Genomic DNA, 57,671 nt, shown 5'->3' on the forward strand with positions numbered 1-57,671 from the left:
TTGTTATTACAACCTCCAGCGGAGGATGAGGAATGTCCTTGGAATCAAGAAGTGCAAGACAGTATGCAACCGCAATTCCGTCGTCGCCGCCAAGGCTGGTTCCCTCTGCCCATACGAACTCACCGTCTGTGGCAGTGCGAAGACCCTCAGTCTTCATATCAATGTCACAGTCATCATTCTTAACCGCAACCATATCCATATGGCCCTGAAGAATAACAGGCGCCTTGTCCTCGTAGCCTGCGCTTCCGGGAGCCTTGATTATTACATTGAGTTCGTCGTCGCGGCGTACCTCAAGACCTCTCTCCTTTGCAAAAGAAACAAGATAATCACTGATCTTCTGAAGATTCCCGGAGCCATGCGGAATCCTGCAGATCTCCTCGAAGAAATGAAATACTTCCCTGGGCTCTAAATTCTCAAATGCCATAATTATTCCTCACTTTGTATTTATGTTAATTTTTGTAAAATTCCACTAAAAATGGAGTATCGAAGGACTCGATACTCCATAATAATACTCTAAAAAAACTATTTAATCAATGAAAGTTTCCCAAATAAAACTTGTAATTTTCGATTAAGCAATTTTCTCTTTTGCAAGCTCTGCAAGTGTCTTGAATCCATCAGGATCGTTAACTGCAAGCTCAGCAAGCATCTTTCTGTTGATGTCTACGCCTGCAAGCTTAAGACCATGCATCATGTTGCTGTATGAAAGACCATTGATTCTAGCTGCAGCATTGATACGTGTGATCCAGAGAGATCTCATATCTCTCTTCTTCTGCTTACGTCCAGCAAATGCTGAAGTAAGTGCTCTCATAACTGACTGCTTAGCTACTCTGTACTGCTTGGATCTTGCTCCTCTGTAGCCCTTTGCAAGCTTTAATACTCTTTTATGCTTCTTCTTGGCATTTAATGCGCCTTTAACTCTTGCCATCTTAAATTCCTCCTAAAATTCTAATAAACTAAACCGGAAATACATCTTCTATAACGCTGAGAATTAAGCGTAAGGAAGGATGCTCTTCATTGTCTTTACATTTGTAGCGTCAACAAGTCCGGCATGTCTGAGATTTCTCTTTCTCTTTGTGGACTTCTTTGTTAAGATGTGGCGCTTATACGCTTTGTTTCTCATGAGCTTGCCAGTTCCTGTAACCTTGAATCTCTTGGCAGCAGCTCTCTTTGTCTTCATCTTTTGCTGCATAACTAAATCCTCCTAATTCTTCACTTAAGTCTTATGATAGATAAATATCATAGATTTATCTTTAACCAGGTATGTGGCTAAAAATCAATTCTTCTTCTCGGTAAGGAACATGGTCATACTACGTCCCTCAACCTTGGGCTGTTTCTCAACAACCGCTACATCTGCCAGGGCCTCTGCAAAGTCAGTAAGAATGTGAACGCTGGCACCCATATGAGCCATCTCTCTTCCGCGGAAACGAAGAGTGATCTTAACTCTGTTTCCTTTCTCAAGGAACTTCTTGGCTGCATTGACCTTGGTATTAAGGTCATTGGTGTCGATGTTGGGAGAAAGTCTGATCTCCTTGATCTCAACAGTCTTCTGTTTCTTTCTTGCTTCCTTCTCCTTGCGAAGCTGCTCATACTTGAACTTACCGTAATCAACAACTCTGCAAACAGGTGGCTTGGCTGTGGGAGCGATCATTACAAGATCAACACCCTCATCGTCAGCGATCTTCCTTGCATCCTGGATTGACATAACACCCAGCTGATCCCCTTCGATACCAATTACACGTACTTCCTTAGCTCTGATCTGGTCATTAATAAATAACTCGCTAATGGCTTTATCCTCCGATAAAATAAAAAAAGTGGATACTCGCATGTATCCACTGAAAATCTAAGTCAATCAATTCTCATGATCTGAGAAGATTTGAAAAGATATTAACCACTACTGGCGAAGCCGCAGGGTGAGAGTGGATACTCTGCTTTGTTTTCAAATACTGAGATAATATAACACAGATAAATATATGTTGTCAACACCAAACTTAAAATTTTTTACTAACTAAAGGTTAATGTTATTTCGCTAAAATCTCGCTTAAAATTTAGGCAGTGGCGCTTCTTGTATTGCCATTATAACAAATTTTCTTATAGGAAAGGTGGGATTTTATGAGAAAGATATTCTTAACAAGGTTACTGGCCGCAGCATTGTGTACAGGCCTTATTTTACAACCCGTGACTGCTTATGCCTCACAGTCTGCTGATGAGGAAATTACAGAACAGGTAGTTCTTGAAGAGGTTTTTGAGGAAACTGCGCCAACCAATTTGCCTGCAGAACCGGATGAAGTCAGAGACCCTATGCCCGGTGTGACACAGCTGCCGTCACTTACCGGTGTGCGACTTGAAGGAAATCTTTTGTATTGGGATCCTTTCCCTGATACCCCCTTATATTGGCTTGATGTAGGTGATAAGAGAGAATATTTATCTGATGAGAGCATGCCATGTGATCTGTCTGTACTCTTCCATGACACCTTTAAATTGGATCCGGGATCCTATACCCTGCAGTTCTATGCAATAAATTGGGATGGTTACAGGAGCAGTGAAGTTAGTGAGCTTGAATATACATATACCCCAAAGAAAACTCCTGTTAAAAATGTAAACATCACGACTAATGCCAAACAGCTCCTTATAGACGGCGCCGTGAAAAGGGGGCCGGTTGTTATCACCACAGATAATCAGGCACTTAGCGTACAATACTCTTATTGGTTCAAAGTTCTTTCTAACGGATATTCACGCACTTATGATGATTCGTTTTTCACTCCCGGAACTTATAATTTCACATGTATGGCCGTTATTAATGATGCATATAAAGATACCTTCGAGATAGATGAAAACATAACGATTACAATTGACGGAGTAGCTTGTACCCCTTATGACAGGATAACCAGTACTGAAAACCCCGTTTACTTCTTCAGATCCGGCAACTATGAAGTAAAAGAGATTCCCAAGATCAATAATCTTCGCGTCGAAGGAGATCTTTTGTATTGGGATCCGGTGAAGGATGCGTCCTCATACAGACTTGATATAGGCGCACATACTAATTATCTTACAGAGGATGATATGCCCTATAACCTGAAGGATGCTTTTAGCAAGACCGAACTGATATCAGGTGATTATACAATTTATTTCTCTGCACTTAATCAGAACAATGAGAGAATCACGAACATATATGAGCTTAATTATACATATAATAATAGGACTCTCATTGATAGCATCTCAGTATCTACTGATGCCAAAGATCTTTTGAAAAACGGAAATGCCAGAACAAAAGCAAAGATAACAAATGAAGAGAACCCTGAAGTAACCGTGAATTTCTATAACTGGCGCAAAGTATCAGAAGATGGAACAGAAAAAGACTTCTATGATAAGACCTTTACCCCCGGAAAATACAGATTTGAATTAGCTGTTTATCTTAATGCATCCTATGTTGACAAATATGAGCTGGATGAAAACACACAGCTTGTTATTGACGGAGTAGCTGTGAAATCCCATAATCAGATAAACAGCTATGGCAAATATATTATGTATTTCTATTCTCCATACTTTGAGATAGAAGTACAGCCTGAACCCGTTAGCGGCAGGTGGTTTGTGAAATATGGCGCAACGTACTATGAATTATCCACAGGTGAACCGGCTACCGGAGTTCTTGTAATTGATGGAGATTATTATCTGTTCAACAAAAGAGGCGTTCGTCAGACAGCCACTTTCTATGAGGATGATGGAAAGACTTACTACTTCGGAAAGGATGGCAAGAGAATTACAGGCTGGATGACCAAGTGGGCATCAACCTACTACTTTGACGAAGATGGTGTGATGCAGACAGGCTTCACAGATATTGATGGTGATACCTATTACTTCAAAGCAGATGGCAGACAGGTACATACCGCCTGGATTACCATCGCTGATAAAAAATATTATGCTAAGTCCGACGGAAAAATTGCAAAATCTGAGACCATAACTAAGTGGGGCAAGAAGTACAGCTTTGATGCAGACGGAGTATTGATATCAAAATAAAATAAAAAAGTTGCTATAAAAAATGCGGCTCAGGGATCCAATCTGCCTGATTGAATCTCCGGGCCGCCGTCTTTATACACATATCTATTAATTATGGTTTATCTACAGTGTAAGTCTTGTCGTCTACAGTGACAGCTGTAACGTCAGGAATTGAGCTGTATATCTTCTCATCAACATAATTGAACTTATCGGGCTGTTCTCCCCTTTCAAGAGCCTTGATAAGAGCATCAACCCTTGGTCCGTGCATGGGATTGCATTCAGCGATGCAGGATATCTTGCCCTCTCTTGCGTAGCTCAGTGCCTGCTCATTAACTCCGTCAAAGGAAACCACCATGACCTCACCGGATTTAATATTGGAGCCGACTCTTTTGCCGGCATTCTCAAGAGCGGTTATAGCTCCGATAGCCTCATTGTCATTCTCACAGTAGACCACATTGATGTTGTCAAAACGCTTGAGAAGAGCCTCCATTACCTCCTGGGCCTTGGCCTCGGTGAAATCTCCCGACACCTCTTCCATCAGATCCCAGCCATAGTCTCTTGCAGCGTTGGCTAGTCCTCTGGTTCTTCCGATCTGGGCTGTATTACCTATTGTTCCCTGGATATTTACTATATGAAGATCCTCAGGTGCAACTCCGCATTTGGTAGTGTAGGCATTGATCCAGGCAGTTACCTTCTTGGCCTCCAGTTCAAAATCCGAGCCCACCCAGCAGGAATACAGATTCTTGTCTGAAGCATTCACTCTTCTGTCCACTATGATGACCGGAATATGCGCATCTCTGGCCTCCGAGAGAACCGATTCCCACCCGTCCTCATTGGCAGGGGCCAGAACTATATAGTCCACATCCTGCTGAATAAAGGTTCTGATGGCGGTTATCTGATTGGCCTGCTTCTGCTGTCCGTTTTTATAGACCAGAGAGTAACCGTTTTCCTCAGTGAAGGTTCCCAGCATCGAATTGGTATTGGCACTCCTCCAGTCGGATTCTGCCCCCAACTGAGAGAAGCCGACCGTTATTAACGTGTCGGCTTTTGATGTACTACTGCTTAAGTCTGCGGCTTCATCGGAGGAAACAGTGTTTTCTCCGCAGCCGTACATTATGCTTATTGTTAAAAGAAATACTACTGCAAATATAGATAGGTATTTTTTCATATTCCCCGTCAGCCTTTAAGAGCTTTCTTTTTCTGAGCCATTACTACGCTCTGGATAATAAGGAAGAGGCACAGCATCGCAGCGATGGTGATTCCTGTCCACCAGGCATCGTCAAGACCTGCGGATGCAACTATGTTCTGGATCGTACTAAGTGACAGTACGCCGAACAGAGTTCCGATGATATTACCTACACCACCTGTCAGCATTGTTCCGCCGATGATGGAGGAGGCAATTGCGTTCATCTCCATACCCATTGCATGGCTGGCAGCTCCCGAACCAACATGAAGGAAGTATACATAGCCTCCGATTCCTGCAAGAAGGCTGCAGATAAGGTGAGACAGGAACTTGGTGCGCTTAACGTTGATTCCCATCATCAGAGCACTCTGCTTGTTTCCGCCAACTGCGTAGAAGCTTCTTCCCAGTCTGGTCCATCTGAGTACCACAAACAATAATACCACAATTAAAAGAGCTACGATCACACCAATTTCGACATATGCAGGTACATAAATACCTTTTTTGTTAACAGATCCCATGAAAGGCACATTGATTCTTGTGAGCTTCAGAGCTGTGAACTCCGGATCCTCTACATTGAAGGGTGCGGTATTAACGATTGTTGTCATACCTCTTGCAAAGAACATACCTGCAAGTGATACGATAAAGGGCTGAATATCAAGATAAGCAACAAGGAAACCCTGAACCAGGCCGTAGGCAAGACCGATACCAAGTGCAATAAGGATCGATCCCAGAATGCTGCCATCGTGATAATCGAGGTAAACTGCGCAGCACATGGAAACCAGTGCCACAACGCCGCCAACGGAGATATCGATACCGCCGCAGATCATTACAAGGCTCATTCCGCAGGCAGTAATAATAAGTGAAGCGTTGGCATTAAGGATGTTAAAGAACATCTGGGGCTTGGTGAAACCGCCGCCCTGGAACAAAATAGCTCCGATATACATAAGGAAGAAGATGACTATTGTAATGGTAAGGAGCAGATTAGTATCACTTATCTTGTTAAAAATACTGTCTCTCTTAAGCTTCATTTATGCCACCCCCTTCTTCGGAGCAACCTTTTTGACAAGGTTACCCATGTACTCTCTTACCTTGGGAGCAGAGAATACAACAAGGAGAATAACTACAACAGCCTTATAAGCTGCCAGCGCATCTGACTGAACATTGAACTTATAAAGGGTTGTGGTAAGGAACTGAATAACATATGCGCCCAGGATTGAAGCCCACATATTGAACTTACCGCCTGAAAGAGCATTGCCGCCAAGAGCAACCGCAAGGATCGCATCCATTTCGATATCCTTAGCGATAACTGAATAGTTGATGGTTGAAAGACGGCTAACCTTGATAAGAGCTGCAACTGCAACGCAAAGACCAAGGATTACAAAGGCAAGGAACTTAACAAAAGTAGGGTTGATACCGTTAAGTCTTGCTGAGCTCTCGTTGATACCTACTGCCTGTGTGTATAGTCCCAGGTTCGTGAACTTAAGAACAAGGGCGATTATCACCATGCAAAGAGCTGCAATAAATACAGTTGTAGGAATCGGAATGCCCGGAATAAATCCGCCGAAGTATGAGAACTTGGGATCCGGAACAATGGGAAGCTCGTTATTGTTGATCCAGGCTGCAATGGAACGACCTGCAGTAAACAGGATCAGTGTTGCGATCATGGGCTGGATCTTGAATACAGAAACCAGAAGTCCGTTAAAGGCTCCGCACAGCATACCAACGATGCAGGCAATCAAGAATGCCACAATTATGGGTGCCTGAATGGTCTCAGGTCTCGAATTGCCGCCGCAGAGTATGCGAAGCATTGCAGATCCCGCAATGGCTATTGTGGCGCCGACGGAAATATCCTGTCCTCCGGAAGCTGCCGTTACCAGTGTCATTCCTATTGCCAGGATTGCCAGCTCTGAGCCGTAATCCAGGATTGTTATTAAATATCCGGAAAGAACCGGGTTGCCGGCATTGTTAAATCCGGCTGTGATCTTGAAAAACATAGGATCCGAGATCAGGTTTATTACCGCAAGAAGAATAAGTGCAAGAAGCGGAATAAAGAGCTGATTCGATGTAAGCCTTTTTATAAAGCTCTGATCCTTTTTCTTTTTTGTATCTGACATACCTTACTCTCCTCCTGCGATAGTACTCATAATATTGTTCTGGGTGAGATTCTCTCCGGAAAGCTCACCTACAACCTTCCTATCGCGCATAACTACAAGTCTTGAACAGGTTCTGAGCATCTCATCGGTCTCTGATGAAATGAAGGTAACACTCATACCCTCCGATGCCAGCTCCAGAACCAGCTTTTGAATATCAACCTTGGTTCCTACGTCGATTCCTCTTGTAGGCTCATCAAGAATAAGATATTCGGGATGCATCAAAAGCCATCTTGCAAGAATAACCTTCTGCTGATTTCCTCCGGACAGTGATTTGATTGGAGTGTCCGCAGAAGCGGTCTTGATATTGAGCTTCTTGATATACTCCTCGGCGAAGGCATTGGCCTTGGCCTTACTAAAGGGCTTGAAGAATCCTGTAAGCACCTGAAGGGCCAGAATGATATTGTCTCGTACGGAAAGATCCCCAATAATTCCGTCTATCTTTCTGTCCTCAGGAAGATAAGCTATACCGTTCTTCATAGCATCCAATGGATTGCTGATCTTAACCTCTTTGCCATGGACCTTAACCTTACCGCCCAGCACTCTGTCAGCTCCGAAAATAGCTCTTACACACTCGCTTCGGCCGGAACCCAGAAGACCTGTAAAGCCGTTAACCTCACCCTTTTTGATGTAAAAATCAAAGGGCCTTATGCCGGCATTACTCTGAAGGCCTTTGGCTTCAAATACAACCTCTCCGGCGTCGCTTCCGGAATAAGCTGCGCTCTCTCCCTTGATATCAGAGAGATCATCCATCTCCTTACCAAGCATCTTGGCAACCAGCTGAACTCTGGGAAGATCCTTGATCTCATACTCACCTACCAGCTGGCCGTCACGAAGAACCGTGATCTTGTCACAGACCTCATATACCTGATCCAGGAAGTGAGTAACGAAGATAATTCCAACTCCCATTTTCTTAAGGTCTCTCATCAGTTCAAAGAGCTTGTCAACTTCCTGCTCATCCAGTGAGGAAGTAGGCTCGTCCAGAATAAGAACCTTACAATCCATATCTATAGCTCTGGCAATGGCCACCATCTGCTGAACTGCTATGGAGCAGCTGCCTAGCTGCTGTGTGGCGCTTGCCGGGATATCCAGTTTTTTAAGAAGTTTATCGGCGTTCTCATTCATCTGTTTCCATTTAGTAACGGCACCTGTCTCACGACCGATAAACATATTTTCTGCCACCGTAAGATTGGGGCAGAGTGTAATTTCCTGATATACGGTACTGATACCGTACTTCTGAGCATCCTGAGGTGAATGGATCTGAACTTCTCCCTGTCCCTCCAGCTCAATGGTTCCTGCGTCCTTGGTGTAAACACCTGTCAGAACCTTGATAAGTGTTGATTTTCCGGCGCCGTTTTCCCCCATCAGGGCATGGATCTCGCCTTTGTTCAAGGTGAAGTCCACATTCTGAAGTGCCCGCACCCCGGGAAATGATTTGTTGATGCCTCGCATCTTCAGGATTGTCGTATCGCTCACTTTTTACTCTCCTCAAAAATTTGCTTTAAAAATGGCGCGGCAGACACTTCCGCCGCGCCTTTCAAATCCCTATTTCTATCAAATTCCGTAGTTGTCTACATCTTCCTGTGTGATTGTTGTAGCATCGAAGCCCTTCTCGTCCATGATGATGGTCTTCTGTGAAAGTGTTCCGCCACCCTCAAGAGTCTTGATGATGTCGTCGATGTAGCTAGCCTGGAAAGGATTGCACTGTCCATCGTAGTTCCAGTTCTGAGCAAGAAGCTCTTCAAGAGCCCACTTGTTGCAGTCAAAGCCCATAACAACAACGTCCTTGCCAACACCGTGTGTGATTCCGGCTGCATCAAGAGCTGCAACAGCGCCCTTAGCCATGTCGTCGTTCTCAGCGTAGATTACGTTGAAAGGTGTGCCTGCATCGATAACTGACTGAACGATCTGCTGTGCCTTCTCTGCGTTCCACTCAGCTGTCTGCTGCTTAACGATGTTCCAGTTGCCTTCTGCTGCAACCTTGGTATCAAGTGCTCCGGATCTTCCCTGCTGAGCAGCTGATCCCATAACACCCTGAATGTGAATTACGTTGTACTCTGAAAGGTTCTGACCTGCAAGCCAGTCAACTGCTGTCTGGCCTTCCTTAGCCATGTCAGATACGATTGATGCCTCGTAAAGGCTTGAATCTGCATCGATTGTACGGTCGAAAAGGATAACCTTAACGCCTGCTGCCTGAGCATCCTTAAGAACTGAATCCCAACCCGCTGTATCAGCTGCAGATAAAAGAAGATAATCAACATCATCCTGGATAAAGGTCTGAGCGTACTGAATCTGCTCATCGTTCTTCAAGCTGTAAGCAAATGATGCATCATAGCCGTTCTCCTTGGTGAACTTAGCCTTAAGGTCTGCATCGTTAGCTGTACGATAACCTGACTCGTTAGGATCGTTGTTGATGATACCAACCTTGATGAGTCCGCCCTCTCCGCCTGATGTCTTTGCTGTCTCTGTGCCTGCTCCGCTATTTCCGCAAGCTACAAGGCCAAAGGCCATTACAGATGCCAATACTGCTGCTAAAAACTTTTTCTTCATGTTAACCCTCCTGAATAAATTATTATTCTTGTAAGGACCATTCCTTACATAACTAATATTCTAAAGATATGAAGAAAAAGCACCATTAAATAAACAACGAAGATATGTTGATTTTTTTATGAATTATTTATTTTGTTTGATTTTTCTACGATTCCGGTTGAGATTTTCGGGAGCCTTATCATAACTTCGGTGCCCTCTCCCTGAGTACTCTCAATGGTTATGCCATAGTTCTCGCCGTAGTTAAGTCTGATTCTCTCATTAACATTGTAGAGACCGTATATTGCGCCGCTTCCGGGTTCGTCTCCGGACAGAGCCTTCCTGACTTCCGATAGTCTCTCAGCACTCATGCCGATTCCATCATCCACAACTCTAAGGAGCATGGTATTTTCCTCATCAATGCCCATAACGGATATCTTGCCCAGTGCCCTTCTGTTCTTGATCCCATGGTACAGGGCATTCTCAATCACGGGCTGCAATGTGATCTTGGGAATAGAACAGTCATACAGAGATTCCGGCACATTGATCTCATAGCTTAAGATATCCTGATATCTGATCTGCTGAATCTCCAGATAGCTTCTGACATGCTGAAGCTCATCCCTGACAGACACAATCTCCTTGCCCTTGTTAAGAGAGGCTTTGAAAAAGTCAGAGAGACTTCCCACCATGTTAACGACCTGAGTCTGATTGCCTGCTTCCGCAGACCATACAATGGCATCAAGAGTATTGTATAGAAAGTGAGGATTGATCTGGGCCTGCAGTACTTCAAACTCAGCCTTTCGAAGCTTCTTCTGCTCCTCTATAACCTGTTCCTCTATAGGTCTTGTGATCCACATGGGTCCCACAACTGAAACACCGATAATAGCAAAAAGGATTATGAAAAACAGCGCAATGGACATCTTGGCGGTGTTGAGATAGAGCTCCCTGTTGTCTGCCTGCGCGCTCTGTATCTGTTTGTTTTCATAATAGATATATTCGTTGACGGTCTCCTGTAAAAGAGCTGTAACTATCTGAACGTCATTCTCCCAGATCGTCATATTCTTCTCATACCGGTTGCCGCCCTCGAGATTGGCCTCTATCTTGTCTATGTAGCCGGAGAGGTTGCTGAGATACTTCTTGGCGTTCTCAATTCTCTTGATATTGTCCGGAGTGTCCGTATAATCTTCAAGACTGTCAACTACTCTTCCCGCGTCTCTTAACAGTTCAGGTATTCTGGATTCCTCCGGAGTCACATTTCCAACAATAAGAAGATAGGTCTCGTAGTCGAAATCCTCCTTGAAGTCCAGACTGAACTCACTGGCTGCCACAACAGAGCTCAGCATCTTGTTGTATCTCTCATTCACCAGCCGGAGATTGTAGAAGGCAAAAACCATGAAGATGATACTGGGCAAAAGAAGTACCAGGTACGAGATACGGATCTGGCTTGCCAGCCTTGATTTATTCTGTTTTCTTTTTCCCGATCCTTCCGGCGCCTTAGCCATTAACCTTCCTCCGGATGCATTGCCCCTCTGTACTGGGTTGTGGTGACACCCTGCGTCTTTTTAAACAAAAACGAAAAATAGTGCGGATCCTTATAGCCCACAAGAAGTCCCACTTCGTTGCTCCTTTTGGAGGTTGAAAGAAGAAGCTCCTTGGCCTTTTCCATCCTGAAATCCGTGAGATATTTGATGAAGGGCTGTCCCGTCTCCTGTCTGAACACTGCGCTTAAGTGATTCGGTGAGAAATTCACCACAGCCGCCAGCTGATTAAGCGACAGCTCATCCTCAGCATAGTGCTCTTCGATGTATTCAATAACCTGATTGACCACATCGCGGTAGCTTCCCGCCGCAGTCTTTTTTCTCAGGTCTATAGCCTTGTTTACGATATTGATCAGATAGTCGCAGGTAGTCTTCTCATCGGCCATCAGCTCTGCTGTAGGAATGGAAGCATCAATTTCGCTTCTTGAGAGCTTAAGCTCCGATTCGGCAAACTCAGCCACACAGAAGTACACATCCATAGCGATATACTGTCTGAGCATGGTTGATTTCATGGCATTTTTGCCCATGCCTCCGAAGAACTCCGCCATGAAAAACTCTGTCTCGCTCTCATCACCTCTTCGAAGGAATTCCCTTATAAGCCTTCTGTCAATGTGCTTGGGATCCACCTCCGACAGGATGACATTATCCTTGCCAAGGTCAAGCTTCTCCTCCGAGCCGTATAAAAAGTCGCTGTCAGAAGACAGATACTGATGGGCAAAAGCGCGGCTTGCCCAATTAAAGACCGCCGGGATATCCGTAAGTCTCTCTACGCTCTGACCTACGCCGCCGTAATATCTTATATGCTTGTACTTAGCAAAAGCTTCCTTCATCTCAGAAAGGGCGCTACTGATATTGCCGCTAAGCTCTTCCTCAGAATCCGCTCTGAACAAAATAGCCTTGCCTTCAAGATTAAGATCGAATACAAGCGCATTATATCTTGCTGCGATCTCATCTGTCTTCTCCTCCACCTTAACAACGCTTCCGGAATACTCTCCGGCATCATGTCTGGTGGACCAGATGTTAACAAGAACTATGTTATAGCGAAGGGCCAGGATATTTATTGACAGCTTCTTGGCTCTGTCAAGGATATAGGTAAGCGGTCTTCCGCCTGTGACAAGGTCCTTGAAAAACTCCTGCTTATCCAGCTGCGCCTTCTCCTTCATATCCTGCTCATAGCGAAGGGCAGCCTCCTTCTCTTTTCTCTTTTCTATTATCTTGTCTGCCACATGGTCTATCTCAGTAAGGAGATTACGGCCGCTGATGGGCTTGGACAGATAGGATGCGACTCCTATTCTGATAGCCTCCTTGGCATACTCAAAATCCTCATAACCTGTGAGCAGTATTATCTCTATTCCGGGGAATTCCGCCTTGACCATACGGCTGAGAGCCAGCCCGTCCATAAAAGGCATTCTGATGTCAGTAATAAGAATATCCGGCTGAAGTTTCTGAATCATGGAGAAGGCAAGCTCTCCATCGCCTGCCTCTCCGCAGAATTCATAGCCGTGTTCACCCCAATTGATGTTATTTTTGATTCCCTCTCGGATGACGAACTCATCCTCAGCAAGAAACACCTTTAACATGCTTTTTTCTACCCTTTTCTTTATCCTTCTCCCCGTGGTTGGAAAGTGGCCGGAATATGGTCATCCTGCCTGTCCATCCCACAATACGGGTAACAATAACCCCAAGAATCACTCCGCAGCTGTCGATGAACACATCTCTTTTCTGAGGGCTTCTGCCGTCGATAAAGGACTGATGGTATTCATCAAGACAGGCAAATCCTATACAGAAAGTCCCGGCGGACAACACCAGCCATATTCCCCTGACCCCATATACATATAGGGGAAAGGCCACCGATACTGCAAGTAAGAAATACTCGGTAAAATGCGCCGTCTTTCTGATATAGAACTGCAGGTTTTCCGACAGGAGGCTGATATGCTCAGCGGACCAGCCCTTGTCGAAGGTGTCATTGGCCACCGTGAGGACCTTGACTCCCACTTCGTAGCTAAGGCGGCTGCTCTCATATCCATCCTGCTCGGAAAACATAAATATCAAACACATCATGATGATTGCGGGTACAAAAGACATAGGCTTAAGCACAAACCGCAATGTTTGTTTAATATACAGTAAAAAATATTTCATAATATTCTCTTAATGTATCAGAGCTTGATGCTTTCCATCTCCTCGATAGCTTCACCGAATACTGCCAGTGCTTCCTCAAGAGGAGCCTTGGTTGTAAGATCAACACCTGCGATCTTGAGAAGGCTTACGGGATCCTGTGTGCATCCGCTTGAAAGGAACTTCTTGTAAGCTTCAACAACGCCTGCCTCACCCTTTACGATGCGGTTTGCAATAGCAACTGCTGCAGCAAAGCTGGTTGCATACTGATATACGTAGAAGTTGTAATAGAAGTGAGGAATCCTGCACCACTCATAGCGGATAAGGTCATCCATATTCATATCCTTGCCGAAGTACTCAAGGTTCAGATTGTAATACAGCTCAGAAAGCGAATCTGCTGTAAGAGGCTCGCCCTCCTCAGCCATTCTTCCTGATTTTCTCTCAAACTCCTCAAACATTGTCTGACGGAACATTGTGGACTTGAAGCTCTCAAGAAGGTGGTTGATGATAAATGCCTTCTCCTTCTCATCCTTGGCGTTGTTCTTGAGATAATGGAAAAGAAGCATCTCGTTGGTAGTTGAAGCGACCTCTGCAACGAAGATCTTGTAGCCTGCGTCAAATACGTTGTGAGCATGCTCTGAATACCAGGTGTGCATTGAATGTCCCATCTCATGAACAAGTGTGAACACATCATTTAAGGTATCGTTATAGTTAAGAAGCATGTAAGGATGAACTCCGTAAACACCGCTGGAGTATGCTCCGCCTCTCTTTCCCTCGTTCTCGGGAACATCGATCCATCTCTCGTCATATGCTTTCTTGACGATCTCAAGATAGTCCTCACCGAGAGGTGCAAGAGCCTTAAGAGACAACTCCTTGGCTTCCTCATAGGTCACCTTCATGTCGAACTCTGGGATCATTGATACGTATACGTCATACATATGAAGATCGTCAACTCCAAGAAGCTTCTTACGAAGGCTCACGTATCTGTGCATCTTGTCCATGTTGTCGTGTACAGCCTCGAAGAGTCTGTCGCATACAAGAGGAGAAACGTTGTTGTGATCAACGGCTGCCTCAAAGATGTTGTCGTACTTTCTTGCCTTAGCCTTGAAAATGCGGCCCTTAACCTCTCCTGCGTACATAGCAGCCCAGGTGTTCTTGTACTCTGCATATTTGCTGTAATACGCCTCAAAAGCATTCTTACGAAGAACTCTGTCCTTGGAATTCTGGATCGGAACGAATCTTCCGTCGGAGAGCTGAACATCCTCTCCGTTTCCGTCCTTAACCTCAGGGAACTTCATATCTGCGTTGGAGAGCATGCTGTAGCTGTTCTGAGATGCTCCGAGAACCTCTCCTGCTGAAGCAAGAAGCTCCTCCATTTCCTTGCTGAGGATGTGATCCTTAAGCCTTCTGATCTCTGTAATGGTAACTCTGTAATTCTCAAGTTCGGACTGCTCCTTATAGAACTTCTCGATTGTCTCATCAGACATCTCAAGAATCTCAGGCTCAACAAAAGCAACCTTCTCAGAAGCCTGAACAAGTGTTGAATATGCTCTCTGATACATTCCTGTGTACTTGGTATTGGAAGTATCCTGGTCATGTCTCATGTGAGCGTAACCGTAGATGGCGCTCTGCATAAGCTCGCTCTTCTCATAGAGCTTGAAGAACTCAAGAAGAGTTGCTGAGCTTGTTGAGAGCCTACCTGCATATGAAGCCAGTTCCTCTCCGATCTTCTCACAAGCTTTCAGATCCTCTTCCCATTTATCTTCACTCTCATATATGTCCTCGAGGCGCCAGGTAAGTTCCTCCTTGACCTCATCTCTTTTTAACAATTTGTCCTGCATATAATTCACCTTCCTTTTCAAAAAACTGCGACTGACTAAAAACAGTCGTTTCCTATCATAACATATTTTGCCCGAAAAAACACCGCAAGCCCATGACGGGAATGCGGTGCAAAAATCCATGTATTTACTGCTTGTCCAGGATAACTATTCCGAAGGGTGCAACGGTAAGTTCTGTCCTGTCGATGGCGGATACCTTGGCTGAAGTATTGAGCTGATAGACTATCTTGTTGTAATCAACGGCTGCCGCGCTTCTTCCCAGATCCACAGTGATCTCCTCGGAAGAATTGTTGAATACCACAAGAACGCTGTTGGGACCAAAAGTCTCCTTGTCCACTGTATCTACGGGTACAGCCCTGATAAAGACGCCAAGTCTCTCTTTTTCTATCTCCGGAACGGGAGTAGTGGTTCCCCTTGCAATCACGGGGAAGGTATTCCTCATTCTGATAGCATTCTTGTAATAATTGTAGATGGAATATTCATCGTCCTTCTGTACATAGTAAGGAGGATTGGACATGGTTATTTTGTCCATATCCTTGGGGCCGTCGCACATGAATGCTGACAGCTTGTCGTACAGTGTTCCGGAACCAGCCTCATTTACCCAGTACATGGGAGCTCTCTTGTTCTCATCCTTGCCTGAGCCTCTCATTCCCAGCTCTTCGCCGTAATAGATGAAGGCGTTCCCACCCATCAGAAGGTTAAGGCCTCCTGCGAACTTGATACTGTTGTCTGCTCCCTTGCCGGTGTAATATCCGGCGCTTCTTGCCATGTCGTGATTGGTGTAAAAAGGCGCATCCACATAGTCGGGATTACTTGCTCCAAGCAGCTTTTCACTACTACTAAGCGCATCAGCAAAACTTGCTGCATCTAACTTACTCTTGGCAAGTCTCGCTATCATGCCCTCAGCATTAGCGTAGTTAAATGCAAAAAAGCTGTCGATACCGCTCTTATAATACTCTGCATACTCAGACTCAGAAGTCCAGGCCTCGCCCACTATATAGGCCTTGGGGTTCTGACTCTTGATCATGGTGTTGAGCCTTGTCAGGAACTGAGTATTCTTCTCAATGTCCTTGGTAAAATAGGAAGTAACCGCATCAAGTCTGTAGCCGTCAACGCCGCGCACAGACCAGAACCTGGTGATTCCTTCTATCTCTTCAAAGACCTTGTCGCTGTCAAGATTAAGATCAGGCATTCCGGACCAGAATCTGGCTTCATAATACCACTCGGTGCCGTTCAATCTCTCGTAACCGTCAGAAGCTTCTGTCCCAAAATTGTAATACTCGAGGTAGGGACATTCCTCAAGAGCCTCCTCGGTAAAGGCCCCTTCCTCATCCATTATCTGCGCAGGATCCGTATGCTCCTTAAGATAGTCCGCGGCCTCCTGAAACCATGGATGTTCGCTGGAAGTATGATTGATGACAAGATCAAGGTATACGTCAATGTCTCTCTTGTGACACTCTGCTACCAGATCATCGAAGTCATCTATGGAACCATACTCCGGATCAATATTCTTATAATCTGTTATGTCATATTTGTGATATGAAGGAGACGGACTTATCGGCATGAGCCAGATGGCATTACAGCCAAGATCCAAGTCACTCTCGTCGTCCCCGTCATTTATATAATCAAGATTCTTAGTAACTCCCTGCAGATCTCCTATGCCGTCACCGTTACTGTCCGCAAAAGAATAAACAAAGATCTCATAGGTAGTGCGGTACTTGTCATCTATTACCCTCAGTGGCTGAGGTTCCTCAGCGGGTTCCTCCACCGGCTCATCAGGTTCATCCTTATGAGCAACATTCTCCGGCGGAGCACTGACCTGCTCCCTCGCACTGTCCCTGTTATTCTCCCTGTCCTTATCTGCCTCCAGCAAAACTCCGGTGCAGCCAACCAACATGGCTGCCACGCACAGGCCTGCGATCAACCTGTTCCTTTTATACATAATACCTTCCCCTTAAACAAACATAAGCGCCTGTATCAGTCTATTATATAACGTATTCAAGCGGGTTTCAAAGCAATCTTACCAAGTATAGCATAAATATTTTTTAAAGAAAACGTTTTCTTAGCAAAATTATTTCTTTACAATCCAAAATCACTATGCTATACTAACAATCGTCGGTGCGAAAAGCCCGGCAGCAACTGCATATAGGGGAATCATACAATGGCTAGTATTGCGGTCTCCAAAACCGTTCATGCGGGTTCGAATCCTGCTTCCCCTGCTAGTATGAAAGGATTGTTCTGTCTGGAACGATCCTTTTTTCATGTCCTCTTCATTATTTTGGGCAAACAAATAGGCCACATGTTTCCATGTGACCCGATCATCCCTTTACCTGTATGTCTTGAGCGCATATCTCTTAAAGAAATATGATAACGCAACTCCATATTTGTTAAGTGTGATGGCTGCTCTCATTACGCTCAGCTCGTTATTGCTGTAGGAGAAATGTCCCTCCTCCAACTTTCTTGATAATTTATTGTAGGAAGCGATATCCTCTCCTTCTTCCGACAGTATAGCGGATATATCTTTGATATAGCCGCTGACTCTTCTTCTGTCTCTTTTTGAAAGCATAACAGCAAAGGTACTCGGATTTTTCTTCTGCAAGTTGTAAAGTCTAGTAGTAAACATGTTTTATCCCCTTTCCTTATTTCAAAAATTACAAGGATTATTTTCCGACTAAATTGTGTCTTTTGTGTGAAAAACTTACCTCAAAAAACATATTATTTTCCAAATCTGCAACAATTTTTCCGGGGATTTTTCTTATGGACAAAAATGAGAATTAAGAATAAGATAAGTAGTGCTTTTTGTGGGCAAAATCAATTGAAACTTTTTTGAAATACGATAACGGGGTACAATATGAACTCACCGATAATGATGTTAATAGAAAATGTGGGAATTATAGCTTTTGCCATCTCGGGAGCCGTAGTGGCTGCAAGAAAAGACATGGATATATTCGGAATAAACCTGCTGGCGCTGGTGACTGCCACAGGCGGAGGTCTGGTAAGGGACCTTATTATCAATAACACGCCTCCGGCCATGTTCGTCAATCCCATGTATACCATAATCGCACTTATAACGGCCAATATAGCCTTTCTGGTTCTGTATTTGAAAAAGCCAATGCCCAAGGGTATCTCACCTTTGTACGACAAGTCCATGTTCTGGCTGGATACACTGGGCCTTGCGGCCTTTACCGTTGACGGAACCTTCACAGGGATCAATTCGCCCTACTCCGACAATATGTTTCTGGTGGCTTTCCTCGGAGTTGTGACCGGAATCGGCGGCGGTATCATGCGCGATGTGTTTGCGGACAAGGTGCCTTATGTGCTGGTCAAGCATGTGTACGCAATTGCTTGTATTGCAGGATCTATTGTGACGGTTGTGCTGTGGAAGTATACAGCGAATGAAGTTGTTACTACACTGGCGGGATTCTTTACTATTGTTATTTTGCGTTGGCTCGCAATGCACTTCGAGTGGAATCTGCCGACAGTACATTTGCAGTGAGTAGGCTGGGACGCTGTGAGTCAATGGGGGGCGGCTGCGAGTCAATGGGGACGGTTCTCGCTGACTCGCTTCGTGAGTCAGCAAGAACCGTCCCCATTGACTCACAGCCGCCCCCTTGTCATATGATCACTACCTGTCCACAGCTATCATATTCACTACATACAGATATTCGATAATCCTCCAGCTCATAGCATTGAATAGTTATTCCGCTGCAGTCCACTTTTTCGGAAGATACGGTCATGGACTTAATCGAAGAGTTATCCCGAATTTTTCCAAGCTCCAGATGAATCTTCGCCGGATCCATACTTATTCCCGTGCCAAAGTACTTCATAACGCTCTCTTTCGCTGTCCAGAGCCCCGTATAGAGAGCATCTGCGCCGGCAATATTCTCTTCTGTGCCTTCCGTTTCAGATAGTAGCCGTGAGACCATAGCTATCTCTTTTTCATCAAAAACTCTTTTGATCAGCGAATCCTTGAAGTTCTTAATCTTCTCAATATCAATCCCGACTTCCCTGTCAGATACGGTCATGGCGGCATATGTGCCGGAATGGGACAGGTTAAAAAAGATGTCGCTTCTGCCCTTAATATAAGGCTTACCGTTAGCTCCAAGTTCAATCTCAGGCTCATCTATTCCAAACTCCGACATAGCTCTTTTAAGCAGCACTCCCGCTCCAAGGGACAGATATTTGTCACTGTCATTATGAAGTCTGTCTATCTTCTCTTTACGCTTGCTGTCCATTTTATCGTAAAAAGACCTGAACACCTCAGGATCCTTGTAGATACTGACATCTGTCACATATACTTCGTTGCAAGTCATCATTTTTTTTGCTCCTTATAGCTATTAATATGATAAACTAACAGTTGATGACTGTCAGGTACATACTATCATTTATCCAGGAGGAATTAAAATGGCACAGAATCCTATAGTTACAATAACTATGGCAAACGGCGACGTAATGAAGGCTGAACTCTATCCCGACATCGCGCCCAACACAGTTAATAACTTCATTTCACTTATTAAGAAGAATTTCTACGACGGACTGATCTTCCATCGTGTTATCAGCGGTTTCATGCTTCAGGGCGGTGATCCCGAAGGAACAGGAATGGGCGGCCCCGGCTATGGCATCAAGGGTGAATTCTCATCCAACGGCTTCAAAAACGACTTAAAGCACACCGAGGGTGTACTTTCAATGGCTCGTTCAATGATGCCCAATTCCGCAGGCTCACAGTTCTTTATCATGCATAAGACTTCTCCTCACCTTGACGGTGACTATGCAGCTTTTGGTAAGATCATCGAGGGCATGGAGGTTGTTAATGCAATCGCCGATACTCAGACAGACTGGAACGACAGACCTGTAACCAATCAGGTTATGAAGACCGTTACAGTTGAGACCTTCGGAGTTGATTATCCGGAGCCTGAGAAGTGCTGATGATCATAGGTCTTATGTAAATATTTCCAAATAATAATTAAGAAGGAGAATGGCAGTTAACCATTCTCCTTCTTTTTTTGTGTGAAAAGAATAAATTATTATTTCTAACTGATTACTTATTAACCAATTACTTCTTAACAGTTACCTTGACTGTGACGTAGTTGCCGTCAGTGTTCTCTGCCTGGTCATCATATTTAACGGCAAACTTAAGTGTATAGGTCTTGTTCTGAACAACAGCTGCGGGATTGACAAGCTCAACACTAAGATCTGCACTGGTGCGATCTGCGCTGGTGAAGACATAGTTGTAATCAAATGCATCCTTAATTGAATCGGATACACCATCAGCCCATACAATTGTACGGATCGCAGGTTTCATAACAGTTGTGTTCTTATCAACCACATGAGAAACCTTAACGTCAAAGGACCTGTTCTCCTGAAGTGAATAGATCGTCTTGGAGGTTACATCTGTCTTGATCTTAGGAAGCGCCTGCTTAGGTGTTACGGTTACCTTGGACTCTTTTGCCATAGGTACATTGGTGCATGAAATACGAAGTGAATACTTAACACCGCTGTTTACGCTCTTGCCGTCCTTAACTCTGACATAAACAATCTTCTTGTTCTTCTCATCCTGAACAAGTTCAAAATGATACTGTTCATCAGGAAGCTTAACTCCCTTGGAATCGAGCTCTACAAGCTTAAACTGAGGATCATCAATAATCAGGTTCTTGATGGTGGCTGTGTAGGTCACCTTGCTGGTTCTGTCGATAGGATTGATGGTTCCGGAGGCCTTGAGGCTAACTGAAGGAGCTTTGCTGTCAAGCTTGATTGACAGATCGAAGGACTCCATATCGTTGGCGCCTACCTTACCGGACACCTTGAACTTAAGAGTCTTGCCCTTGTTTGCGATAAGCGCATAGCCATCCTTGATTGCTATTGAAATATTGCCGCCCTCGAAACTCTTGATTTCCGCAAGATCCTCAAATTTGTAGTTATGTCCGTTAGGAGTGATAGTGTAATCTGAAATATCAACGGTTTTCTCTGTTCCTGCAGGCAGATTGGTGATGGAGTATGTAGTGCTGATAGTCTCTCTGCCGGGATAATTCCAGTTAAAGGTAAATGTGCCACTCTTAAGCTTAACAACGGGCTTCTTATCTGTAACAACAACCTTGATGGTTGCAGCCTTAAGAGGCTCATCATATCCACCGAAGGACACCTTAGGAGTAACGCTGAAGCTGTAGGTACCTGCTGTTACGGCGCCTTCCTTCAGGGAAACAACTACCTTTCTGTCACCAACAAGTTCAAAGCTTGCAATATCAGCAGCGTTCTTACCTGTAGGTGTTACATCAAGTGAAGCATAATGTCCGTCTGCGAGAGCTGCCAGTTCAAACTGTGCTGTCTCCTCAGGATAGTTCTTATTAAGTGTCACTGACTTAACAGACAGCTTATTTGCAGGAAGTGCATTGGTAGCCTTAAGTGTGAAGGTGTATACAAGATCATCGCTCCACTCAGGCTTGCGTACACGGAACTGAGCCTTGGAATTGCTTGCATAGCCGTTGTGTCTCAGATGAATGGTATCATCTTCTACTCCGAGTGAATACTCAGTTGTGTAATCATACAGAAGATCAACTTCGCAATCGTCCAGATCAAGAACCTCAACTTCTGTCTTGCTGACCTTCTTAACCAGCTTAAGATCAAATACATGATCTCTGCCTCTCATGTTCTTGGTTGTTGTTGCAACATCAAGTGCATAAGCAGGCTTGGTTACAGTGTTGGGTACAGTGAATTTCTTAACTACAGGATTGGAATAGCCGGCATAGCTGATTGCAAAATAGCCGGATACAACAGCTTTTTTGCTGTCATCCTTAAGTATCTCATTATCCTTTCTTGAAATTGTAAAGGTTCTGTTATCAGGGTTGTAGGTGATGCCGAAGTTCTTCCTGAACTTATCGGAAGATTCATCAACCTTCTTGCCGCTCTTGTCAACGGAATACAGCTCATAACCTGTAACCGCAGCATCTTTGATACTCTGTGTTACTTCAACAGTTCCTGCGGAAGCTCCCTTATAGAACAGATTGATCTTGTTCTTGGTCTTAAGTGTGGGAGCCAGAGGCTTGTTGGTAAAGGTAATCTTGGTAATAGCGATCTTGGGGAATTCAATCTCCTTGGAATTCCCGTCGAAGGTTCCGGTAACATACAGCTGTGTATCACCTGTGAACACCTCATCGCCCTTGAACTTAACATAGTTGTTGTGCTTGCTTATATAGAACTTGCCGTCCTTGTAGTTTATCTGGAGCTTGCCTGACTCCTTGTTCTTGCTATCTACCAGCTTAAGTGAGTTAGGATCAACAGGATATCCCTTAACCATTACAAGTCCCAGCTCTGTTCCGAGGCTTGATGCATAGTTAACGGTAATATCAGGTGTGCTGAGTCTTGGTGTAGGATCAAGAACCCTTACAATGAAGCGCTTTTTAAGCTCTATGTCCTCACCTTTGTCATTCTTGCCGGCTACAGAAACAGTAATCATTGTCTCGCCGATGGCACCCTTCTTAACAACAATACGGTTCTCGTTGTTATAGACCGTTCCTGCACCTACCGCAGCTATCTTGGAATCTACGGATGACCAGCTTGACTTAACATAATAATTGTCGGAATCCTCTGTGGATGAACTTGCTTCCATGGGAACCTTGAAAATAAGGTCTGAAGATTCAACAAAATAATTCATTACTTCAATAACATCATATCCGCCGCTGCTCTTATCCTTAGAGATATATCTTGCATCCTTGAGAGTTTCACTGCTGATCTTTAGTGAAATACTACTAACGGTTATTGAATCCTTGACGGATACCTTGATGGTTTTTTTAACGTTTGCATCTGTCTTGAGCGTAGCACTCAGTGTGATTGAATCCTTCACATCCAAGGCTGTAACTGTACCATCTTCGGTAACAGCAAGGTAGTTCTTGGCACTGGATGAGAAATCCCAAAGCCATGCTCCGAGAGCTGTATCTCCATCACTCATAAGGATCTTGTCCTTAATTCCGGTGGTCTCAATTTCTGCCTTGTCACCCTTAGCGTCCTTAAGTTCCATCTTAAGGGACTTGAATTTGATCTTATCATTAGCGATCATCTCTGGACGAATATAGGTATCTTCATCCTGCATTTTTACTTCAAAGCGAAATTCCTTATCTTTGCAGCCAACATAATTAAAATCCTTGGGATTGATCGTAATATAGTTGCTGCCGTCATAGGTCGCAAAAGTAATCTTGTTTAATGAATATCCATCCTTAGGAATAATCACAACAGTTACCAGATCGCCTTCTTCGGCCTTTTCAGTAGACTTGTTGTTAACCAGCTTCTTAACTGTAACCAGCTGCGCATCATCCTTGACAGGATAATTTAACTTAATTGCATGCTCTTCGCCATGATATACGTAATCATGTTTCTTAGCATAGTTCCTTACTTTTGCAGACTTACCTGACATGGAAATCTTCCAATTGGAAGGATTGGCAGGGAACGCTGTCTCTGAAATAACAATATCATCACCGGGATAATTGATGATAATGGACTTAAGTGCGCTGCAGCCTGTAAAAGCGTTATTTCCAAAGTTCTTAACATTGTGGAATGTCAGACTGCTGATCTTCTTACATCCCTCAAATGCACTGGCTCCGATTGCCGCAAGCTTGCCGTTCCTGCTTCCGAAGACAACTGTCTGAAGTGCGATACAATCTCTGAACGCCTCAAAAGGAACCTCCTCAAGTACATCGGGGAGAGATACTGTCACAAGCTTCTCGCAGGCCTCAAATGACTTGGCTCCGAGCACGAAATCAGCATATTCAATCTCTGAAAGATCCAGATCTTTTATTGCTGTAGAATAAAAAGCGTACTCTCCGATGCTCTGAAGCTTCTTGCCAACCTTAGCGCTTGAAAGCTTGGAGCAGCCAAAGAATGCATAATCTCCTACTGTCTCGGCATTGGTAAGTGTAATATCAAGCAGCTGTACGCATCCGGAGAAGGCTTTCTTTTCAACCGTCTTGATGGCTGTGCCACCCTTAACACTCTGAAGCTTGATACAGTCGTTAAATGCATTTTCTTCAATAACTACCTGAGCTGTCTTACCAAGGAACTGCACTGTGGTAAGGTTCTTACCAAATCTCGGATTGGTAAATACTCCGGCAGGAACTCTCTTAACTTCAGCAGGTACATATACATAGTTGCCGAAGCTGTCGAAGGTCTTTTCTCCGCCAACCCACAGAAGTGTTCCGTCGTCGGCGACATCAAAGCAGGCTGAAGGTTCAGCCATAAAATCTGCCTCTTCTTCGTCTGCGACATCCACTGCCTCTGAGCTGTCAACTGATGCACCCTCATCGGAAATCTCAATCTCCTCTTCGGTAGCATCCTCTAATGTAACCTCTTCCTCAGAAGATGCGCTTGATGCTGCAGATGCATCTGTATCATCCTCTACGAAGATATCTTCCGATGCAAAATTCCCCGCAGTGTCTTCCCCTGTGCTCTCCATGGTCGAAGCTTCGCCTGCGCTGTCAGTTTCTTCAAGTATCACCATGTTCTCATCGGCTGCATAGCCGGGAACAGCGGAAGAAACCAGCATTGCTGCGCTTAAAGCCACAGCCAAAAATCTCTTCATATGCACTGTTTTACTCCTCCTAACATAAATTAACCTTTTTTCGTACTACCCATTCCGTTGCTCAAAATACTATATATTGCATCTTGTGTGTTCGGAATAATGAATAAGAAAGCAATTAAAAACATACTAAATATTGCCTTATATTCCAGTTAATTATACATCATATTGTATTCTCAGAAAACCCTGACAAGACATTAAATTTACATAACCACACAATATATTGAAAAAAGGTGCCGGGCACATGTCATTTGTGCCCGGCACCTTAAGTTCCGAATTATTTACCAGGGATTGGAGTAGCCTGAATCGCTGCCCTCTCCGTTGTTGTTTTCTTTGCTGCCGCTTCCGTATTTCTGTCCGCCGTAGCTCTTCTCAAGGTCGTCCTGCTCTCTGGACTTCTCATCAAGAGCGCCCTTCTGCTGAGACTCAAGTTTTTTCTTGTTCTTGGTATCATCGCCGCCGGAAGACTGGCCCTGACCCTGATCCCCGGATTCTCCGGAATCAGGTTCGTTTTGTTCGCTGCTTCCGCCTGATCCGCCCTCCGGAGGGTTCTCCAGCTGCTCAATAAGTTTGTCGATATCCTCTTTGAGCTGCTGAGCTGTGGCATCCCTGGCATCTGCCGGATTGTCTGCAGCCCATCCGTTGGTGGTAAGAGTATCTCTTGCCTTGTAGAGAATGATAAGTGCTGTATCAATCTTCTCCTGTGAATCAAGGTGATTGAGATCGATGGAATATACCATTGCAAGAGCCAGGTTAATCCTAACCTTGCATTCTCTTTTTCCGGGAGGATTAAGTGCCAGTGCCTGATTGTAATACGCGATGGCGCCGTTGTAATCTCCATTTTTGAAGGACACGTTGCCAAGGTTGTAATAAGGCAGGTAGCTCTCCGGAACATTCATCACAAGGAGTCCCTCCTCCTTGTCAGATGCATAGACATTGTTGTTGTAATCAGATATAAAGCTGTGGTTTATACCAACTCTTATGATCATTGAGAGTCCGAGAACAAGTAAGATTGTTCCAACTACTGCCAGAACCGGCATAAGCACAGGAAATTTCTTTTTATTCACAGTTTTTCCCTCCTAATCACAAAGAATAATTCAAAGAGGAGCATAACCGCCAGTGCAATTGCATAATAGTAATAGGTATCCTCGTACACTTCCGCGCCGTCACCCTTTTCGATGACTATGGCGGAACCATCCTTGATCAGCTGTACAAGTCCTGTAAGGGAGCTTGCACCGTTGTTGAGGTTCATATACTCTATTCCCATATCCTCAGCAAGTTTCTTAAGGTTATCCTCATCTATCTTGGACAAAGCATCCTGCCTTGTCTGGTAATCGTAGATATAACCGGATTCATCCTTCATCTTACCGCCGCTTGCACTTCCGTAGCCAAGAACAGCGCCACCGTCAATATACTCAGCAAGCTCTGCATAGGACATGAGTTCCTTGTTATTGGTAATCTCACCGTCACTCATAAAGAATACGATGGTCTTTCTTCCCTCTTTTTTGGAAGAGGATAAAAGAAGAGCCTGCATATCATGAAAAGGAATTGACATATCACTTCCCGAAGCATACATACTGTCGGGGGACTTTAACGTATCTGCAAGATCATTGACATATTCGAAGTCCTGAGTAAAGGGAGACAATACCTTGGCCTTGTCATCAAAGGTAACAAGGGCAAAATTACTGCCGGCCAGCGCCTTGGTAATACCCTTTATATCTGCCACAACTCCCTTCATCCTCTCATTGGAGCCATCGTAGTCCCTGGCCCACATACTGATGGTGGTATCAACTACGATCATTACATCCAGATTCTTCATTGCAAATTCGTAATCTGTCTTGACCGTCACCGGCCTCAGTCCTATTACAAAAAGAAGAATATAGATGATGCCAAGTCTTACCATGGAAAAGATCTTATCTTTAAGGTTATTCTTGTTTCTGAATAATATATAAGCAGTTGCTCCCATCAGGGCTGCCAATATAATAATCAATATAAATACCGGGAAAATAGGCCTAATACTCATTTCTGCAACACCAATCCTGCCGCGCAGCCAAGGGCGAGGCAAATCATTAAAATAATAAACGGTATCTCAGGCATGTCTACTGTCTGACTGGACATAACCGTCTTGACCACCATTGCTTCCTGCTTGTTGATATCCTTGACGATCTCGGATACGGACTGATTCTCGGTCCTGACATAGAACTTACCGCCTGTCTTTTCTACCGCATTCTTGAACTCGCCAAGACATGATGAATAGTTATAGGTCATGGGATCGTAGAATTTTTCCTCAGAAGGGAAAATTCCGAATACCGTAACCTTATGCTTTGCGCAGGCTTCGGAAGCACTCTTGAGATTCATGATCTCTTCGCCTGAAGCATTCAGCTCGTTGTCTGTGCTCATGATGATAACTCTTGTTCTCTCGGAATCATCAAGATAGGGGAAAGTATATAATGCTGTACCAAGACCCTCACCGATAAGTGAAGATCCTCTTGTAACGTTATTGTACAAGGTACCTGCATTGTAATATTTGAGTTTGTAGCTAATCTCGTCGTAGTGCTCTTTCTCTTCCTCTGTCAGATTCATGTAGCTGAAATTGGGATTGTCCTCATATTTCTCCATGTACTCCTTCTGAAGTGTGAAGTACTCAGATAACTCATCCAGCTTGGTGATAACGTAATCGTAATCATCTGTAAGAGGCACGTATGTAACGGTGGAAGTATTGAAGATATTAACTCCGAATCTGTCACCCTTAAGGCCTGCAACAACTTCCTTGTAGTAATCCGTAATCTCATAGTTCAGATCGTACAATGAATAGGAAACATCCATGCAAAGGATGATGTCTCTCTTCTTAACTCCGTTCATGACCTCCTCTGTTCTGAAGGGCCTTGCCGCAAGGAAAAGAGTTGATATGATCGAACCCACGATTCCTGCTATAAGAACAGCTCGAAGGATGTTATATCTTTCATTCAGTTTTTTATACAGCGCCGTACTTCTGAGCTTCTGCGTATTAGCTGCTCTTGTTCCGGTGTCGTATTCATCGTTTTTCTTCTTTTTTAAAAAAAACGTAAGTCCCAATACCAGGGCCAGTGCCACGATTCCAAAGGCGATGGCCTGTTTGTACATTAGCTCCATGTTCTGATCACTCCTAAGGCTGTATTAACAGATGTTATAAAATCCTTGTTCTTTGCTCTGAACTCTTCTGCGAACTCAGGAACATAATACTCATCCATAAGCATATCAAGCCTTCTGATTCCGAGAGACTTAATCTCTTTTACCGTATAATTCTCCACATGAATTCCTGTGGCATCACGGACAAATTCTCTTATCAGCATACTAAGATCCTGATATGCCTCTCTTTTTTCTATCTGATTACCGGAATAAGTTCGTAGCAGTCCCTGAAGCTGTCCTTCATATTTTCTCTTAAGAGCAAACAACTCCTGGGGTGAGAGCCTCTTGATCTTAGGTACTTCTTTCTTCTGTCTCTCAGGAAGATATGCCTTGAGCATGCGGTAAAAGAAGAAAAAGCACACCCCTGCAGCTGCCAGAAGTACGATTCCCAAAAGAATTACCCACCAACTGTACTCAAATGGTGCCTGTAAAGTAACCGTAGTAACCATGTTTATACCTCTCAAGTAAATCTATAGTCTTGTCTATGATCTCGCTTTCCTGTGAGATGCTGGTCATGCCGATCTTGCACTGTTTGCACATTTCATTGAAGCTTTCCACCATTGCCCTTTTCTGCCTTGCCTCTTCCTCATGGAGCTGGGCATGGTGAGATAAGAACAACTTCTCATATTTCCTGATCCCGGTGTCATATACATGATCTCCGGTAAGCCAGGCATCTTCAATATTATAAATAAGAAGATCATGATCCTTGGTGATAGCCCTCAGCATCTTGGGATCAAGACTCTCAACTCCGGCGGAATCGGTGATGATGATAATGATCATTTTCTTATTGATCGATCCCACCACTTCATCCAGCACTTTGTCGAGAGAAATGGCTGCCTGTGCCGGAATATGCTCCTCATAGTCATACAGGAGCTTCTCTAGATGCTCCGGGCCGGAACGGAACATGCTGATGGTTGTCTTCTCTCCCTTGGGGTAAGCAAGCGCATAATCCGCACCGTTTCTTCCGGTGATATAAGCAAGAGTTCCGAACAGCATAAGTGCTGTTTCCTTCTTGGGCTGACCCTTGTCGGTATCGGCCATCATCTTGTCTCCGCAGTCACAGATAAACATTACGTTGTGGCGGCGGTCCGTCATATATCTTCTAACTACAATGGAGCCCATTCTTGAGGAGGACTTCCAGTCGATGTCGTGTACGTCATCACCGAAGTTGTACTCCTTGAGGTCATCAAACTCCATGCTGCGGCCCCTGTGAATGGAATGGAAATCACCGTCAAGAATATTGGAGGTCTTCTTATTAGTATAAAGAGCTACCGCCCTTCTGATTCTTGATAAATACTCGTAATCAATTTTCATTGCTTCACCTTCAAAAGACCTGTTTTATCACGGAGTTTTTACTGAATTAACAATTCCGTCGATTACCTGCTCAACGGTGATATTGTCTGCAACCGCTGAATAGTTAAGACCGATTCTGTGACGAAGTACCTGATGTCTTACCATCTTGACATCATCGGGAGTAACATAGGTTCTTCCATGCATAAGTGCGGAAGCCTTGGCCATCTTAAGGAATGCGATGGAAGCACGGGGACTGGCTCCGATTCTTACATATTTGCCGATCTCAAGTCCCTGGATCTGGCTTGCTCTTCTGCTGGCAACGATGATGCTGGAGATATACCACTTGATGGCCTCATCTACATATACCTTGTCCACGATATCCTGAACCTGGTCGATATCCTTGATAGTAAGAACTGCGGGGTCAACTCTTGAGATAACACCGCTCTCGATTCTGTTAAGGATCTCTACTTCCTCAGCTGCAAGAGGATATGTGATAACCTCTTTGATGATAAAACGGTCTGTCTGAGCCTCGGAAAGAGGATATGTTCCTTCCTGCTCGATAGGGTTCTGAGTTGCGATAACGATGAAAACGTCCTCGGGCATGTTGTAGGTTGTTCCACCGATTGTTACGTGCTTCTCCTGCATGGCTTCCAGCATGGCTGACTGAGTCTTGGCACTGGAACGGTTAACCTCATCGAGAAGTACGAAGTTGGCGAATACAGGTCCAAGGATTGTCTCGAATTTGCCGTTGGCCTGATTGTAGATCTGTGTACCTACGATATCGCCGGGAAGAAGGTCGGGTGTGCACTGGATTCTTGCGAACTGACCGTCTACCGCATCCGAAATAGCCTTGGCTGCTGTAGTCTTGGCAAGTCCCGGTACCGACTCTACAAGAATATGTCCGTCAGCAAGGATAGCTGCGATAAGTGAGAACTTAAGCTGCTGCTGACCTACAACCTTGGCATCGAAGTAATCTGACAGTTTCTTGATTACTTCCTGTGAGTAGTGATATTCACTCTCCAAAATGGCGCTCTTAGCACCTGTGTTTGCTTGTTCGTTCATTTTAATTACTCTCCTTTGGGATATTTCTCTATATACAGGTATTACCGTATTATCTGATTATTGTTGCCAGATTCCTCATGATGCCGGCTGCTATGTCGGGCTTGTTCATTGAATATACGTGAATATGGCTGACCCCGTTGGATATAAGGTCTATGATCTGATCGCTGGCATAGATGATACCGGCTTCCTTCATCTTCTGAGGGTCATCTGCGAATCTGTCCACCATGATCTTCATCTTCTGGGGAATAGTTGATCCTGAAAGTGCTACGCTTCTGGCTACCTGTCTCGCATTGGTTATAGGCATGATTCCCGGAAGAACAGGCACCTCAATTCCCTTCTCTCTTATTCGGTATAAGAACTGATACAATGTGGAGTTGTCAAAAAACATCTGGGTGGTAAGGAAATCGCATCCCGCATCTACCTTTTCCTTGAGATGCATAATGTCCTCGGACTGCCTTGCACACTCTATATGTCCTTCCGGATAGCAGGCACCGCCGATGCAGATGTTTTCATCCAATGATTTGATATCATAGATAAGCTCTGTGGCGTGATCGTATTCATAGCAGATACGACCTTCCTTGGGGATGTCACCTCTAAGGGCCATTATGTTCTCAATGCCCTTTTCCTTATATACGGAAATCATGTTCCTCACATGCTCTTTGGTGGAGGATACACAGGTAAGATGAGCCAGAACCGGAGTATCATATTTATTCTGAAGGTCGGCTGCGATATTTGCTGTGTTCTTGCTGGTTCCGCCGCCTGCTCCGTAGGTCACGCTCATAAAGTCGGGCTTAAGGGCAGCTATCTCAGCCGCAGCCTTCTCGACCGCTTCATATCCGTCATCTGTTTTTGGTGGGAAAACTTCAAAAGACAAAGTTACTTCTTTTTCTTTGATAAGATCACTAATTTTCATATATTATCCCCATTTGCTTCCTTAATACAAAACTTTTTTTCAGTTCACCATATACTATCAAATACCACTGTCTTTTTCAACAAAATTAGACACCGGATTTGGCAAGATATAATCGATTTATTAGTAAGAAAAAGAGAAGTCAATAAAGGTGCCTGCCCCCTAACAGAGACAGACACCTATTGTCGGCTTCCCGAAAAATCATCTTATACGTTAATCTCTGCTGTTACACCAAGGATGTCCTTGTTGGCCTCCAGAATAGGCTGAACAACTTCGCCAAGGAACTTATCAACCTGATGTGCGCTGCAGCCCACATACTTCCCCGGATCCATTGAAGCCTTGAGTTCATCCAGGCTTAAGTTAAAGGCAGGATCTGCGGCGATGAGTTCAAGGAGATTGTTGTCCTTACCCTCAACCTTGACGGTCTTACCTGCTTCCATGGAGAGTTCTCTGATTCTCTCATGAAGCTCCTGTCTGTCTCCGCCTTTTTTAACCGCATCCATCATGATATTCTCTGTTGCCATGAAGGGAAGCTCTGCCAGCATGTGTTTCTCGATAACCTTGGGATAAACCACGAGGCCATCAACTACGTTGAGGCACAGGTCAAGAACACCGTCTGTTGCAAGGAAGCCCTCGGGTACTGACAGTCTCTTGTTGGCTGAGTCATCAAGGGTTCTCTCAAACCACTGTGAAACTTCTGTGATGGCAGGGTTCAGAGTATCTACGATAACATATCTTGAAAGTGAGCAGATTCTCTCACTTCTCATGGGATTTCTCTTATATGCCATTGCAGAAGATCCGATCTGACTCTTCTCGAAGGGCTCCTCTACCTCCTTGAGGTGCTGAAGAAGTCTGATGTCCTGGGCCATCTTGGTGGCTGACTGGCAGATGCCGGAGAGGACATTAACTACCTTAACGTCAATCTTGCGGCTGTAGGTCTGGCCTGAAACAGCCATGCAGCCCTTGAAGCCCATCTTATCTGCAAGCATGGGATCAAGCTTGTCAACCTTGGTAAGGTCCCCGTCGAAGAGCTCAAGGAAGGATGCCTGAGTTCCGGTTGTTCCCTTGGAACCAAGAAGCTTCATATTATCAAGTACAAAATCAAGGTCCTCAAGATCGATGGTGAAATCCTGAAGCCACAGGGTCGCTCTCTTACCTACTGTTGTAGGCTGAGCAGGCTGGAAATGAGTAAAACCAAGTGTTGGCTGATCCTTATATTTGTCAGCGAACTTAGCAAGTTCGGCGATGACGTTAACAAGCTTTTTGCGAACAAGTTTGAGCGCCTCAGTCATAATGATGATATCTGTATTGTCACCGACATAGCAGCTGGTCGCACCAAGATGGATAATGCCCTTGGCCTTGGGGCACTGCTGTCCATAGGCGTATACATGGCTCATTACGTCATGTCTTACTTCCTTCTCTCTTGCTCTGGCAACATCATAATTGATGTCATCCTGATGACTCTTAAGCTCATCGATCTGCTCCTGAGTAATATTAAGTCCCAGTTCCTTCTCAATCTCCGCAAGGGCGATCCAGAGTCTTCTCCAGGTTCTGAACTTCATGTCCTGGGAAAAAATGTACTGCATCTCCTTACTTGCGTAACGTTCAGATAATGGGCTGCTGTAACGGTCTGTACTCATTTTATCCTCCTTAATATAACAACTTTTATATAATCTACTCCGCGATAACGCATAGCTCCGCTTACACTTATCGCTCATACTCTCCCCTAATATCTTCCTTAGGCGGCTCGATGGGATATTGGCCGGTGAAGCATCCTTCGCAGATGCCGAGGCTACCGCCTACCATTTCCTTGAGTCTCTCTATTCCCAAATAGGCCAGGGAATCTGCTCCGATGATCCTGCAGATGTCATCAACATTTCTGTTATATGCAATGAGCTGGTCTCTTGCAGGTACGTCTGTTCCGAAATAACAGGGCCAGAGGAACGGAGGTGAGCTGACTCTCATATGTACCTCTTTGGCTCCCGCATCACGAAGCATTCTCACGATCCTGTCGGAGGTGGTTCCTCTTACGATGGAGTCGTCTATCATGATTATCTTCTTGCCCTTGACAGCGCTCTTTAAGGCATTAAGCTTGACCTGAACGCTGGACTCTCTGTTCTTTTGCTTGGGCTTGATGAAGGTTCTACCTATATAAGCATTTTTTACAAAGGCCTGACCATAGGGGATTCCTGATTCAAGAGCATAACCGAGAGCCGCTACATTACCGGACTCGGGAACGCCCACAACCATATCCGCATCCACCGGTGAATCCTTGGCAAGGAAACGTCCGGCAGCTATTCTGGCATCGTATACGCTGATGCCGTCGATGGTGCTGTCAGGTCTTGCAAAATAGATATATTCAAAAATACAGCGTGCATGCTTGTCCCCAGACAGGCACATGCTCTTATCGGACTGAATTCCGTATTCGGGAGAAATTGTTACGATCTCGCCGGGTTCCACATCTCTTATGAAGGTGGCACCTATGGTATCAAGGGCGCAGGTCTCAGATGCAAGAACATAGCAGTTCTCTCTTCTTCCTATAACAAGGGGCTTGAAACCGTAAGGATCTCTTGCTCCGATCAGCTTCCTGGGAGACATGATGACAAGGCTATATGCACCCTTTATCCTCTGCATTGCACGTCCCACCGCCTCTTCAACGGACTTGGAAACAAGTCTTTCTCTGGCGATAAAATATGCTATAACTTCCGAATCAATTGTAGTCTGGAAAATAGCACCGGTATAAGAAAGCTCGTGACGGAGCTCCGGCGCGTTGATAAGGTTACCGTTGTGCGCCATTGCCAAGGTACCCTTTACATAATTAAGAACCAGCGGCTGAGCATTCTCTCTTGTGCTGCTGCCTGCTGTTGAATAACGAACATGTCCGACACCTATATCGCCCTTAAGGCTATCCAAAATGTCGGGAGTAAAGGTCTCATTCACAAGGCCCATGTCCTTGTAGCTGCTAACCTTGCCCTTTGGACCCTTGGTCTCGCTGACAGCGATACCGCAGCTCTCCTGACCTCTGTGCTGGAGTGATACGAGTCCGTAATAGATGGATTCCGCCACATCGCCGCCGTCGAAGTCGTACATACCGAAAACGCCGCATTCTTCCCCGAGGCGTTTGTAATTCTCCGTCCTACCTGCGTTCATTTTATGATCTCCTCATGTGAAGCATTATTGTACTTCGCAAAAACTGCCACAAACACGACAATAATAACATCTATGCGTGTATGTGGCAATCATCATTTTTCACAAGATTCAATTAATTATACTCCCGGATATTTATCTTCATATCGGGAAACCATATCCAGAATCTCCTGGGTATATTCAGGATACTGACGGGCCATGTCCTCAATCTCAGACTTGGCATTGCCGGCAACGATATCCCTGTTGTATTCCATGCGTTTTCTTAGATTGGAGCGCTGAACATTGAGGGAATGGCGGATCTCCACCTCCTCATTGTGGTCCAAAAGAGCCTCCACCTGTCGCAGCCAGATATCCGGATCCTTCACCCTGTAGTGGCGAAGCATATACACAAGATCCTTCTGATTGGTATCAAGGAGCTTGCGGGCATCCTCCACAAGGGCCCTCTCCTTCTTTTCCTCAAGATATCTGTCATAGAGGGAAATCAGTTCTTTGGCATTGTTGACTCCATATTTCAGGCAGAGATAATCGATGAGATTGGTGTTATTCACATATCTTATCTTGACCTGGTTCTGCAGCATTATAAGCCTTGAGATGGACTTCCTTACGCCCTTCATCTCCACAGTAGCGTTGGTGCCATGCACATACAAAAGAGTCACTGCAATTCCCGCAAGCAGTATCGCAACCATATAACCGTAGATCACGTTGAGCTTAAGTCCGTATTGAAGTACCAGAAGCGCTATTATTGCCAGAACCAGTGCTACACCCACCACTACAATGAGCTTGTGGGATACGTCGATGCTCTTTTCCAGGTCTTCTTCTCTGAACATGTAGGCTTCGTGTTCACCGTCCAGGCGCTTTAAGTCATTTTTGATCTTCTTCTGATAGCTCTCGGCTTCTGTCAGCTTCTTTATTCCTGAAGGGGCCTCGTTCTCCAGCCTCTCCATACGCTCATAGTCAGTCTCGCTCATGCGGTTCTTGCGCTTGTTGTACTTCTCCTGCTGCTCCTGAGATTCCAGTATTCTTGCAGCGCAGGTATTGATCTCCGCCCTCTGCTCGGGAGGAAGCGCATCAATCTCCTCCATATCCCGGAGGTGACTGGTTACATCGTTGTATTCCATCTCCAGAGCGTCCAGCTCCGCTGCAGCCTCCTCCATCTGCTGAAGGCAGCTGTTTATGTATTCCCTTCTCTGAACCGGATCGTCCATATCCAGATCTTTTCTGGTATAGACAATATCGTTCCAATTCTCCAGCTCTTTTTTGCTCTCCGGATCAATATTTACGTTTCTACCAAAGATGGTGTCGAATATCCCCATTATCTCACCTGCTTACGTTCTTTTCCTTAACAGTAAATCTGTAATCGTCCTTAAGCTCCTCGGTTAAATTTCCTACCTTTTCGTAGTACTCATGCATCTTGCCCTCGGCCTTGTAGACCAGAAGGCTCTTGAGAAGAAGATTCTCATTGCCGGCTCCGTAGAGCTCTGAGGCTTCACTCATCCTTTTTTCCAGCTCAAGCGAAGCTTCGTAGGCATCCTCGTTCTCAGCGATAAAAGAAACATATTCCTTGTCCGTAAGTCCCATTCTAACTGCCGATAAATACTGCAGATAGGACTCATAGTTGTGGTCGTCCTCATAGGCCTTCTTGAACATGCCTGCTGCCAGATCAAACAAAAACAGCTTGGCATACATAACCCCCTCGTTATGCTCTATCATGGCCCGAAGCTTCCTGTCTATGTCGGGAGTGTTGTTAAGCAAAAACTCATACTCCCTGAAAGCCATGGCGAACTTCTCGCTCTTCATGAGAAACTCAGCCCTTGCCAGCCTCTTTTTATAGATATCCATGCCTGCGTTGGCACGAAGGATCTCCTCGGTTCTGTCCACCTCTTCCTTGGAGTTGTAGCCCACGTAGTCCAGAATGGTTCCCGCAATGGAGGCCATTGAACAATGCTTGGCCGACATACTCCTAAGTTCATCCGCCAGCCTTGTGAGAGAACATTCGTAGTCGATCCAGTCGAACAGCTCTCTGTCAAAGCTCTCCTCGTCAAAAAGAAATGCGTTCTGAACAATACAGTAGCACAGCTCCTCTATACAATATACATTTCGCCCTATTCGCTCTATGTTGTAGGGCTCTTTGGCATAGGTTCCCATGCAAAGAATCGGTCTGCTCATATACTGCTCCCAAAATTACAATTCTATGGTCTGCTCCCACACCTTGCCGGTTGCGGGAAACAGCTCGCCAAAGCCCATATCCTGCACCTTGACGTTCACCTCATCCACTGAGGACATGTTCAGTGATATATGAAGCCTTGTGGTTCCGGCAGGTCTCTTCTCAAGGCCCTCCAGATAGAACTGGACAAGCCTTGGACTCTTTCCTGTAAGAGGCGTCACCTGAATATTGATGATGCCGCCCGGATCCATGATTATGTCAAAAGAATTCTCGGCCTCATACCAGTTGACTCCGGCATCAAGCAGGGCGAAATACGCCTCCTTGCCACACTTAAGAAGATTCATTCCAAGGTTGGACTTGAGCTTGTCTTCACCGAGGAAAACAAACTTCCTGCTGTTGTCTGTGGGTCTTATCCTCTCCCTGGCTGCAATACTTGCGCCTTTGCTAAAAAGATTGTTTCCCTGGAAAACACGCCTTGTTCTGCACAAAAACTCCAAGGATCTCTTGGTCCATTTTTCCCTGAATCCGTCTCCAAGAAGAAAGATAGTGGATACGATGCGCTCCGAGCACAGCTTCTGCATTATGGTAAGGAACTCATCGTCCAACCTGTCACAGGCTCTGTGGAATAGTGCCGCATCCTTGGGAAATCCGTCGGGACCAAGCCTAAGGGAATCGTAGCTTGCAGTATCTATGGTAGCCACCACAGGTTTGGTGTTGTGGTTAAGGGTCATCTGCAAGACATTAAGAGTCTCACAGTCGTAGTCACAGGCCAGGATCGTGTGATGCATCAGATCTTCCGGCTGATAGAGCATGTAGTTAAAAAAGCTCTCCTCGTGACTCTGGTAAAAAACATTGGTAGTCTTAAGCTCCAGCGCAGCTGTTACCGCATTGAGCACCTGCACCATTCTGTGGTCAAGACTCCTGGTGGTGAACATAATGGCCTCCACCATATCAAGGGACAGTTCCATTGACAAAAGAGAAAGGCTCCTCTTGATAAAAAGAGTAAGAAGCGCAATAGGGTCATACTCCGAATCTCCAACCTTAACGGGCTTGCCGTCCCTGGCCGCCGCAATAAGTCCCTCCACGGGAATCCCATCGCCCTCATCGATGTGACGGACGGCTTCCTTGCCGTAAAACCACTGATTCACATCCTTCCTCTTACAAAGAACTGTGGGAATATTATATAGTTCTGCTCCCGCCAGCACTGAAAGGGTCTCCGGCATATCCGCATCGGAGGCAAGAAAGCTGATCTGCGATACCTTCTCGCCCAGGTCATACCCCAGTACAAAGCGTTTTTCATCACCGCTTCCAAATAGCATAGTTACTCATCCTCTTTCAAGGGTTTAAATAAATGATCGCAGAGAGACTTTTTCTTGAAATACTCCTGCATCAGCTTGTCCACTGTGTCGTAGTCCTGCAGTGTCTCTCCGATCATAATGTCGTTGATCAGACTGTATCTGGAGCCGGAGCCGGTCTTGACGATATCGTTCTTGGACACCACCGCACTCTCGGTGGTTACAGGGCCCTGCTCTCCCCTCTCCTCAGATACATAATACTGGAGCTGTTCACCGAAGAACAGAACGAAGGAGCACACGTAGATGCCGTCATACATTTCCTTCATCTCCAGGCTGTGATACTTGTTGTCATCGCTGCCGGCAAGTCTGTAATGAAGCATACATACGCTGCCGGGAGTCGTTCTGTATTCAATCATGGTCTTATCGGAGAACTGGTACATATCAGGGCACAGCTCTGCGTAATCCATGAAAAACGGGAAAAAGATTCCCTCCGCAAGAAGCTCTCTAAGGAAGCTGATAACAACCTCCGGATTGAACTCCTCGTCGGCCTTCTTCTCACTGGCATAATGGCGAAGGTAAGAAAGCTTGCACACCTCATCCAGAGGAAGCTTCTCCTGTGCCAGTTTCTCTATTCTCTCGAAGAGATACTTGTCAGTTATCTTGCCGTGAACAAAGTTCTCATAACAGTTGCTGGCAAGAAATGCCATCTCAATATCCGTATTGGCGCCGCTCTGAACATAGGACTGATAGATGAGATTCTTCTCTCCCACATAGGAGCCGCTGTACATCATCTGAACAAGTATTCTCTCAGACAAAGGATAGGTATCTATTCCGAAAGACTCTGCAGCCTTCCAGATATTTCTCATCCCCTTAACAGTGCCGTTGTAATTGGCCACCAGGTATTTCAGCAGCTGCTCGTCATACTTGCTGGCAGAGAAGGCATAAAAAGCAATCTCGGTCTCAGGCCAGAAGCCGTCAAAGGCATCTCTGTCTATGAGCCTTCCGCACAGACGAAGCACCACCTTGGGATCAACTCCGTAGGTGCCGTAGCATTTGAGCCACTCAAGCGCTCTGTCGTAGAGTCCTCCCATAACCATCAGCTCAAGGATATCATTCCTATCCTTGGTCTGAAGCCCTGAAGGATCTATCTCCATCAGATACTCCGTAAGCTGCCTTGTAAAGTCGTTGTCATAGTAAAAGCGCACCAGATTGTTCCTGATCTCGTCCCTGCAGCTCTTTCTAACCAGCTCAGAGGCGGCCAGATCCTTGTATCTGCCAACATTCTCCATGTTGATGGTATAGGCGTTTTTACCCAGGTCGCAAAGGAAGAGGTCAAGATTTTCCTTGCCCTTTTGAATATAAGGAATGGCATAGGAGGCAACTCTTCCGGGAGCCATGAGTCTGATGCTGCTGTAAGGTACGCTGGCGGCATATCTGTTCTCCTGCCTGTCGGCCAAAAGGATAGCATAATCAGAACCGTACAAAGGAACGAAAGCAACTCCGTCCGTAAGAGGATATCTCATCTCCCTCTCGCACTTGTCATAGACAACCAGCACTTCGCTGATACGCTTGTCCTCAGTTCTGATCTCTGCGGTGTACAGAACGCTCAGAACCTTGGAGGCGTTGGCTGCATCCACCATTTGTTTGGTCAGAAGATTCTTGTAGAGATACCCCAGCTCCCTGCTGATTCTGCCTTTATCCAGCTGCGCCAGCATAAACTTCTCTATCTGCGGTCTGAAGCTCTCATACAGCTCAGGAAAATCTTCTCTGTTCTCGTGAACGTATTTGTACAGTATGGCGTTCTTGTCATACTCAAGATCCGACTGATAGGAAAAATACATCAGTATCATCCTGCTGATCTCGCAGGGAAGATTCCCCTCCTGATCGGTGTAGATGGACATCATATAGTACTCATACAGTCTTGTTATATGAAGCTCTCTCTCAACACCCTTGGCATACCATGCAAAACTGTCCCTGTCGGTCTTACCGCCTTTTATCAAAAGAGAAACGATGGCTTCAAGGACTTCGTCGCTCTCCTTGATCTCATAGCAGGCCTTAAGGACTGTAAAGAGCTTTTTGTCAAAATTTCTGACCCTCATGGAGAGATATACAATCTGGTCCATAAGGTTCAGGCTGATGATCTTCCTCCTGGCGCCGTACATAAGCACATACAGCTCATACTCATCCAGATTGGTGAGAATGGGGGGAGTCTCATTTAACAGGTTCATGGCCTCCATATAGATAATGGGGCTTCTGGAACCAAAAGAGAACTGCTGCTCAAGCATCATCCATTTTCTTGGTGTGCTGGAGCTGTATTCCTCAGAGACGAACTGAAGGAGCCAGGCGATGCGCCAGTTGTCGGGATTTCTCCTGAATATTCCCTCCATTCTCTCCGCTATGTCGTTGATATAGGCTTCCTCTCTGCTACAGAGAGTTGATAGATACAGGAAATAACAGTACAGTGTATCTCCCGGTGCCTCCTCTACTTCCCTCTCGGCGTGGTCCAGAATCCATTTACCCTCGTTGACTCTGCCGGCGGTAATGTAGTAATGGGCGGTATAGAGTCTGAACTCCAGGTCCTTCTCATCAAGGGCATTCATCTTGGAGATGATCTTGCCGGTCTCGGATACCCAGGCCCTTGAAGTTATTTTTTTACAGCTGAAGTTCTCGTATACTCTGATAAGCTCTAAGATGAGCTTCTTTTTCTCATGATAATCACTTCTGAAATGACTTCCGGTAAAATCAACGGAAACAGTCACCGGAACCTTGACGGAAACATAGGCGTTCTCGAAGGTTATGCAGCCAAAATTATTGCCGGAATGAAGCTTGTCCGTCTTGAGACGTAGCCTTACGCGGCAACTGCTGCCGGAGAAATCCTCCTCGCCTATCTGATATTTATCCAGAGATATGAAGTCTCCGTCCACCTTGGCGGTCAGCTGTGTATAGCCCCAGCCGTTTCTTGACAGAATGAAGGTGGTGTCATGGGACAATCCTGTGAAATCAAGAAGGATCTCCTGCTGATCCGGTATATAAGTCACAGGCTGCTTCTTGTTGATGGAGATCAGGAACTCCTCCACGTTCTGTTCACTTCCGGGAATCTGAGACAGACCTCTGTAGAGGCTCTCGTACTGCCCGTCATTTCCCTTGAATATGGTTATGAAATCAGAGGAATAGAAAAGATTCACCGCCTCTGCCCAGTCAGTCTTGGCAAGGTTGGCAAAATGAAAAAGATTCTTAATATCTCCCAGGCTCGAAGCTATATGGTCAAGTCTTACGGTCACCACAAAGGGCAGAAGATACTCTCCCTGATTGGAGATAATGCGAAATTCTCCCTGAAGAACATCTCCGGGAGTTAAGCCTATTGCATTGAATCTGTAGGATACCTCAAAGGGTGATCCCGAAAACTCAGGTGTAAGAACGTCCATGCGGACATCACTGGAGATTATACGGCCCTCGGTAAGCCTTCCCTCCGGACCGAAAACAGTAAAGGTACCCTCGATTGTTTCGCCGGTACCTAAAGAAAGCTCCACTCTGGGAGTAGAGAAGTCTAATTTTTTCTCTGTATATTCAAATTTCCCCTTTAAAAACTGGTCAATTATCTCTCTCAAAACTTCACCCCAATAAACCTAATAATCTTATATAGTATATCATAAAGGTAGCTAAGGGGGACAGTCCCCATCAACAAACTGTGAACAACATAGTCTACCGGTAATTTTAATAGTTCACAATTTGTTAATGGGGACTGTCCCCTGCCGTTTATTCCGTCCTGAGAGCCTCGATGGGGTCAAGCTTGGCTGCACGTTTGGCGGGGTAAATTCCAAAGAAAAGTCCTATTCCCGTGGAAACTGCCACAACCAAAACCACCAGCTCCGGTTTAACAATGAAAGAGAACTCCACTACCTTGCAGATGATGAAGGAAATAGTCATTCCAAGCGCCATTCCTATAAGACCTCCTGTGAAGGTAAGGATAGCAGCCTCAGCAAGGAACTGGGTCAGAATGGAACTGGTTCTTGCACCGAGAGATTTGCGGATACCGATCTCTCTTGTTCTCTCCGTAACCGATACGGTCATGATATTCATAACGCCTATTCCTCCAACCAGCAGAGAAATAGCTGCGATTATTGCAATTACGGAAGTGATGATATTAAGGATTGTTTCTGTTGTCTGGTCAAAACCTGAGCCTGCAGAAACCTTGACCGCATTTTCTCCGCGAAGTCCAAGTATGTTCTCAACAACAGAACGTGCCTTGGAGAGAACTTCATCTTTGTTCTCACTGTCAAGATATATGGTGAAGCTGTTTATGAAATCATCAAGATCGTACTCCATCACATCGCCCAGGCCCGTGAACGGAGCCTCTGCCATCAGGATAATGTTATCGCCACCGTACATGGCATAAGCCTTGTCCATAGTATTGTCTTCTCTTACACCCACCACGGTAAATTCTCCGGTCAGACCATAGCAGTCCACTTCGAAGGTCTCACCCACAACTTCCTCATATCCAAAGATATAATTGGCTGAAGTCTGGCTAAGAACGATGACTTTTTTGTCATCCTCCACATCGGATTTGGAGAAATATCTTCCGTGAAGCATCTTAACACTGCCCTGCTCCACCAAGGATTCACTGCCGCCGGTGATATACAGATCCGCAGTGCCTTTCCTGCCGTTAACGGTACCCCATCCTGACATAGAAGGTGAAATGCCGTAAATATTGGGAATATTGCTCTCGATTTCCCTAAGCTGCTGCCTTGTGACAGTCTTGTCTGTCTTGGTTGTATCAAGACTTATGGAGATGGTGGTGGCACCGATTGAATCCATCTCAGAATTGACGGTAGCCTTCATGCCATCGCCTATTATAAGCACTGTAAGAACAGCTGCGATACCGATAATGATACCCAGCATGGTAAGAAAAGATCTGCCCTTATTAGTGCGTATGCTTGATACTGCGCTTTTTATGTATTCTCCAAAGGTTCCCAATTTATTGCCTTTCCTGATCAGTAGCAAAATTGTTGCGCTTCAGACATTTGATCTGACAACATCAAAGTCTGAGGGCATCTATCGGTTTCATCTTCGCTGCTTTTCTTGCGGGATAGATTCCGAAAAAGAGTCCGATAAGTACTGAGAAAAACGCCGCTCCGATAACCGAAGTCGGTGTGATTATTACCTTAAATCCTATAAGTGTACAGATAATGTAGGCCATTCCCATTCCAAGAAAAATTCCCACAATTCCTCCAAGAAGCGTAAGGATCGCAGCCTCTGCCAGGAACTGTGTCAGAATGGCGCCTGTACTTGCTCCGATTGATTTGCGGATACCGATCTCCCTGGTCCTCTCAGTAACGGAAACAAGCATGATATTCATAACACCTATTCCGCCTACCACAAGGGATATTACAGATACCAGAAGAAGGAAGGTTCTGGCATATCCCAGGATCTGATCAAGTTGTTCGGAGATATCCGCCATGCTATAGGCTGTCAAAGCCTTAGTTCCGCGAAGTCCGTGCCTGTTGGTAAGAATGTCTCTTGCCTTATCAATGTTTTCTGTAAGGATACTCTGATCTGCAAAAAGCATCATGGAATAAAAGGTATCAACATTGAAATCGTAGTCTACGCCCATGGAAGTATAGGGGATCTCTATGGTAGCGTAGTAATCCTGCCCCTCCATAATGAACTCGTAGAGCCTGTTCATACTGTCTCGAAGGCCTATTACCGTGTAAGTCGCTGTCTTACCCCAGATGGTCATCTCAAGCTCCATGCCGATACAATCCTCGGTTCCGAAGATCTTTTTGGCATCGTCCCTTAGCATAACGCAGACCTTCTGATTACTGTCAAGCTGCTGCTTGTTGAAATACTGACCTTTGACGATGTCGTTGCTCATGGCATATCTGTAGGCCGGAGCAACGCCTGTGATCTGAGCTTCGAAGGTCTCTCTTCGGCCCTTTACCTTGCCATAGGTCATAAAGTCGGGAGACACACCCTTAATATCCGGAAGCTGTTCCTCCAATAGTTCGATATCATCAAGTCCAAAGGTCTCCGATGTCTTGGAAGAATCGATGGAGATCTGTCCGTAGTTACCTGCAATGCCGTTGAGCTCACTCTGTACGAATTCACTCATTCCGTTACCGAGAGAAACAACAGCGATAACCGCAGCGATTCCGATGACAATACCCAGCATGGTCATGGCAGTACGATAGCCGTTTCCTATTATCTGTTTAATTGCACTTTTAAAATACTCGCCAAATTTACCCATCTGTAAAAAAAGTATCTCCTATCAGCCGTTCATCTGTGAGCTGTCAACTACCACCATTCCCTCAGTAAGAGTTGAAACGTCGGAGGTGATAACTTTGTCTCCGGACTTGATTCCCTCAAGGATCTGGGCATCTGTGCTGGTGGCGATTCCGATGGTAACGTTCTTTCTTACCACGGTATTGTTCTCAACAACATATACGTAATCGCCCTCAGAATCAGTCTGGATGTACTCATAGGGAAGGACCATTGTGTTCTCTGCCTTCTCGGCGTGAATCTTGTTGCTGGCCTCAACTCCCAGAATAATGTCTGAATCAGGATTGGTGATCTTGATGGTGGTGGCAACAATTGCAACACCGTTGTTATTCTTGGTGGCATTACCGGAGATCTGTGTGATCTCGCCGTTATAGGCCTTGCCATTTATTGTGATATCAACCTTCTGTCCGATGGCAATCTTGGGAAGGTCACTCTTGGATACTGAAATAGAAACCTGAACATCATCAAGGTTGGCCATTGACAGGATCTGGGTTCCGCTTGTTACGGTAGCACCTTCTACGGCGCTTACAGCTGTAACAACGCCGTTGAAATCAGCCTTAACTCCTGCCTCTGCCTTCTCAAGCTTGGCAATGGTATCATTCTGTGTAAGCTCTGTGGATTCATACTGAGCCTTGGAAGACTGAGCTGTTCCGGGGTTCACCAGTGAAGCCTTGGCGGACTGAAGATGGCTCTGCTCCTCCTGAAGGGCTGTGATCTGATTCTTCCAGGCCTGGATCTCCTCATCTGTGTTGAGCTTGTACTGAACGTCTGTCAAAGTCTGCTGAAGAGCAAGGCTGGCCTGTCTGTTCTCGGGAGAAGCATCCTTGTTGTCATCGGAGCTGTCCTCGGTTCTTGTGATAAAGCCTGTATTGCCGTTCTCAAAATACTGCTCATAATTATCACCGATACCATTCTGGTTAACATCCTGCATGGTGTTCTGGATGTCCTTGATGGTCTGATTGATCCTGTTGGTCTTCTCGGTGATCTTGTTGTTGATGGCATCGATCTCAGCTGTGATGGCATCAAGTCTTGCATTGATCTGCTCTGCATTCATGCCCTGAGCATATTTTCTGTCGGCAGCGGCGGTTCCGGAGTAGAGACTGTTGTAGCTACCCTTGGCCTGTGTTATGTTAAGCTCCGCTGTCTTCTTGGCAAGCTCGATTGACTCCTGATCGTAGGTATAGAGCATACTTCCGCTGGTAACCTTATCTCCCACTTTGACATTGATCTCATCAATAGGAGCTGTAACATCTGAAAAATAGGTCTTGGTCTCAGCGCTCTCAACCGTTCCCGAAATAGAGAGAATGTTCTCGATATCTCCCATGGTTGCCTCGCAGGTATCAACAAGAACTATTGCGTTCTTGGCTGCGTTAATTCCTCTTACTACGAAAAATGCAATAAGAAGAGCCACTACTGCAAGAACGATCCATCTCTTCTTAAGCTTCTTTTTCTTCTTGGGCGTATCATGAAGATCGATGCTGTCATCCTCATCATAGATCTCCACTGTGGATCCGGTGGTTTCTCTGATCTCTGCGGAGGACTCGGCTACTGTCACCTTTTCTTCCTGCTGCGCGTTCTCTGCACTATTCTTGTTTTCCTTGTTTGACATTGTCTTCCTCCCTATATCACTCTTTGTAATCCGGATTGATGATATCGCTCTGTATCATCCCGTCTGAAATCGTTATTATTCTCTTGGCCTGCTTGGCTATGCCGGGGTCATGGGTGATGATGATGACCGTTCTGCCCTCGTGATAGAGCCTCTTGATGATCCTGATGATCTCCTTGGTGGAGGCTGTATCCAGGTTACCTGTAGGCTCGTCAGCAAGAAGAATGGGCGGTGCCTGTGCTATAGCTCTTGCTATGGCAACTCTCTGCTGCTGACCTCCGGACATCTCATTGGGCTTGTGGGTCTTTCTCTTTTCAAGACCTACGCTGTTAAGTGCAGAATTGGCAAGCCTTTCTCTCTCTTTTTTGCCAACACCTCTGTATATAAGAGGAAGCTCCACATTCTCAAGGGCCGTAAGTGATGGTATCAGGTTAAAGCCCTGGAATATAAAGCCGATCTCTCTGTTCCTTACATCCGACTGTTCATCGTCGGTCATATGGGAAACATCCTGTCCATGCAAATAATATTTGCCGCTGGTAGGTGTATCAAGGCATCCCAGCATGTTCATAAGTGTGGATTTTCCTGAGCCGGACTGGCCGATGATGGCGACAAACTCGCCCTCTCCGATGGTCAGAGTCACATGATTAAGGGCCCTGACTTCATTTTCTCCCGGATTGTATATCTTGCATACATCCTTTATCTCAACTAGTTTCTTCATGTTTCTCCTCTTAAGCAGACAGGGCAGTTTCCAAGAAAAAGCCTCCCAATAGACCAAGCCCCTGTCTGATATCGCGCTAATAAAATTGTACGCAACCTATTGTAGTATATAACGTTTCCAAAAATAAATAAAGCTATTTAATCTTGTCAGATATAAAAAAATTATAAACCATACCTGTGCGTTTTTGTCCAAATACACCAATTTTGGCCCCGGTTTGCACTGATATGGTCAATATTGTATGATTATAGAGGTTTTTTAACCGTGAAAAATGTTTTTTGGAGGAATTATATTATGAAATCACCTGCTGAAATCGCAAGCAGATATGAAGCTGCAGGAAAGGGGAAGACAGAGCTGGCTGCCGGAAAGACATTTCTTCTTGGCATCCTGGCCGGAGCCTATATTGCTCTCGGGGGCCTTGGAAGCCAGATTGCAAGCTGCTGCGCCGCTGACCCTTCCGCTGCAAGAATGGTAAGCTCTGTTGTATTTCCCATAGGTCTTTTTATGGTGCTTATAGGAGGCGCTGAGCTTTTTACCGGCAACTGTCTTATTATCATCCCTGTTCTGTCCGGCAAGGCTAAGCTCACAGGCATGCTCAGAAACTGGGTCCTTGTATATTTCGGAAATATGGTGGGCGGACTTATCATCGCCCTTAGCGCAGCCTTTAGCCACATTTATTCCTTTGATGGCGGTAATCTCGCTACTATGGTCGTTAACACTGCTGTTACCAAGGCAAATATTTCCTTTGGCGACGGACTCCTTAGAGGAATACTGTGTAACGTTCTGGTATGCCTTGCGGTATGGTGTTCCTTTGCTGCTGATGAGCTGGCAGGCAAGGTACTGGCTCTGTGGCTTCCCGTTATGCTGTTTATCATCTGCGGCTTTGAACACTGCGTAGCCAATATGTACTTCATTCCCGCGGGCCTTATCACCTCTGCTGTTTACGGTGTTCCCGCTGAAGGCCTGTCGCTTTTTGGCTTCTTTATCACCAACCTGATCCCGGTAACCATAGGCAATATAATAGGCGGAAGCCTTTGTGTCGGCGCCGCCTACTATGTAGCATATTTAAAAGACTGATCTTATCAGAACTGCGCTCCTGCAACCTGCAGCTCTTCTTCAGACTCTGAGGATGATGCCTGCAGGTTTTCTTTTTGCTCCTTCAAAAAAGGAATGTCGTAGTCGATCTCTTTTGCCAGATAAATGATACCTGCCAGGTAAACAGCATCTCTCTTGATGAAAGCTCTCTTTATCTCATAGTCGATCTTCCTGTGAAGCTCTTCTGTATCAAATTCCTTAAGCACCTTTACAGCATGTACAAAATAAGGTGCATCCACACTTCCAAGGCATTTGAAAAGAAAATCGATGCCTTCCTTATTGGCGGGATAGCCTATGCCTTCAAGAACTGCCACACCGTTGCAAACACAGTACTCATTCTCATAGCTCTTAAAATCAAGGACAGTGCTGGTGCTCTTAAGCTCAACTTTTTTGATCTGTTCTATGGCATATTCAAGCTGCTTCTCACTAAGAACATTTTTATGCATCGTTGATACGGCATCGATTCCCGAAGAACAAACCCGTGAAAGTTCAATCTCAAATCTGTAACGAAGATCCTCCCAGTCGGCTTTCTCAAGGTCTGTCCCACAGGCTCTGAGGGCTTTATCATAGGTTTCTTGAAGGATACCTGTGCTGCGGGGCTGGGTAAGAAGTTCCTCATAATAATCTGAATTGGGATGGAGCTCGGCAAGAGCCCTCTTAACATCGGGATGCCCCATCATAAACTGAAAATATGCGGTCTGGCCGTTTAGCATTACAAGTTGTGATCCAAAGCTCTTGTAACCTGCAATAAGAGCAACCGGATAATATCTTCCGAACACCTTGATCCACTTGCGGCTCTTACTGATCTTGACAATACCGCTCTCCGAGTTATCAGAATAAACATAGGGAACAAATTCTTCGTCCGTAAGAAAAGCATCCACCTGCTCACTGCCCAGGATCTTCTGCCATATGGGAACGCTTGAAAGAGCGTCCATTGCGTTGGAAAAATTGGTCACGACAAATATGATGTAAAACATGAGACCAGCCAGCAGAAGCTTGGATAATCTGTCGGCTCCTGCAGCTGAAAAATGCACGTTACAGTCTGCTATGATTCTAATTACTGAAATAAATACTACGGGCAAACTTCCTATAAACAGAACTCTCCTGAATGTGCCCATTAATAATCTTTCCAAATACTGTTTCATTGTTACTCCCAAATAAATACTTTTTTCTTGTTCAAATAAGCTTCAATTAATATAAAAAAATTCGCCAGGAAATTCAACGAATTTCTTGGCGAATTACTAAGCTGTATTATGCGATTACAGAAATATTATTTTGCAAGAAGCATCATGATATCATTGCTTCTCATAACGAACTTGCTCATGGCCTCGCCCTCAAGCGGTGCATTCTGGATGCGGGCAAGATCGTAGAGCTGTTCGCAGATCATTCTTGTGTTGGCGCCGTCCTCGTTCTCAAGAACATACTGTACAAGAGGATGGTTGGCATTGAGGATAAGAGTCTGTCCTTCATTTCCAAAGTCGCCCATGCTCATGCCGTTCATGGCATACATCTTCATCATCTCAGCCATACGTCTGGATTCCTCTGATACGGTGAGCATTGAAGATACCTTTTTGTCCTTGAGCTTCTCAAGCTTAACGGTGAGCTTGTCGTTCTTAAGAGCCTTCTTGATCTTCTCTGCAAGGCCCTTCTCCTGCTCCTCAAGCTCTTTTGCAGCCTTCTTGGAGGTCTTGGACTTAAATGAATCTGTGAGGTCAGCGTCGATTCTAAGGAACTTGATGCCCTCGTTCTTGCGCTCAAGCTGCTCCATGAAAGGTACGTCGATGTTGTGGTTCATGATGAAGGCATCCATCTTCTGGGCCTTGAACATGTTGATGTACTGACTCTGCTGCTGTTCATCGGTTACATAGTAGATGGTGCGGGGCTCCTTGTCCTCTTCCTTATCGTCAGCCTTGGAGTCTGCGGAATCTGTCTTGGCATCGTCAACTACCTCTGCCTCGACCTTGTTGCCATTCTCATCTACTGCCTCTTCCTCGGCTGCTTCCTCTTCGGCTTCCTTGTTGATCTGAAGAGCCTCGGGTGTTGTGAGGTACTTGCCGTCAAGGTTCTTGAAGAGGATGTAGTCTGTCATCTTCTCGCAGAACTTGTCGTCGCGAAGGCAACCGTATTTGATGAAGGGACTGATGTCATCCCAGTATTTGTCGTAGTTCTCTTTGTCGGTCTTGCACAGGCCTGCGAGCTTCTCAGCAACCTTTTTGCTGATGTACTCGGAGATCTTTTTAACAAAGCCGTCGTTCTGAAGGGCCGATCTTGATACGTTAAGAGGAAGATCGGGACAGTCGATAACGCCCTTAAGAAGCATCAGATACTCAGGGATAACTTCCTTGATGTTATCTGCGATGAATACCTGGTTGTTATACAGCTTGATGGTTCCCTCGATGGATTCAAACTCCATGTTGATCTTGGGGAAGTACAGGATACCCTTGAGGTTGAAGGGATAGTCCATGTTAAGGTGGATCCAGAATAAAGGCTCCTTGTAATCGCGGAATACCTTTCTGTAGAACTCCTTGTACTCCTCATCTGTGCAGTCCTTGGGGGTCTTGGCCCAGAGGGGATGTGTGTCGTTAAGAAGCTGAGGTCTTCTCTTAATCTTGTACTGAAGCTCGGGCTCCTCTTCCTCACCCTCTTTCTTCTCAGGGTGAACCTCTTCTATAACTGTATCTGACTCAAGCTTCTCAGAAGCCTTGATGGTCTCTGTGCCCTCTTCGTTTTCTCTTGAAAGGTAGATCTCATAAGGCATGAAGGAACAATACTTCTGGATGACCTCTCTTGCCTTGTACTCGTTGCAGAACTCAAGGCAGTCCTCTGAGAGGTGAAGTGTGATGGTGGTACCAACTTCAGTCTTGTCTCCGTCTGACATCTCGAAATCAGAGCCGCCGTCGCAGGTCCAGTGAACAGAGGCTGCGTCTGACTTATAAGAAAGTGTGTCGATATCTACGTTCTCTGCAACCATGAAGGTTGAATAGAAACCAAGACCGAAGTGACCGATAATCTGATCTGCGTTGGCCTTGTCCTTATATTTATTAAGGAAGTCTGTGGCACCTGAAAAAGCCACCTGATTGATGTACTCCTCAACCTCCTCAGCTGTCATACCGATACCGTTATCGACGATCTTGATGGTCTTCTCCTTGTCATTTAAGATGATGTCCACACGGGGCTTAAAGCCTTCCGGCAGCTCATACTCTCCCATCATATCCATCTTGCGGATCTTGGTGATCGCATCGCAGGCGTTGGATATTACTTCTCTGTAAAAAATATCATGATCCGAATACAGCCATTTCTTGATGATCGGAAACATGTTCTCGCTGTTAATTGATAAATTTCCCTTTTTGGAAGCCATAACTCTCACTCCTTCTCATAAAGATAATATCCGCACGAATTCATCGTACAAAATATATTTTAACCCCTGAAAAGTAAAAGTCAATAAAAAATTAGCACTCGTTAGAAACGAGTGCTAACAAAAACTTTTTTGTTGTGGTTTATGCCTTGCCTGGATGTCTGTATAGTTTTTTTATATTATCAGTTATTTACGTTGGACCAGATCTTGTACTCGACGTTAGCGTTAACACCTTTAAGTCTGAAGAGTTCGCTTACTGTTACAAAAGTATAGCCCTGGTTCTGAAGACCTTCGATGATCTGAGGAAGAGCCTGTACTGTCTGACTGTTGCCCTGGAAATCATGAAGAAGAATGATCTGACCGTCCTTAGCTCCGCCAAGAGCATTGTTTACTCTCTGCTGAACTGAGGTGCTGTTCTCCCAATCGTTGATCAGAAGCCCCTGAATGAAAGGATAGTCGATATTCTGGTACATTGTGTTATTTACTGAAATGTAAGGTGGTCTGAAGAACTTAATCTCAGCTCCGACTGCATTCTTAATAGCTGAAGATGTCCACTCCATCTCGTTACGGATCTGCTGTGCGCTCATTCTTGTCATATCCTGATGTGTATAGGAGTGGCTTGCCAGCTCATGTCCGTTTCTTACCTGTCTCTGCATTATTGACAGTGTGTTGTTGTTGACGTTCTGTCCGATAAGGAAGAAGGTAGCCTTAACGTTGTACTTCTCAAGGACATCAAGAACATCGCTTGTAGTGCTTGAGGGGCCGTCGTCAAAGGTGAGGGCGATGAGTTTCTGGTTAGCGGAGTTGCCGCCCTGGTTGTTCCCACCGTTGTTTCCGCCGTTGTTGCCTGTGTTTCCGGTGTTATCTCCTACACCTGCGCCGGTGATCTTAAGGTAATCAATGTAAGCATCCCACTGTCCGTCGTCTGCTGTTACAACAAGTTCGATAGTCTGATTGCCGGTTCCGTGGCTTACATTCTTGATGGTGTACTCTGCAGGATAAGAACCGCCGTAATAGAAGGTTCCCTTGGTCTGTCCACCGATCTTAAGATCAACTCTTGCCATATTGCTATTGTTGGAACAGCCGCGAAGTGTGAAGTCATGAGTGCCGCCGGCAAAGTACTGAGTATAGGAAACTCTGTCGTTGTTGGCATAAAGTGCTACGCCGCCAAAGGGACTATTAACGTTTCCTGTGTACTGACCTGCCTTGGTCATTGATTCGCACTGAACTAAAGTCTCACTGCTCTCAGGCTGTGGTGCCGGTTCCGGCTCAGGTTCAGGCTCGGGTTCAGGTGTTGGCTCGGGCTGAGGGTCAGGCTGTGTAGTTTCACCCTGGTTGCCACCTTCGCTACCGCCCTGATTGCCGCCTTCATTGCCGCCAACGCCGGCTCCGCCGATCTTGAGGTAGTCAATGTATGCGTCCCACTGTCCGTTGTCTGCTGTCACTACAAGTTCGATGGTCTGATTACCGGTTCCGTGGCTTACATTCTTGATGGTGTATTCTGCCGGGTAAGAGCCGCCGTAATAGAAGGTTCCCTTGGTCTGTCCGCCGATCTTAAGATCAACTCTTGCCATGTTGTCATTGTTGGAGCAGCCGCGAAGTGTAAAATCATGGGTTCCGCCAGCGAAGTACTGAGTATAGGAAACTCTGTCGTTATTGGCATAAAGTGCTACTCCGCCGAAAGGATTGTTAACATTTCCTGTGTACTGACCTGCCTTGGTCATTGACTCACACTGAACGATGGTCTCATTGCCTGAAGTCTGGCTGCCGGTGTTGCCACCCTGATTGCCGCCCTGATTGCCACCCTGGTTTCCACCCTGGTTGCCGCCCTGGCTGCTGCCTGATCCGCCGATGGTCATGTTGTTCTTGTAAACATTGGCTGATCCGCTGCTCTGATAGCCTTCTACATTAAGAGCTGCCTCGTAGAGGTTACCAACTCTCATACCCATTTTTTCCCAAGCCTTGAAGTGCTCGGTAACGTTGATGGTTCCTTCGGTTCTCTTGGAAGTACGAACACTGAAGTACTGCTGGAATGTGGTGTTACCCTGGATTGAAGGCTGATTTACACGTGTTGTCTCATATACGTCGTAGGTTCCTCCGTCAACGGTGATCTGACCCTTAGGTGATCCCCCGGGTGGACGCCATGATCCCCAGCTGTCTACGATGTAATACTCGATAAGAGGACTTGTTGTCCAACCATAGACGCAGAGATATGAATTGCCGTTTGGTCTGTAATCGCAGCCATAGTCAAAGGAGATATTTCCCACCTGCTGATATGACTGGTTGCCACCGAACTTTCTGCCCTTTCTGAACAGAACGTTGCCGATGTTGCTCCACTGACAGCTGAAGGTTCCCCCGCCGTTCAGTGTCATGCTGGTGTTGCCGTAGTCTTTCCACAGTTCAAAGTCGTAACCGTCCTCTTGTCCGGTCTTGTTGTCGTAGTAGGTTGCTCCTGCCTGTGCCTTGATTGAAGGTGTAAGCATGGAAACACCCACCAGCATTGCAAGAAGCAATGCCTTAATTTTGCCTTTCTTCACCCAATTACCTCCTCTCTTTTCTCTCCACAACAAAGTTGACGTTTTATTTAACCCTATTATAGCGAGTGTCCAAAGATGTATCTATCTTTCAAGAGAAACTAGACAACTTTTTTACAAAAGTTGACACATTTTAGCAATAATTTCATATCAGCCGGGAAAATGCCAAGACAAATCCCCGCAGATGGTGTATATTAGCGCATGTTATTGAGTAATTATTCGGTGACAGGCACTTTAGTGCAAAAAAGTGACAGGCACTTTCGCGGGCGAAAGTGCCTGTCACCATTATTATAATTTAAAATTACTTGCCTGCTACCATTACTGTATTGCTCCACTTGCCTGCGAAATACTCGCCTGTGGAATCAATGATTTCCTGTCTTACGCGAACATAATAGTTCTTGCCGGGAGTAACGGTTACTGTAGGATATTCATATATGCCCTCCTCAGTATAGTTGAGCTTATCCCATGTATAAGACTTAACATTATTTGAGAAGTCTGCACTTGTTGAATACTCAAATACTACTCTGCGGTAGTTCTCAGTTGGGCTGGCGCTGGAATAAAGAGAGATTGTATCTCCATCTGCACCGGTATTCTGTGCTTTTATAACAGGCGCATCAGTACTTACCGCATTCCAGAGAACATTGAGTACAACTGTTGCATCCTGCTTGGTTGCAAGTCTGGCCTTGAAATATGTAAAGCGGCTTTCGTCACTGTTGATACCGGTCTGTCTGATATTGCCCTTATAGTCCTTAGTTGTTGATACAGAGCCTATTGTATATCCGCTTCTCTTGGCCTTTGCTGTGATATCAGCATATACTTCATCAAGAGTCTGTGTATAGTATACCTTCTCAGCTACAAGAGCCTTAGCTGTGCTGTCGTTGTACTTACCGCCGTTAGGGTTAACCATTACCTTGTAGGTGATCTCCTCAAATACAGGTCTGAGAATGATATCTACCTTGTTGGTCTTCTTGATCTTCTTTACGTAGGTCTTGGTAGTATCTGTATACTCGATGCCGGAATCATCTGTGATCTCGTTGATGATCTTGTATCCCTTGAAGATGTATCCGTCAGCCTTAACTGCCTTAAGAGTCAGATCCTTAGTTCCGTATTTAACGAAATTATAACCTGAGAACCGAGCATTCAAATAGCCCTCATATACAGTGCGTGGTTCTGTTCCTCTATATACCAGTGCATTATCGTCAATTTCTACTTCTACCTGGATAGGATTCCATTTTGCATATACCTTAACATTGGTGCTCTTGCCGTTGCCGAGTCCTGCTGTGGAATAAGCGTACTTTTTGAATTTGCTGTCTGTGTAGAAGCCGCTGAAGTAATATCCCTCTCTGGTCCATACGACACTATCAAGATAATGTGTGTAATCCGTATAGCCAAATTCAGTGGTCTCTCCGTCAGTGAACTGCTCACCCTTCTTGCTGTCAACAACCTGTCCTGCTGCATTCTTAACATCTGCTGCTCCTGGCATAAGAGTGATGGTATATTTGTTCTGATCAGCATAAACTGCATCAAGAACGATATTAGCTGCTGTACCTGCCTTAACTGCAGTTACATAGCCGTCTGCATTCTTTACTACATATGCATCATAAGCTTCGTCTGCTGTCCAGCCTACGAACTTCCAGCCTGTCCTAGCTGCAGTTGCCTTGATAGCAAGATCCTTTGCTACGTTCTTGGCTGTGAAAGTATATGTGGCATTCTTGATTTTACCGCCATTAAGGTTGTAGGTAATACGATTTACCTTTTCCTGAGTTACTACATAGAGTGTTACAGGAACTGTGGTTCCCTCTCCGTTATAGGACTTCTGGAGGAACCTGTAATAATTTACATTAAGCTTGTACGTAGGCTTCTTGGCATTGGCCTTAACAGCAAAGCCTGCGATACCCTTATCTCCAAGAGCTCCTGTAGCCTCGATCTGTGTAGCTGCCTTGGCAAAATCAAGTGTCTGATTGTAATAAACGCCGGTAAAGCCTGATACGGTAACAGGATTGCCTTCTGTATCTGTAAGATCTGTGCCATCATTGTTCTTGAAAGTAATATCATAATAAAGTGGTGACCATGAAGCCTCTAAGTAAATATATCCTGTATTAGTTGCTGTAAGTTTGCCGTCCTTGATTATTCCGGCTTCTTCTGCGTCAATGTAGATATACTCCTCTGCTTCATAATCGTACTCTTCAACAACCCAACCGTTAAACTTATATCCGTCCATGGTAGGATTGGGAATGACTGTTTCTTCACCGCTCTTGTAGGTCTTAGGTGCTTTCTTGATTGTTCCTCCGGCGAGGTAATATGCTATCTTGTTCTTCTCTGCTTCCCATACAGCTGTCAGTGAATAAGTGCCATCTGTACCTCTGTCAATATCCTTAAGTGCGATCTTATCTGTAGCCTTGAAGGTCTTATCTTTACCCTTAACCTTGGTCTTCCAGCCCTTAAAAGTATAGCCGTCTCTATAGGGCTTATAGTTATTGAATGATGTACTAATACTATAATTAGATGAATATACGCTCTCTCCGAAGAGATAACCGCCGTTAGCATCCCAGTTAACTGTGTATTTATTAGCTGTCCAGTTAGCTTTCAAAGTCAAATTATTGAAACTGTTTCCACCGTAAGATCTTGTATATCCGCCATTCCATCCGGTAAAAGTATATCCGTCTCTTGTAACTTCGGGAGTAGCAGTATTGATCACAAATCCGTACTTGTCGTCAGCATCAGCCACATAGTTAAGAAGAGGCTGCGCATTTACTGTTGTGCTGTCAAGCTTGTATGTAACCTTGTTCTTGCTCTTGGATGTACCACCATTGAAATCATAGGTAATGGTATAGGTTCCAAGTTTCCAAACAGGAGTGAACGTGAAGGAATCACCATATTTCTCATAAAGACTGGGGATAGTGCCGGAAGCCTTTTTAAGAGTCTTAACTGTATTGCCTGTTGAATCCTTGATAGTCCAACCTACAAGCTCATAACCTGGAAGCAGGAACTCATCGCCGCTAAGGATAATGGGCTCACCGATCTCTAATGCTACAATCTCTCCGTCGCCATATCCGTAATGATTTTTCTGGAGGCAACCGTCAGGCTCACCCAGATTGAATGTTACATTATAGGTTCCAAAAGACTCCCACTGAGCATAAATATCAACTGTCTTAAGTGCATTGGCAACCGCGTAATCAACTACTTCTTTCTCAGTAACGGTTTCCTTGAACTCTCCGTTCAGCTCCCAGCCGATGAACAGCTTATCGTAGCCTACAGTAAACAGTGATGTGTAGTTAATGGGATTCTCATCAAGATTGGTCTTGTCAAAAAATCTCTTAACTGTTGTATCATTTCCACGATAATTGGAATGAAAAATAACAGTGATTGTATTTGAATTGTTACTTGAAACAGCTTCAAAGTCAGCGTCCTCTTCCTCTACTGCAAATACTTCTTCAGCTTCGGTAGTTGCTTCTTCTGCCTGCTCTTCTACTTCGTCAATATCTTCTACTAACTCTTCCTCAAAAGAAACTTCCTCAGTCTCCTCTGCCTCAGTAGTCTCTTCAAAAGTCTCGTCCGTATTATCAACCGCATCCTCGAGACTCTCTTCTTCAACAACTTCTTCGAATGCGATTTCCTCTGCCTGCCCGAGATCCGTCTCTGCAGCATATGCAGGTGTTGAAAATGCTGTTACTGCCAATGCAGCTGACAGTGTAAAACTAAGCAGTTTTCCAATCAACTTACTTTTCATGTGTTTCTCCTTTCACACATATACACTTTTCATTCATATTTGCGTTGTCCCGAACGCAAGATTTATTTTAGCAGTGTGATTTTTGGTATTTAATTAAAAAAGTATAAAATCACGGCATTTTATCAATGTAATTTCAATTATCTGACTGATGGACATAAATATAGTTTCACCGTCCTTTATATCAGGGCATAGAAAAAGCCCGGTACTTTGCGCTTTTTCCGAATAGTACCGGGCCTGTTTTAGATTGTCATAGCTTCATTAATATTCTGGTTTAGTCAGGTGAACCATCTTGGTCTTACTCCACTGTCCTGCGAAGTAATCACCAGTGGAATCAATTACTTCCTGTCTTAAGCGGATGTAATAGTTCTTGCCATAAGTAAGCTTCACCTTTGGATAATTGTAATTATCGCCACTGT

The 57,671-nt window shown here is 45.1% G+C and carries 43 protein-coding genes and 1 tRNA gene (2 of these 44 cut by a window edge); 5 read left to right on the forward strand and 39 right to left on the reverse strand.

Annotated elements, in window-relative coordinates; all coding sequences use genetic code 11:
- From G588_RS0106060 to infC, 4 genes are all read right to left on the reverse strand, one after another.
- Positions 1-424, reverse strand: the 5' portion of a protein-coding gene (locus G588_RS0106060) for an aminoacyl-histidine dipeptidase (RefSeq protein WP_022777865.1). It extends 1,016 nt beyond the left edge of the window; only the first 424 of its 1,440 coding nucleotides appear in the window; its start codon is at positions 422-424; its stop codon lies off the left edge, out of view.
- A gap of 144 nt (positions 425-568) precedes the next feature.
- Positions 569-925 (reverse strand): 50S ribosomal protein L20, encoded by a 357-nt coding sequence (gene rplT / locus G588_RS0106065; RefSeq protein ID WP_022777866.1) that lies wholly within the window; start codon positions 923-925, stop codon positions 569-571.
- A 63-nt stretch (positions 926-988) separates the two neighbouring features.
- On the reverse strand, positions 989-1,189 hold the full coding sequence (gene rpmI, locus G588_RS0106070) for a 50S ribosomal protein L35 (protein ID WP_022777867.1): 201 nt from the start codon (positions 1,187-1,189) through the stop codon (positions 989-991).
- A gap of 84 nt (positions 1,190-1,273) precedes the next feature.
- Entirely contained in the window at positions 1,274-1,825 is a 552-nt protein-coding gene (gene infC, locus G588_RS0106075) for a translation initiation factor IF-3 (protein WP_022777868.1), read from the reverse strand.
- A gap of 284 nt (positions 1,826-2,109) precedes the next feature.
- Between infC and G588_RS21340 the strand changes: the two genes are divergently transcribed.
- Complete coding sequence (locus tag G588_RS21340) at positions 2,110-4,014, forward strand: N-acetylmuramoyl-L-alanine amidase family protein (protein ID WP_022777869.1); 1,905 nt, start codon at positions 2,110-2,112, stop codon at positions 4,012-4,014.
- Between the two features lie 91 nt (positions 4,015-4,105).
- Here G588_RS21340 and G588_RS0106085 read toward each other — a convergent pair whose 3' ends face one another.
- The 10 genes from G588_RS0106085 to G588_RS19415 all read right to left on the reverse strand — a co-directional run bounded on the left by G588_RS0106085 (position 4,106) and on the right by G588_RS19415 (position 17,285).
- Positions 4,106-5,161 carry an ABC transporter substrate-binding protein gene (locus G588_RS0106085; RefSeq protein ID WP_022777870.1) on the reverse strand — a complete coding sequence of 352 codons (1,056 nt, stop codon included), beginning with the start codon at positions 5,159-5,161 and terminating at the stop codon, positions 4,106-4,108.
- An 8-nt stretch (positions 5,162-5,169) separates the two neighbouring features.
- The gene (locus G588_RS0106090; protein ID WP_022777871.1) at positions 5,170-6,204 is read right to left on the reverse strand and encodes an ABC transporter permease subunit; all 1,035 of its coding nucleotides are present in this window, start codon (positions 6,202-6,204) and stop codon (positions 5,170-5,172) included.
- Positions 6,205-7,290 (reverse strand): ABC transporter permease, encoded by a 1,086-nt coding sequence (locus G588_RS0106095; RefSeq protein WP_022777872.1) that lies wholly within the window; start codon positions 7,288-7,290, stop codon positions 6,205-6,207.
- 3 nt (positions 7,291-7,293) lie between these two features.
- Positions 7,294-8,778, reverse strand: a complete 1,485-nt coding sequence (locus tag G588_RS0106100; protein ID WP_051139912.1) for a sugar ABC transporter ATP-binding protein — start codon at positions 8,776-8,778, stop codon at positions 7,294-7,296.
- Between the two features lie 102 nt (positions 8,779-8,880).
- Positions 8,881-9,876 (reverse strand): ABC transporter substrate-binding protein, encoded by a 996-nt coding sequence (locus G588_RS0106105; protein ID WP_022777874.1) that lies wholly within the window; start codon positions 9,874-9,876, stop codon positions 8,881-8,883.
- Positions 9,877-9,992: 116 nt separating this feature from the next.
- Positions 9,993-11,354 carry a sensor histidine kinase gene (locus G588_RS19410; RefSeq protein WP_022777875.1) on the reverse strand — a complete coding sequence of 454 codons (1,362 nt, stop codon included), beginning with the start codon at positions 11,352-11,354 and terminating at the stop codon, positions 9,993-9,995.
- Positions 11,354-12,970, reverse strand: coding sequence for a response regulator transcription factor (locus G588_RS0106115; protein WP_022777876.1), 1,617 nt, complete (start codon positions 12,968-12,970; stop codon positions 11,354-11,356). Before G588_RS0106115 ends, G588_RS19410 begins: the two co-directional genes overlap by 1 nt.
- Positions 12,948-13,433 (reverse strand): VanZ family protein, encoded by a 486-nt coding sequence (locus G588_RS0106120; protein WP_442870189.1) that lies wholly within the window; start codon positions 13,431-13,433, stop codon positions 12,948-12,950. Before G588_RS0106120 ends, G588_RS0106115 begins: the two co-directional genes overlap by 23 nt.
- A gap of 113 nt (positions 13,434-13,546) precedes the next feature.
- On the reverse strand, positions 13,547-15,346 hold the full coding sequence (gene pepF / locus G588_RS0106125) for an oligoendopeptidase F (protein ID WP_022777878.1): 1,800 nt from the start codon (positions 15,344-15,346) through the stop codon (positions 13,547-13,549).
- Between the two features lie 124 nt (positions 15,347-15,470).
- On the reverse strand, positions 15,471-17,285 hold the full coding sequence (locus G588_RS19415; protein WP_022777879.1) for an alpha-amylase family glycosyl hydrolase: 1,815 nt from the start codon (positions 17,283-17,285) through the stop codon (positions 15,471-15,473).
- A 205-nt stretch (positions 17,286-17,490) separates the two neighbouring features.
- On the opposite strand from G588_RS19415, the gene G588_RS0106135 reads away from it, so the two are divergent.
- Positions 17,491-17,562, forward strand: a tRNA-Trp gene (locus G588_RS0106135).
- Between the two features lie 107 nt (positions 17,563-17,669).
- On the opposite strand, the gene G588_RS0106140 is transcribed toward G588_RS0106135, so the two are convergent.
- Positions 17,670-17,909 carry a hypothetical protein gene (locus G588_RS0106140; RefSeq protein WP_196804951.1) on the reverse strand — a complete coding sequence of 80 codons (240 nt, stop codon included), beginning with the start codon at positions 17,907-17,909 and terminating at the stop codon, positions 17,670-17,672.
- A gap of 300 nt (positions 17,910-18,209) precedes the next feature.
- Here G588_RS0106140 and G588_RS0106145 point away from each other — a divergent pair, with 300 nt between their 5' ends.
- Positions 18,210-18,839, forward strand: a complete 630-nt coding sequence (locus G588_RS0106145; RefSeq protein ID WP_035787982.1) for a trimeric intracellular cation channel family protein — start codon at positions 18,210-18,212, stop codon at positions 18,837-18,839.
- Between the two features lie 118 nt (positions 18,840-18,957).
- Here G588_RS0106145 and G588_RS0106150 read toward each other — a convergent pair whose 3' ends face one another.
- Complete coding sequence (locus G588_RS0106150) at positions 18,958-19,659, reverse strand: 4'-phosphopantetheinyl transferase family protein (protein ID WP_022777882.1); 702 nt, start codon at positions 19,657-19,659, stop codon at positions 18,958-18,960.
- A gap of 88 nt (positions 19,660-19,747) precedes the next feature.
- Here G588_RS0106150 and G588_RS0106155 point away from each other — a divergent pair, with 88 nt between their 5' ends.
- On the forward strand, positions 19,748-20,269 hold the full coding sequence (locus G588_RS0106155; RefSeq protein ID WP_022777883.1) for a peptidylprolyl isomerase: 522 nt from the start codon (positions 19,748-19,750) through the stop codon (positions 20,267-20,269).
- Positions 20,270-20,396: 127 nt separating this feature from the next.
- Here G588_RS0106155 and G588_RS0106160 read toward each other — a convergent pair whose 3' ends face one another.
- The 18 genes from G588_RS0106160 to G588_RS0106245 form a co-directional block, all read right to left on the reverse strand.
- Positions 20,397-24,908 carry a leucine-rich repeat domain-containing protein gene (locus G588_RS0106160; RefSeq protein WP_022777884.1) on the reverse strand — a complete coding sequence of 1,504 codons (4,512 nt, stop codon included), beginning with the start codon at positions 24,906-24,908 and terminating at the stop codon, positions 20,397-20,399.
- A 278-nt stretch (positions 24,909-25,186) separates the two neighbouring features.
- Positions 25,187-25,972, reverse strand: coding sequence for a tetratricopeptide repeat protein (locus G588_RS0106165; protein ID WP_022777885.1), 786 nt, complete (start codon positions 25,970-25,972; stop codon positions 25,187-25,189).
- Positions 25,969-26,895, reverse strand: coding sequence for a vWA domain-containing protein (locus G588_RS0106170; RefSeq protein WP_196804952.1), 927 nt, complete (start codon positions 26,893-26,895; stop codon positions 25,969-25,971). The genes G588_RS0106165 and G588_RS0106170 overlap by 4 nt, the downstream gene beginning before the upstream one ends.
- A gap of 29 nt (positions 26,896-26,924) precedes the next feature.
- On the reverse strand, positions 26,925-28,037 hold the full coding sequence (locus G588_RS0106175) for a vWA domain-containing protein (protein WP_022777887.1): 1,113 nt from the start codon (positions 28,035-28,037) through the stop codon (positions 26,925-26,927).
- Positions 28,028-28,522 carry a hypothetical protein gene (locus G588_RS0106180; RefSeq protein ID WP_155830752.1) on the reverse strand — a complete coding sequence of 165 codons (495 nt, stop codon included), beginning with the start codon at positions 28,520-28,522 and terminating at the stop codon, positions 28,028-28,030. The genes G588_RS0106175 and G588_RS0106180 overlap by 10 nt, the downstream gene beginning before the upstream one ends.
- Positions 28,488-29,387 carry a DUF58 domain-containing protein gene (locus tag G588_RS0106185; protein WP_022777889.1) on the reverse strand — a complete coding sequence of 300 codons (900 nt, stop codon included), beginning with the start codon at positions 29,385-29,387 and terminating at the stop codon, positions 28,488-28,490. The genes G588_RS0106180 and G588_RS0106185 overlap by 35 nt, the downstream gene beginning before the upstream one ends.
- 27 nt (positions 29,388-29,414) lie before the next feature.
- Complete coding sequence (locus G588_RS0106190; protein WP_022777890.1) at positions 29,415-30,428, reverse strand: AAA family ATPase; 1,014 nt, start codon at positions 30,426-30,428, stop codon at positions 29,415-29,417.
- A gap of 49 nt (positions 30,429-30,477) precedes the next feature.
- Positions 30,478-31,341 (reverse strand): methylenetetrahydrofolate reductase [NAD(P)H], encoded by an 864-nt coding sequence (gene metF, locus G588_RS0106195; protein ID WP_022777891.1) that lies wholly within the window; start codon positions 31,339-31,341, stop codon positions 30,478-30,480.
- 203 nt (positions 31,342-31,544) lie between these two features.
- Complete coding sequence (gene purB, locus G588_RS0106200; RefSeq protein WP_022777892.1) at positions 31,545-32,978, reverse strand: adenylosuccinate lyase; 1,434 nt, start codon at positions 32,976-32,978, stop codon at positions 31,545-31,547.
- 67 nt (positions 32,979-33,045) lie between these two features.
- Complete coding sequence (gene purF, locus G588_RS0106205) at positions 33,046-34,488, reverse strand: amidophosphoribosyltransferase (protein WP_022777893.1); 1,443 nt, start codon at positions 34,486-34,488, stop codon at positions 33,046-33,048.
- Between the two features lie 116 nt (positions 34,489-34,604).
- Entirely contained in the window at positions 34,605-35,798 is a 1,194-nt protein-coding gene (locus G588_RS0106210) for a hypothetical protein (RefSeq protein ID WP_022777894.1), read from the reverse strand.
- Between the two features lie 4 nt (positions 35,799-35,802).
- Positions 35,803-36,651: a hypothetical protein gene (locus G588_RS21345; RefSeq protein WP_022777895.1), complete on the reverse strand. Its 849-nt coding sequence runs from the start codon at positions 36,649-36,651 to the stop codon at positions 35,803-35,805.
- A gap of 15 nt (positions 36,652-36,666) precedes the next feature.
- Positions 36,667-37,968 (reverse strand): DUF5716 family protein, encoded by a 1,302-nt coding sequence (locus tag G588_RS0106220; protein WP_022777896.1) that lies wholly within the window; start codon positions 37,966-37,968, stop codon positions 36,667-36,669.
- 2 nt (positions 37,969-37,970) lie between these two features.
- Positions 37,971-41,552, reverse strand: a complete 3,582-nt coding sequence (locus tag G588_RS0106225; protein WP_022777897.1) for a DUF5717 family protein — start codon at positions 41,550-41,552, stop codon at positions 37,971-37,973.
- A gap of 148 nt (positions 41,553-41,700) precedes the next feature.
- Complete coding sequence (locus G588_RS0106230; RefSeq protein WP_022777898.1) at positions 41,701-42,918, reverse strand: ABC transporter permease; 1,218 nt, start codon at positions 42,916-42,918, stop codon at positions 41,701-41,703.
- Positions 42,919-42,979: 61 nt separating this feature from the next.
- Positions 42,980-44,188: an ABC transporter permease gene (locus G588_RS0106235; protein WP_022777899.1), complete on the reverse strand. Its 1,209-nt coding sequence runs from the start codon at positions 44,186-44,188 to the stop codon at positions 42,980-42,982.
- Between the two features lie 21 nt (positions 44,189-44,209).
- Complete coding sequence (locus G588_RS0106240; RefSeq protein ID WP_022777900.1) at positions 44,210-45,829, reverse strand: efflux RND transporter periplasmic adaptor subunit; 1,620 nt, start codon at positions 45,827-45,829, stop codon at positions 44,210-44,212.
- 16 nt (positions 45,830-45,845) lie between these two features.
- Positions 45,846-46,544, reverse strand: a complete 699-nt coding sequence (locus G588_RS0106245) for an ABC transporter ATP-binding protein (protein WP_022777901.1) — start codon at positions 46,542-46,544, stop codon at positions 45,846-45,848.
- Between the two features lie 291 nt (positions 46,545-46,835).
- Between G588_RS0106245 and G588_RS0106250 the strand changes: the two genes are divergently transcribed.
- The gene (locus G588_RS0106250; RefSeq protein WP_022777902.1) at positions 46,836-47,618 is read left to right on the forward strand and encodes a formate/nitrite transporter family protein; all 783 of its coding nucleotides are present in this window, start codon (positions 46,836-46,838) and stop codon (positions 47,616-47,618) included.
- A gap of 5 nt (positions 47,619-47,623) precedes the next feature.
- On the opposite strand, the gene G588_RS0106255 is transcribed toward G588_RS0106250, so the two are convergent.
- The 5 genes from G588_RS0106255 to G588_RS0106275 all read right to left on the reverse strand — a co-directional run.
- Positions 47,624-48,781 (reverse strand): hypothetical protein, encoded by a 1,158-nt coding sequence (locus G588_RS0106255; protein WP_155830753.1) that lies wholly within the window; start codon positions 48,779-48,781, stop codon positions 47,624-47,626.
- Positions 48,782-48,906: 125 nt separating this feature from the next.
- Positions 48,907-50,994 (reverse strand): molecular chaperone HtpG, encoded by a 2,088-nt coding sequence (gene htpG / locus G588_RS0106260; RefSeq protein ID WP_022777904.1) that lies wholly within the window; start codon positions 50,992-50,994, stop codon positions 48,907-48,909.
- A 179-nt stretch (positions 50,995-51,173) separates the two neighbouring features.
- Complete coding sequence (locus G588_RS22005; protein ID WP_022777905.1) at positions 51,174-53,528, reverse strand: glycoside hydrolase family 11 protein; 2,355 nt, start codon at positions 53,526-53,528, stop codon at positions 51,174-51,176.
- A 298-nt stretch (positions 53,529-53,826) separates the two neighbouring features.
- Complete coding sequence (locus G588_RS0106270) at positions 53,827-57,255, reverse strand: InlB B-repeat-containing protein (RefSeq protein WP_022777906.1); 3,429 nt, start codon at positions 57,253-57,255, stop codon at positions 53,827-53,829.
- Between the two features lie 258 nt (positions 57,256-57,513).
- Positions 57,514-57,671 carry the 3' portion of an InlB B-repeat-containing protein gene (locus tag G588_RS0106275; RefSeq protein WP_022777907.1) on the reverse strand. The gene runs 3,127 nt beyond the window's last position, so the window shows 158 of its 3,285 coding nt (coding positions 3,128-3,285); its start codon lies off the right edge, out of view; it ends in the stop codon at positions 57,514-57,516.

The sequence above is a fragment of the Butyrivibrio sp. AE3009 genome (assembly GCF_000420845.1).
Lineage (GTDB): Bacteria > Bacillota > Clostridia > Lachnospirales > Lachnospiraceae > Butyrivibrio.

What these genes read in the sequence shown, in the direction of transcription:
- G588_RS21345 (WP_022777895.1), bottom strand. Translation starts at nt 36,651, where the DNA reads ATGAGCAGACCGATTCTTTGCATGGGAACCTATGCCAAAGAGCCCTAC.
- G588_RS0106210 (WP_022777894.1), bottom strand. Translation starts at nt 35,798, where the DNA reads ATGGGGATATTCGACACCATCTTTGGTAGAAACGTAAATATTGATCCG.
- G588_RS0106105 (WP_022777874.1), bottom strand. Translation starts at nt 9,876, where the DNA reads ATGAAGAAAAAGTTTTTAGCAGCAGTATTGGCATCTGTAATGGCCTTT.
- G588_RS19415 (WP_022777879.1), bottom strand. Translation starts at nt 17,285, where the DNA reads ATGTATAAAAGGAACAGGTTGATCGCAGGCCTGTGCGTGGCAGCCATG.
- G588_RS0106255 (WP_155830753.1), bottom strand. Translation starts at nt 48,781, where the DNA reads ATGAAACAGTATTTGGAAAGATTATTAATGGGCACATTCAGGAGAGTT.
- rplT (WP_022777866.1), bottom strand. Translation starts at nt 925, where the DNA reads ATGGCAAGAGTTAAAGGCGCATTAAATGCCAAGAAGAAGCATAAAAGA.
- G588_RS19410 (WP_022777875.1), bottom strand. Translation starts at nt 11,354, where the DNA reads ATGGCTAAGGCGCCGGAAGGATCGGGAAAAAGAAAACAGAATAAATCA.
- G588_RS0106115 (WP_022777876.1), bottom strand. Translation starts at nt 12,970, where the DNA reads ATGTTAAAGGTGTTTCTTGCTGAGGATGAGTTCGTCATCCGAGAGGGA.
- rpmI (WP_022777867.1), bottom strand. Translation starts at nt 1,189, where the DNA reads ATGCAGCAAAAGATGAAGACAAAGAGAGCTGCTGCCAAGAGATTCAAG.
- G588_RS0106190 (WP_022777890.1), bottom strand. Translation starts at nt 30,428, where the DNA reads ATGAACGAACAAGCAAACACAGGTGCTAAGAGCGCCATTTTGGAGAGT.
- G588_RS0106120 (WP_442870189.1), bottom strand. Translation starts at nt 13,433, where the DNA reads ATGTTTTCCGAGCAGGATGGATATGAGAGCAGCCGCCTTAGCTACGAA.
- pepF (WP_022777878.1), bottom strand. Translation starts at nt 15,346, where the DNA reads ATGCAGGACAAATTGTTAAAAAGAGATGAGGTCAAGGAGGAACTTACC.
- G588_RS0106100 (WP_051139912.1), bottom strand. Translation starts at nt 8,778, where the DNA reads ATGCGAGGCATCAACAAATCATTTCCCGGGGTGCGGGCACTTCAGAAT.
- htpG (WP_022777904.1), bottom strand. Translation starts at nt 50,994, where the DNA reads ATGGCTTCCAAAAAGGGAAATTTATCAATTAACAGCGAGAACATGTTT.
- G588_RS0106235 (WP_022777899.1), bottom strand. Translation starts at nt 44,188, where the DNA reads ATGGGTAAATTTGGCGAGTATTTTAAAAGTGCAATTAAACAGATAATA.
- G588_RS0106240 (WP_022777900.1), bottom strand. Translation starts at nt 45,829, where the DNA reads ATGTCAAACAAGGAAAACAAGAATAGTGCAGAGAACGCGCAGCAGGAA.
- G588_RS0106245 (WP_022777901.1), bottom strand. Translation starts at nt 46,544, where the DNA reads ATGAAGAAACTAGTTGAGATAAAGGATGTATGCAAGATATACAATCCG.
- G588_RS0106140 (WP_196804951.1), bottom strand. Translation starts at nt 17,909, where the DNA reads ATGCTTTCAAAAAGAGACAGAAGAAGAGTCAGCGGCTATATCAAAGAT.
- G588_RS0106095 (WP_022777872.1), bottom strand. Translation starts at nt 7,290, where the DNA reads ATGTCAGATACAAAAAAGAAAAAGGATCAGAGCTTTATAAAAAGGCTT.
- infC (WP_022777868.1), bottom strand. Translation starts at nt 1,825, where the DNA reads ATGCGAGTATCCACTTTTTTTATTTTATCGGAGGATAAAGCCATTAGC.
- G588_RS0106270 (WP_022777906.1), bottom strand. Translation starts at nt 57,255, where the DNA reads ATGAAAAGTAAGTTGATTGGAAAACTGCTTAGTTTTACACTGTCAGCT.
- purF (WP_022777893.1), bottom strand. Translation starts at nt 34,488, where the DNA reads ATGAACGCAGGTAGGACGGAGAATTACAAACGCCTCGGGGAAGAATGC.
- G588_RS0106160 (WP_022777884.1), bottom strand. Translation starts at nt 24,908, where the DNA reads ATGAAGAGATTTTTGGCTGTGGCTTTAAGCGCAGCAATGCTGGTTTCT.
- G588_RS0106155 (WP_022777883.1), top strand. Translation starts at nt 19,748, where the DNA reads ATGGCACAGAATCCTATAGTTACAATAACTATGGCAAACGGCGACGTA.
- G588_RS0106220 (WP_022777896.1), bottom strand. Translation starts at nt 37,968, where the DNA reads ATGCTATTTGGAAGCGGTGATGAAAAACGCTTTGTACTGGGGTATGAC.
- G588_RS0106185 (WP_022777889.1), bottom strand. Translation starts at nt 29,387, where the DNA reads ATGAAAATTGATTACGAGTATTTATCAAGAATCAGAAGGGCGGTAGCT.
- purB (WP_022777892.1), bottom strand. Translation starts at nt 32,978, where the DNA reads ATGAGTACAGACCGTTACAGCAGCCCATTATCTGAACGTTACGCAAGT.
- G588_RS0106145 (WP_035787982.1), top strand. Translation starts at nt 18,210, where the DNA reads ATGATGTTAATAGAAAATGTGGGAATTATAGCTTTTGCCATCTCGGGA.
- G588_RS0106150 (WP_022777882.1), bottom strand. Translation starts at nt 19,659, where the DNA reads ATGATGACTTGCAACGAAGTATATGTGACAGATGTCAGTATCTACAAG.
- G588_RS0106090 (WP_022777871.1), bottom strand. Translation starts at nt 6,204, where the DNA reads ATGAAGCTTAAGAGAGACAGTATTTTTAACAAGATAAGTGATACTAAT.
- metF (WP_022777891.1), bottom strand. Translation starts at nt 31,341, where the DNA reads ATGAAAATTAGTGATCTTATCAAAGAAAAAGAAGTAACTTTGTCTTTT.
- G588_RS0106250 (WP_022777902.1), top strand. Translation starts at nt 46,836, where the DNA reads ATGAAATCACCTGCTGAAATCGCAAGCAGATATGAAGCTGCAGGAAAG.
- G588_RS0106175 (WP_022777887.1), bottom strand. Translation starts at nt 28,037, where the DNA reads ATGGAGCTAATGTACAAACAGGCCATCGCCTTTGGAATCGTGGCACTG.
- G588_RS0106085 (WP_022777870.1), bottom strand. Translation starts at nt 5,161, where the DNA reads ATGAAAAAATACCTATCTATATTTGCAGTAGTATTTCTTTTAACAATA.
- G588_RS0106180 (WP_155830752.1), bottom strand. Translation starts at nt 28,522, where the DNA reads ATGGTTACTACGGTTACTTTACAGGCACCATTTGAGTACAGTTGGTGG.
- G588_RS21340 (WP_022777869.1), top strand. Translation starts at nt 2,110, where the DNA reads ATGAGAAAGATATTCTTAACAAGGTTACTGGCCGCAGCATTGTGTACA.